44 protein-coding genes and 3 tRNA genes (2 of these 47 cut by a window edge) are annotated in these 57,671 nt (G+C 43.4%); 33 read left to right on the top strand and 14 right to left on the bottom strand.

Going from position 1 to position 57,671, the window contains the following annotated elements; all coding sequences use genetic code 11:
- From JMX82_RS04005 to JMX82_RS04020, 4 genes are all read left to right on the top strand, one after another.
- Positions 1-726, top strand: the 3' portion of a protein-coding gene (locus tag JMX82_RS04005) for a YfgM family protein (RefSeq protein WP_201539568.1). 60 nt of this gene lie to the left of the window's left edge; 726 of the gene's 786 nt are visible here — the last part of the coding sequence; its start codon lies off the left edge, out of view; its stop codon occupies positions 724-726.
- Positions 727-966: 240 nt separating this feature from the next.
- On the top strand, positions 967-2,175 hold the full coding sequence (bamB, locus tag JMX82_RS04010) for an outer membrane protein assembly factor BamB (protein ID WP_201539569.1): 1,209 nt from the start codon (positions 967-969) through the stop codon (positions 2,173-2,175).
- 381 nt (positions 2,176-2,556) lie between these two features.
- Positions 2,557-3,999 (top strand): ribosome biogenesis GTPase Der, encoded by a 1,443-nt coding sequence (der, locus tag JMX82_RS04015; protein ID WP_055124475.1) that lies wholly within the window; start codon positions 2,557-2,559, stop codon positions 3,997-3,999.
- 220 nt (positions 4,000-4,219) lie between these two features.
- On the top strand, positions 4,220-6,157 hold the full coding sequence (locus tag JMX82_RS04020) for a sensor histidine kinase (protein ID WP_201539570.1): 1,938 nt from the start codon (positions 4,220-4,222) through the stop codon (positions 6,155-6,157).
- A 318-nt stretch (positions 6,158-6,475) separates the two neighbouring features.
- Here JMX82_RS04020 and JMX82_RS04025 read toward each other — a convergent pair whose 3' ends face one another.
- Both JMX82_RS04025 and JMX82_RS04030 read right to left on the bottom strand, forming a co-directional pair.
- A complete protein-coding gene (locus JMX82_RS04025) occupies positions 6,476-7,642 on the bottom strand; it encodes a D-alanyl-D-alanine carboxypeptidase family protein (RefSeq protein WP_045444873.1) in 1,167 nt (388 codons plus the stop codon).
- Positions 7,643-8,218: 576 nt separating this feature from the next.
- Entirely contained in the window at positions 8,219-8,656 is a 438-nt protein-coding gene (locus JMX82_RS04030) for an MCR_0457 family protein (RefSeq protein WP_045444876.1), read from the bottom strand.
- A gap of 628 nt (positions 8,657-9,284) precedes the next feature.
- Here JMX82_RS04030 and surE point away from each other — a divergent pair.
- The 4 genes from surE (at position 9,285) to modB (ending at position 13,680) form a co-directional block, all read left to right on the top strand.
- Positions 9,285-10,097 carry a 5'/3'-nucleotidase SurE gene (surE, locus tag JMX82_RS04035; protein ID WP_201539571.1) on the top strand — a complete coding sequence of 271 codons (813 nt, stop codon included), beginning with the start codon at positions 9,285-9,287 and terminating at the stop codon, positions 10,095-10,097.
- Between the two features lie 256 nt (positions 10,098-10,353).
- Positions 10,354-11,148, top strand: a complete 795-nt coding sequence (locus tag JMX82_RS04040) for a M23 family metallopeptidase (protein ID WP_201539572.1) — start codon at positions 10,354-10,356, stop codon at positions 11,146-11,148.
- Between the two features lie 139 nt (positions 11,149-11,287).
- Complete coding sequence (locus tag JMX82_RS04045; protein WP_201539623.1) at positions 11,288-12,592, top strand: lytic murein transglycosylase; 1,305 nt, start codon at positions 11,288-11,290, stop codon at positions 12,590-12,592.
- 386 nt (positions 12,593-12,978) lie between these two features.
- The gene (gene modB / locus JMX82_RS04050; RefSeq protein WP_201539573.1) at positions 12,979-13,680 is read left to right on the top strand and encodes a molybdate ABC transporter permease subunit; all 702 of its coding nucleotides are present in this window, start codon (positions 12,979-12,981) and stop codon (positions 13,678-13,680) included.
- 46 nt (positions 13,681-13,726) lie between these two features.
- Here modB and JMX82_RS04055 read toward each other — a convergent pair whose 3' ends face one another.
- The 4 genes from JMX82_RS04055 to JMX82_RS04070 form a co-directional block, all read right to left on the bottom strand.
- On the bottom strand, positions 13,727-14,731 hold the full coding sequence (locus JMX82_RS04055) for a D-cysteine desulfhydrase family protein (RefSeq protein ID WP_201539574.1): 1,005 nt from the start codon (positions 14,729-14,731) through the stop codon (positions 13,727-13,729).
- A gap of 298 nt (positions 14,732-15,029) precedes the next feature.
- Positions 15,030-15,833, bottom strand: a complete 804-nt coding sequence (locus JMX82_RS04060; RefSeq protein ID WP_227676300.1) for a DUF5020 family protein — start codon at positions 15,831-15,833, stop codon at positions 15,030-15,032.
- A 584-nt stretch (positions 15,834-16,417) separates the two neighbouring features.
- Positions 16,418-16,494 (bottom strand) — tRNA-Asp (locus JMX82_RS04065).
- A 65-nt stretch (positions 16,495-16,559) separates the two neighbouring features.
- Positions 16,560-16,635: transfer RNA gene (locus tag JMX82_RS04070), tRNA-Val, on the bottom strand.
- Between the two features lie 296 nt (positions 16,636-16,931).
- Here JMX82_RS04070 and JMX82_RS04075 point away from each other — a divergent pair.
- The 7 genes from JMX82_RS04075 to JMX82_RS04105 all read left to right on the top strand — a co-directional run bounded on the left by JMX82_RS04075 (position 16,932) and on the right by JMX82_RS04105 (position 27,372).
- On the top strand, positions 16,932-18,569 hold the full coding sequence (locus JMX82_RS04075; protein ID WP_201539575.1) for a cardiolipin synthase: 1,638 nt from the start codon (positions 16,932-16,934) through the stop codon (positions 18,567-18,569).
- A gap of 104 nt (positions 18,570-18,673) precedes the next feature.
- Entirely contained in the window at positions 18,674-20,131 is a 1,458-nt protein-coding gene (locus JMX82_RS04080) for a tetratricopeptide repeat protein (RefSeq protein ID WP_201539576.1), read from the top strand.
- A 177-nt stretch (positions 20,132-20,308) separates the two neighbouring features.
- A complete protein-coding gene (locus JMX82_RS04085) occupies positions 20,309-21,907 on the top strand; it encodes a 3-deoxy-D-manno-octulosonic acid transferase (protein ID WP_201539577.1) in 1,599 nt (532 codons plus the stop codon).
- On the top strand, positions 21,904-22,629 hold the full coding sequence (locus JMX82_RS04090; RefSeq protein ID WP_201539578.1) for a 16S rRNA (uracil(1498)-N(3))-methyltransferase: 726 nt from the start codon (positions 21,904-21,906) through the stop codon (positions 22,627-22,629). Before JMX82_RS04085 ends, JMX82_RS04090 begins: the two co-directional genes overlap by 4 nt.
- 291 nt (positions 22,630-22,920) lie before the next feature.
- On the top strand, positions 22,921-24,045 hold the full coding sequence (locus JMX82_RS04095) for an extracellular solute-binding protein (RefSeq protein WP_201539579.1): 1,125 nt from the start codon (positions 22,921-22,923) through the stop codon (positions 24,043-24,045).
- A gap of 173 nt (positions 24,046-24,218) precedes the next feature.
- Complete coding sequence (locus JMX82_RS04100) at positions 24,219-25,925, top strand: ABC transporter permease (RefSeq protein WP_201539580.1); 1,707 nt, start codon at positions 24,219-24,221, stop codon at positions 25,923-25,925.
- A gap of 106 nt (positions 25,926-26,031) precedes the next feature.
- Positions 26,032-27,372, top strand: coding sequence for an ABC transporter ATP-binding protein (locus tag JMX82_RS04105; protein WP_201539581.1), 1,341 nt, complete (start codon positions 26,032-26,034; stop codon positions 27,370-27,372).
- Between the two features lie 165 nt (positions 27,373-27,537).
- Here JMX82_RS04105 and JMX82_RS04110 read toward each other — a convergent pair whose 3' ends face one another.
- Entirely contained in the window at positions 27,538-28,410 is an 873-nt protein-coding gene (locus JMX82_RS04110; protein WP_201539582.1) for a methyltransferase domain-containing protein, read from the bottom strand.
- A gap of 322 nt (positions 28,411-28,732) precedes the next feature.
- Between JMX82_RS04110 and JMX82_RS04115 the strand changes: the two genes are divergently transcribed.
- From JMX82_RS04115 to JMX82_RS04150, 8 genes are all read left to right on the top strand, one after another.
- Entirely contained in the window at positions 28,733-30,430 is a 1,698-nt protein-coding gene (locus JMX82_RS04115; protein WP_201539583.1) for an alpha/beta hydrolase family protein, read from the top strand.
- A 105-nt stretch (positions 30,431-30,535) separates the two neighbouring features.
- On the top strand, positions 30,536-30,715 hold the full coding sequence (locus JMX82_RS04120; RefSeq protein ID WP_087814632.1) for a hypothetical protein: 180 nt from the start codon (positions 30,536-30,538) through the stop codon (positions 30,713-30,715).
- Positions 30,716-31,020: 305 nt separating this feature from the next.
- Complete coding sequence (gene gyrA / locus JMX82_RS04125) at positions 31,021-33,840, top strand: DNA gyrase subunit A (protein WP_201539584.1); 2,820 nt, start codon at positions 31,021-31,023, stop codon at positions 33,838-33,840.
- A 186-nt stretch (positions 33,841-34,026) separates the two neighbouring features.
- Positions 34,027-35,097, top strand: coding sequence for an EamA family transporter RarD (gene rarD, locus JMX82_RS04130; protein WP_201539585.1), 1,071 nt, complete (start codon positions 34,027-34,029; stop codon positions 35,095-35,097).
- Positions 35,098-35,339: 242 nt separating this feature from the next.
- Positions 35,340-36,410 (top strand): EamA family transporter RarD, encoded by a 1,071-nt coding sequence (gene rarD, locus JMX82_RS04135; RefSeq protein ID WP_055124458.1) that lies wholly within the window; start codon positions 35,340-35,342, stop codon positions 36,408-36,410.
- Between the two features lie 215 nt (positions 36,411-36,625).
- Positions 36,626-37,294, top strand: coding sequence for a glutathione S-transferase (locus JMX82_RS04140; protein WP_201539586.1), 669 nt, complete (start codon positions 36,626-36,628; stop codon positions 37,292-37,294).
- Between the two features lie 93 nt (positions 37,295-37,387).
- The gene (locus tag JMX82_RS04145; RefSeq protein WP_201539587.1) at positions 37,388-37,657 is read left to right on the top strand and encodes a hypothetical protein; all 270 of its coding nucleotides are present in this window, start codon (positions 37,388-37,390) and stop codon (positions 37,655-37,657) included.
- Positions 37,658-37,689: 32 nt separating this feature from the next.
- A complete protein-coding gene (locus tag JMX82_RS04150) occupies positions 37,690-38,817 on the top strand; it encodes a ribonuclease Z (protein ID WP_201539588.1) in 1,128 nt (375 codons plus the stop codon).
- Between the two features lie 39 nt (positions 38,818-38,856).
- On the opposite strand, the gene JMX82_RS04155 is transcribed toward JMX82_RS04150, so the two are convergent.
- Positions 38,857-39,819: an ATP-binding protein gene (locus JMX82_RS04155; protein ID WP_201539589.1), complete on the bottom strand. Its 963-nt coding sequence runs from the start codon at positions 39,817-39,819 to the stop codon at positions 38,857-38,859.
- Between the two features lie 69 nt (positions 39,820-39,888).
- Between JMX82_RS04155 and JMX82_RS04160 the strand changes: the two genes are divergently transcribed.
- Positions 39,889-40,914 carry a protein kinase domain-containing protein gene (locus JMX82_RS04160; protein WP_201539590.1) on the top strand — a complete coding sequence of 342 codons (1,026 nt, stop codon included), beginning with the start codon at positions 39,889-39,891 and terminating at the stop codon, positions 40,912-40,914.
- Positions 40,915-41,000: 86 nt separating this feature from the next.
- Here JMX82_RS04160 and JMX82_RS04165 read toward each other — a convergent pair whose 3' ends face one another.
- The 6 genes from JMX82_RS04165 to JMX82_RS04190 all read right to left on the bottom strand — a co-directional run bounded on the left by JMX82_RS04165 (position 41,001) and on the right by JMX82_RS04190 (position 46,315).
- Positions 41,001-41,426: a hypothetical protein gene (locus JMX82_RS04165; protein ID WP_060490678.1), complete on the bottom strand. Its 426-nt coding sequence runs from the start codon at positions 41,424-41,426 to the stop codon at positions 41,001-41,003.
- On the bottom strand, positions 41,423-41,953 hold the full coding sequence (locus JMX82_RS04170; protein WP_060490679.1) for a hypothetical protein: 531 nt from the start codon (positions 41,951-41,953) through the stop codon (positions 41,423-41,425). Before JMX82_RS04170 ends, JMX82_RS04165 begins: the two co-directional genes overlap by 4 nt.
- Before the next feature lie 11 nt (positions 41,954-41,964).
- Positions 41,965-42,360 (bottom strand): outer membrane protein assembly factor BamE, encoded by a 396-nt coding sequence (locus JMX82_RS04175; protein ID WP_201539591.1) that lies wholly within the window; start codon positions 42,358-42,360, stop codon positions 41,965-41,967.
- A gap of 341 nt (positions 42,361-42,701) precedes the next feature.
- A tRNA-Leu gene (locus JMX82_RS04180) sits at positions 42,702-42,786 on the bottom strand.
- A 215-nt stretch (positions 42,787-43,001) separates the two neighbouring features.
- Complete coding sequence (locus JMX82_RS04185; protein ID WP_201539592.1) at positions 43,002-44,825, bottom strand: sigma 54-interacting transcriptional regulator; 1,824 nt, start codon at positions 44,823-44,825, stop codon at positions 43,002-43,004.
- An 83-nt stretch (positions 44,826-44,908) separates the two neighbouring features.
- Positions 44,909-46,315, bottom strand: a complete 1,407-nt coding sequence (locus JMX82_RS04190) for a two-component system sensor histidine kinase NtrB (RefSeq protein WP_201539593.1) — start codon at positions 46,313-46,315, stop codon at positions 44,909-44,911.
- Positions 46,316-46,450: 135 nt separating this feature from the next.
- Between JMX82_RS04190 and rimO the strand changes: the two genes are divergently transcribed.
- The 9 genes from rimO to lpxD all read left to right on the top strand — a co-directional run.
- Complete coding sequence (gene rimO, locus JMX82_RS04195; RefSeq protein WP_201539594.1) at positions 46,451-48,058, top strand: 30S ribosomal protein S12 methylthiotransferase RimO; 1,608 nt, start codon at positions 46,451-46,453, stop codon at positions 48,056-48,058.
- 228 nt (positions 48,059-48,286) lie between these two features.
- A complete protein-coding gene (gene pyrH / locus JMX82_RS04200) occupies positions 48,287-49,012 on the top strand; it encodes a UMP kinase (RefSeq protein ID WP_045444979.1) in 726 nt (241 codons plus the stop codon).
- A gap of 171 nt (positions 49,013-49,183) precedes the next feature.
- Positions 49,184-49,738, top strand: coding sequence for a ribosome recycling factor (gene frr, locus JMX82_RS04205; protein WP_045444983.1), 555 nt, complete (start codon positions 49,184-49,186; stop codon positions 49,736-49,738).
- A gap of 313 nt (positions 49,739-50,051) precedes the next feature.
- Positions 50,052-50,810, top strand: a complete 759-nt coding sequence (gene uppS / locus JMX82_RS04210; RefSeq protein ID WP_201539595.1) for a polyprenyl diphosphate synthase — start codon at positions 50,052-50,054, stop codon at positions 50,808-50,810.
- Positions 50,811-51,011: 201 nt separating this feature from the next.
- The gene (locus tag JMX82_RS04215; protein WP_193009505.1) at positions 51,012-51,821 is read left to right on the top strand and encodes a phosphatidate cytidylyltransferase; all 810 of its coding nucleotides are present in this window, start codon (positions 51,012-51,014) and stop codon (positions 51,819-51,821) included.
- 153 nt (positions 51,822-51,974) lie between these two features.
- Positions 51,975-53,183 (top strand): 1-deoxy-D-xylulose-5-phosphate reductoisomerase, encoded by a 1,209-nt coding sequence (gene ispC, locus JMX82_RS04220; RefSeq protein WP_201539596.1) that lies wholly within the window; start codon positions 51,975-51,977, stop codon positions 53,181-53,183.
- A gap of 85 nt (positions 53,184-53,268) precedes the next feature.
- Complete coding sequence (gene rseP, locus JMX82_RS04225) at positions 53,269-54,645, top strand: RIP metalloprotease RseP (protein WP_201539597.1); 1,377 nt, start codon at positions 53,269-53,271, stop codon at positions 54,643-54,645.
- A 262-nt stretch (positions 54,646-54,907) separates the two neighbouring features.
- Complete coding sequence (gene bamA / locus JMX82_RS04230; protein WP_193216919.1) at positions 54,908-57,331, top strand: outer membrane protein assembly factor BamA; 2,424 nt, start codon at positions 54,908-54,910, stop codon at positions 57,329-57,331.
- A gap of 146 nt (positions 57,332-57,477) precedes the next feature.
- On the top strand, positions 57,478-57,671 hold the beginning of the coding sequence (gene lpxD, locus JMX82_RS04235; RefSeq protein WP_201539598.1) for a UDP-3-O-(3-hydroxymyristoyl)glucosamine N-acyltransferase. It continues 823 nt past the right edge of the window; only the first 194 of its 1,017 coding nucleotides appear in the window; the start codon lies at positions 57,478-57,480; its stop codon lies off the right edge, out of view.

Below are 57,671 nucleotides of genomic sequence, written 5' to 3' on the forward strand. Positions count from 1 at the left end.
GGCAGCTATATTGTCACTGCGATTTTGTTGGCACTGGCCGCTTATTTTGGTTGGACATATTGGCAGGACAACCATGCGCGCGTAGACACCGTTGCAGCAGATCATTATGCAGACATTCAGCGGTTGAATGAAGAAGTCAGTTTGGCCTCACAAAACCCTGATTTGGAAGCAGAAGCACAGGCAGCACTTGCCCAAAGTCGCACCCAGCTAAACAAAGATATTGATGCGCTAGTCAGCAAGCATGGTGAGTCGGTTTACGCTTGGCAGGCACTGATGATTAAAGCGCGTCAGCAAGTAGATAATAATGAATTTACCGAAGCAAGTGAAACCCTCAAAAAAGCATTGGCCATTGACTTAGGTGATGCAGGTTTACAGGCAATTACTCGTTTGCGCTATGCGACGACATTACTGGCGGCGGGCGATGCGGATGCTGCATTAGCAGAAGCCAACAATGATATGCCAAGCTCATTTGAAGCCAGCCAACAAGAGTTGTTAGGGGATATTTATTTAGCACAAGATAATAAAGACTCAGCGATCAAGTCTTACAATAATGCTTGGGAGTTGTTACGCAACCGTCAAGAGACGCGTGCAGTATTGGCATTAAAGATGGAGAGTCTAGGCATCGTACCTGAGCCTATCGACGAACCAGTCAGTCTGATTCAAGAGTCAAGTAGTGCTGCACAGCCCTTAGTGGAAGAAAATGCTGCTGCCGAGGTTGCGCAATAATTGTACAGTGACAAGCGCTGTTAACCAATAATAGCGTTTGCGTTCTACCTAATGCCTGATAATTGCTAGTCAATAGCGCGTATCTATAACCGTTCTACAAGCTAAGTGGTGCAGTAAAACAGCATCGGATGGACAGCCAGCACTCATTGAATGTGCTTGGTGAGTACTAATCGCCGATCTTACATTTACTGATAACCAATTTACTAATTAATAATAATTTATTTGTAGTGAGAACTCATAATGACTCAATCTATTCACTCTAGCAAGATATCAAAAGCTAAAACCATCAAATCGACGGTGATGCATGTGGCAGTATTGGCAGTGATGAGCACTGCGGTGATTGGGTGTAATCGCGGTATTAAACCCGTCGTCAATGATCCAGTCAAGCTGGTACAGATTGCTGAGCCTATCAGTGTGTTGCAACCGGTTTTTAGCACGGATATTGGCAATAAAAAAGCCAGTAAGAAAGATCCATTAGACTTGCAAGTAGGTTATGTCAATGGACAAATCGTCACTGCATCGCGCGGTGGGGATTTGACCGGTTTTAACAGTGCAGGCGAACGTTTATGGTCGATCAACGTTGGCGATCAAATCACGGGCGGCGTTGCTTTAGATGCTTTAAGCCAAACAGCGATTATTAGCACACGCGGTGGTCAAGTGATGGCATTTGATAGTGTGACTGGTGCAAAACGCTGGCAGAAGCAGCTATCAGGATCAGTATTGACACCCGCTTTAATTACCAATAACCGTGTCATTCTATCAGCGAACGATGGCTTTTTACATGGCTTGTCACTACAGACAGGTCAGTCTGTCTGGCAGTTTGCCACACAAGTGCCAGCCATCAGTGTACGCGGTAGTGCGGCGCCAACGTTATTAGATAGCAAAACGGCATTATTAGCGACTGCTGATGGTCGTTTACATGCGGTGACGACTGATAGTGGTTTACCGCAGTGGTCAAGACGTGTTGGCGTTGGCACTGGTAGTAGTGAAGTTGAGCGCATGAGTGATGTCGATGGTACGCCGATCGTCGATAAAAACCAGCTATTTGCCATCAGTTATAGTGGTCAGTTATTAGGTATTGATTTGGCTTCGCGTCAAGTCATGTTTGTCAACGAGCTTGCCAGCTTAAAGTCACTTGCTGTAAATAACCAGCAAGTGATTGGTACCAGCTTAGAGGGCAAAGTGGTTGCCTATAATCGCAGTAATGGTGAGGTTCTTTGGGAAAGTGAAGAGCTGGCTTATCGTCATTTAACCAATCCTGTAATGATTGGCAATTATATTGCCGTGGGTGATTTTGACGGCATGGTACACTTATTCGATCCAGCTAGCGGTAAAATCGTTAGCCGTGTACAAACTAAGGGTGCTTTGAGTAGCTTGCAAGTACAAGGTAGCCGTTTAATGACACAGAGCACATCAGGACAGGTTGCTATTTGGCAATTAGCCCGCTAAGCTTTTTATCGGTTAATGCTTACTTAGATAGTATGTTTGATATTATCGTTAAGCCAACGGGTTGATTGCAATTTTAGAGAACACAAACGCTGCTTCGTCAGCGTTTAGTGCCTTGTGTAAATTGCTTGTTTAAATACAGGCTTTCGCGTACTCTATGCGACCGATGCGCCGTAGGTGTTATCCATATATATTATTTATTTATCATTTAGTCATCCTATGTACCACTTGCTAATTGTAAAATAGCTGACTATTATTTTTGCTATTGTTTTATCATTCATTTTAATTTGCGGTCAAGAGCAGCTTATTCACGACTACTGTTATATCACTGGTTATAAGAATAACTGTACTGCCCGCCATTGTGCCTTTCACTGAGAGTAACCCATGAGTATCAAGCCTGTGGTCGCCTTAATTGGTCGTCCAAACGTCGGTAAATCCACCTTATTTAATCAGTTCACAAAAAGTCGGCAGGCATTGGTTGCTGATTTGTCAGGACTGACTCGTGACCGTCAGTACGGTGATGCGACCTATGAAGACAAATCTTTTATCGTTGTAGACACTGGTGGTATTGGTGAGGCGGATGACGGTAGCGGCAACATTGATGATTATATGTCTGAGCAATCACATACAGCGATTCATGAAGCAGACATCATCGTATTTGTGGTGGATGCTCGTGCTGGTATGATCGGCGCAGATGCTGAGATTGGTAAGTTTTTACACACCCTTGGCAAACCAGTCTATGTGGTTGCCAATAAAGTCGATGGTGCTCACGACGCTGCACCTGCCGAGTTTTATGCATTAGGATTGGGTGAGCCATATCCGATGGCGGCAAGTCATGGTCGCGGTGTCGGTAATTTGCTTGAAATATTGACGGCTGATATGCCTGAGCAAGAGAATGTCGTAGAGCCAAAAGGTTTGAAGTTAGCGATCATAGGTCGTCCAAACGTTGGTAAATCGACGCTAGTCAATCGTCTATTGGGTGAAGACCGAGTAGTGGTTTTTGATATGCCCGGTACCACGCGTGACAGTATTTATATTCCTTATACACGTGAGGGTAAGGACTACGTCTTAATCGATACTGCTGGTGTGCGCCGCCGCGGTAGAATTGATGAAAAAGTAGAAAAATTCTCGGTCATTAAAACCCTACAAGCAATCGAAGATTCTAATGTAACCGTTATTGTTATTGATGCGCATGAAGGTATCGTTGATCAAGACTTGCATATGATTGGCTATGCGCTTGATGCGGGTCGTGCTTTAGTTGTTGCGATTAATAAGTGGGATGGTCTGACTGCTGATCAGAAAAATTATATCAAGATTGAGATGGATCGCCGCTTTAACTTTATCCCTTATGTAAAAGTGCATCTAATCTCAGCACTACATGGCACTGGTGTGGGTAATCTATACCCGTCTATCTTGCGTGCTTATAAATCTTCGATGTTTGAAGTGTCAACCAATCGTTTGACTCAGATTCTGCAAGATGCGGTGACAGCCAATCCACCACCAACGGTTGCTGGTCGCCGTATTAAACTGCGCTTCGCTCACATCGGTGGTCACAATCCGCCCGTGATTGTCATTCATGGTAACCAAACCAGTGCGCTACCTAAAAGCTATCAGCGTTATCTGGAGAACCAATTCCGTCAAGTATTTAAGCTCGAAGGCACGCCGCTCAACGTTGTCCTTAAACAAAATGACAACCCATATGCCAACAAGAGCGATACACCAACCAAAGCGAAGACGCAACAGTTGCGCCAACGCGAGCGTAATCGGGCACAGAAATTTACTACCAAAGATAAGCAGAAATTCACCAATAAAGATAAAAAGCGTTAATTTAGCAAAATGATGATGGTCTTTATATTGTTGTAGTAAATAAAGACTGTTTTATTCTATTGTTCCTGCTTCTCTGTAATGTGCTATATCATGATGATTATATCGGTCATCATGATATATTAATACGTTGTTAAGTTTTATTAACATGTGATATTTCCCTCACTACTCCTACAAAATACCTGTAATATAATCAAAAGTTTTCTTAACTCAGTTAAGTAATATGAACAACCGTCCCTCTCAAACCATCTCTACGCTTATTTGGCGTTCTGTCGTACAAGCCATTATTTTGGCTGTGTTGGCAGGCTTCTTGATGTCTATCGTTTATGGTTTGTTATACCACTATAAAGAGAAGCGTCAGCATATCCAGCAATTGGCTACCATGTTGACCACCAGCGCATCGACAGCCGATGGTGCTGATATCGTGGCTGAGCAAGTGAGATTCTTGTTAGAAAGTGAACCCAGCATCAGAAGTATTTTATTTTATTCAACACCCAAACCTATTGATGAAGTTAATCAATCCAGAGATGATTGGAAGAATGCCTTATTTGCAGATACTGTCAGCTTCAATTACCCCGTTACCAGTGACGATATCGGTGATGATAGCGCGCTAGATACGTTAAACAGCAGTCAGCAATCGTCCACGACTTTATCAAATGGTGAGCAAGAATCGTCAGCGTCTAGTGAGGCCAATAAAAATAGCGCGTTAGTTGGATATATTAATCTCACTTTAGATGTGAACATCCTGCGTTCACATTGGTTTCGAAGCAATATATTGCTATGGCTTATCACCACGATATTGACGGTACTTTGGGTATTGTACATTCTGCGCAAACTCAAATGGCCAATCAGAGATATTGAAGCTTTGAAAGAAGTCTGTCACATCGTTGTGAAAAACCCAGAGCTTGAGCAGTTACCAGTGATTCCGCAGCTTTTTGAATTTCAGGAACTGGTGCAAATCAAGCAAACTTTGGCTGTATTGTTTGATCGTTTACAGAAAGTCCAACAAAATTATGAGGCGCTTGCTATTTTTGAGCAGCAATTACACAACAAAGACGTATCCCTCGATGTGCAGCTGCATAACTTTCAAAGCATGATCACCCATGAGCTGAAAACTTCGCTAAATGCTATCGTAGGCGGTTTACAGCTGTTAGATTACGATACCCTCAATAGAGAACAAAAAGATGCGGTTGAAATTATCAGTGACGGCAGTGATAAATTGGTGTCGTCGCTTGATCATATTATCCAATTGAATCAAATACAAAAAGGTCAGATGAGTATTAATTGTATTGCGTTCAATCCACTGCAGTTAATCGCCGATCTGTTGGCAGAATATGAGCCTATTGCTCGGCAAAAAAGGCTAGAGTTGATTAGCCGTATTCATCATATAGACTATGGTCTGGAAGGGGATGCGGAAAAAATAAAACAAATATTATCGATATTACTGAGTAATGCGATTAAGTTTACTCCAGCGGGGCAGGTGACTATTACGTCGCAATTAACCCATTTTGATAAAAGCAATCGCTGGCAAATTAGTGTAAAAGATACAGGTATTGGTATCGATAGCACTCATATCGATGATATTTTTAATCCGTTTTTCCAAGTGGATTCATCACAAACTCGTCAATATGAAGGCTCAGGTGTTGGTTTACCAGTCGTCAAGCAAATGGCTCAGCTGATGGGCGCTACCATAGAAGTAGATAGCACGTTAGGGTCAGGCACCCAATTCATGCTGACCATATCGATGACCAATAAACAGCAGTCTCGGCAGCAGCATTTATTGGCTGGATTGACTGTTATTTACTATTATTATCATGAAGTCGGGTTTTTAGCGAAAGAGCTAGAACGTTTAGGCGCGACGGTCATTTATCGTCAGCATGAAGCACTGGTTATAGAGGAGATGAGTATAAGACAGGTGAATATGGTGATGTTTGCGGAAGATATCTTTCCAAGTAAAGCTGAGTCGTTAGCCAAGCGTATTCGTCAATTTGAAAGTGAACATCGGGCTTTATTGGTATATTGGTATCCACCACATCGAGCGAAGCAGTTAGACAGTTTTGAGCATGGTTTGAAAGCAGCTGGTGTCGATTACTGTTATAGCGCCACTTATAAAGATAAAGCATTAAGCGACTTGCTTAAGCGCTGGTTGGTATGGACGTAATAGGACTAAAGGATTTGTCACGCTTACTGTACTAACCTCGTTTAATGTACTCGATTGCCTTTCATTTACTCATTTACTGTAAATAGTTTCGAACATCGTATTTTCGACAAGGGTGCTTGCTTTTAATTTGAAAAATATGATGAACGAGAGCAAACCTGCTAAGTCTAGTAAATCAGTGTTTATCACAGTTTTATGATGACACTATTTAATAGCAATAATAAAATCTGTGCGGTGAATGAAGACATAAAAAAGACGCCCAGTTTTGAGGCGTCTTTTTTGTCAGTAATGTTCTTGAGAAATAGCTTCTACTAATATTCTCTAAAACAGATTTTGTGCCCAACGTACGACACGCTGCCAAGTGCGGCTCATAAAGCCTGATTGCTCGATATCACTGGTCGCTATAATAGGCACTGAAGCCACCGCTTTACCATCAATAACCGCCATCATTTTGCCAATTTCTTGACCTTTTTTGATGGGTGCTTCTAGGCTCTCAGGAATATCTACCACAGTCGTGATTTTGTTTTTTTGCGTTTTGCTGGTTAGAATTTGCAAATTATCCGCAGTGACTAGCTCAACTTCATCAGCTTCACCGAACCAGACCGGAACTTTGCTGACGAATTGTCCAGCAGGTGCTTTGGTGACAGTAGTGAAGTGGCCAAAGCCCCAGTTGAGCAGCTCACGTGATTGATCGGCACGTGCTTGCTGGCTCTCTGTTCCCATAATCACAGAAATCAAGCGCATGCCATCACGATTGCTTGAAGCCGCTAAGCAATAGCCTGCGGCATCAGTGTGGCCAGTTTTTAAACCATCAACGGTTGGATCGGTTGCAAGTAGAGCATTACGGTTACCTTGAGTAATACCGTTATAGGTGAACTCTTTTTCTGCATAAATACCATAATAGTCGCCGCTATTCTTGATAATAGCACGTGACAATTTGGCCAAATCTAATGCTGATGCCTCATGCCCTTCGTCAGGCATACCAGTAGAGTTGACGAAATGGGTATTTTTCATACCAAGTTTTTCTGCTTGCTCATTCATCAATATAGCAAATGAGGCTTCGCTACCAGCGATATGCTCAGCCATGGCTTTTGAGGCATCGTTACCTGATTGAATAATAATACCGCGTAGCATGTCGATAACACTCGCAGATTTATTTACCGGCACATACATGCAAGACTGGCTGCTACTACCACGACACCAAGCATTTGGACTCATTATGACTTGGTCATCTTCTTTGAGGTCGCCTGATGCTAAGCGCTGCTCAATGATGTAACTGGTCATCATTTTTGTCAAAGACGCTGGCGGTAGCGACTCATTGGCGTTCTTTTGTGCCAAAATCTCACCAGTATTATAATCCATCAATACATAGGCGGTATTATCCATCTCAGGCGGCTGGATGGCTGCGTTTGCCATCACTGCACTCATAGAGATACTCACACCGACTACCAGCTGCACCAGCTGATTTTTTACACGCTTTACTGTCATATATCGTTACACCGCATCATGAAACCAAATGTATCTACCGCTTGTACCTTGCACTAAATCTTATGCATCATTTTAAGTAGCCTGTCTTAAACATTCTGTTTAAAAACAATGTATTAATAAGAGTGGTGATGGCTGAGCGACAGACATAAAATTAACGCCTTATCTTAGCAAAATGCCAACCGATGGGGAATCGATAAATGCAAAAAAAGACCCGATTAAAAAGAAAGAGTAGTAAGAAGTAAACGTTTGCTCAGACTAGGACCGCCACAGTGCCTTGAATAGAAATAATTCGACTGTCATAAAAAAGCTTACGGTCATCCTGTTGGTATAAACAGAATTAACGTAAGCTTTTTTGTTACTCATAAGCCTGATGAACAAGCTTATAAGTTTTCGCTAAATAGCCCATAATCAGCGTTCCAAGACGGATAATGCCATGATTTATTGTCATTAATTATAGCTGACTTTATCAATTTAGAATCAATGCTGGGGCATAGCTATTGTAGGGGAGACGATAGGATGTCTGATAAGTAAGCCAATTATAATGTTGTAATTGTTGTGCTTAATTATGATGATCAACTACTGGTATTCAGCATTCGCCAAATCTTCGCATAGAGCTTTGTTGTCTTGTTTAGAGAAGCCCATTGTCCAGCTACGAATGCCTTGTAATATCTGGCGATAATCTTGCTGAGTGGATAGATATTGAATCGCTGCTTTTGGATCTTCTAAAGACGGCATCAACTCGTGAAGCTGCACGTTATAAGATTTATAAAAGCGCTGTTTTTGTTTGCCATTGAGCATCGGTGGACATATCTCTGATAGCACTTGCATGACCGCAATTTCATGCTTAGTAACATTGATGCCAGACATATCTAGAGGTATAGTTGTAGCAGAATTATTCGCCGCAAAGGATGCTTGAGACAGCATGGCAACAGACGTTACCAGTCCTGCAAGACTAATTTTGGACGCCGTCTTTGCTATCACAGAAGCTATAGATAATATCGATTGATTTTTCATGCAGTATTACACTCGCTTATCTTTAATTAATGGTGATATGTTAATGGGTAAAAAAACAAAAGTCACATAAAATATTGATTTATGTGTAGATATCTTGTGAGCCAAAGCTCTTTTTGAGCAACATATCAGCAGCATAGACTCATAAGTTACGACAGCATAAAAATATAAGTTTGTATTGTTGTAAGGTGTTGCCTATTGTAACGTCACGCCAAGTTTTTTGCTGTTGTTCATGCAGATATCATAGAGATAAAAATATAAATTGGATAAATTCTGCGCAAAGACTGGGTTCGTGTCAGCGTATTATTAGGGTATAATCGCCCAAAATTATGGTGGCATCCGCGTTTTGCTGTATCAATTTTTTCATATCCATGCTGTGATATAAACACAGTGTCATTTTACTTTGATAGCGGTATGGCTTTTTTAACTTTGATAGTAAATTCAGCTACCATTTGACGCTCGCTAAATGCTGTTTATAAATACTATTTATGCAGAAAAAGCCAATGTAGGTGTCAGCATCAACAGTATGATCAAACAATCTAACCACCATTTTCGGGTCTGATTATAGCAATTTTATGCGGCTAAAGTTCATAAGTGGACAGGCGGTCATTAATGAGTATATTGAGTGAAAATGAAATTTTTAATTAGTAATGATGATGGGGTTTATGCACCAGGGTTATTGGCATTATATCAAGGCCTGTCTGCTATTGCAGAGGTGGTAGTGGTTGCGCCAAACAGTGAGCAAAGTGGCTGCGCGAGTGCTTTGAGCCTATCGATGCCATTATATACTCATCAATTGGATTCTGGTTTTATAGCGGTAAATGGTTCGCCTGCGGACTGTGTACATTTGGCATTGCATGAGTTGTATCCTGATACGCGTTTTGATTGTGTGATTACTGGTATCAATTCTGGCGCCAATCTTGGTCAAGACGTTTTATTTTCGGGTACCTTTGGTGCTGCATTAACCGCACAGCTCTTTGGAATACCTGCCATTGCGACCTCCCTAGTGGGCGGCGGCGTCAAAGGAGAAAAGCAAGAGCAGACCAGTCATTATCAAATGGCGGCAGCTGAAATTGTTAAATTATTGATAGAAACACCGATATTAGATGCTTGCAAAAATTTGCCCTATCATGTATTAAACGTTAATATTCCTGATGTGGATAGTGCCGATGATATCAAAGGTCGGAAAGTAACGGCGTTAGGGCACCGTCAGATTGCGCGTCCTGTACATCATGTGGTCGATCCACGCGGGCGTGATGCTTATTGGTTGTCGCTACGTAAACGCCCACATGAGTTGCCATTAGAAACTGAAGATTTGCAGTCCTCCACAACAGATATGACGGATGATCAAGCGGTAGCGGCGGGTTATATCAGTTTATCACCAGTGCGCCTGCATCATACGCCAGCAGACACGCTTAAAACGCTGTCGGCGTTAATGCTATAAATTTACGCTGCCAAAATGCGTCAAACAGCTGGTCAATATCCTGATATTATCTGCACTATTTTTCTTATTTGGCTGCCATTTATCTCATTTTTATCACCATTTTCAAAATGAGGACACGCCTTAAAAAATGGTTTACTATCGAGTGATTGATAATGGTATTTGCCAAATACTAAATACTAAACGGTATAAAAGTTAGCAAAATGCTTGTGAGTAACACAAGGAGTTTGTGAGTAACATAAAGAATAGGAAATCTTGTATGAAGAAGCTTATTGCTGGATCGCGCTTTGCAACAGTGGCATTGATAGGTACTTTAACAGCAGCAACGTTAACGATGGTGGGCTGTGCAACCAAGCCTACTTACCAATCAGCCAACCAAGCGGGACCTAAGATTATTACCAATGCACAAGGCGTTCCTAACTACCATCGCGTACAGCGTGGCGATACGGTCAGCCAGATTGCTGAGCGCTATCGTCTCAGTTACCGTCAAATCGGTTCGCTCAATGGTTTGGACAGCAAGTATACGATTTATAGTGGTCAATGGCTTAAGCTGTGGCAAGGTACGCCAGCCGATAACAATCGTTATAACGCCCCTACAACGACACAGCCAACGTACACACCACCTGTAACGAGCGTGCCTAATAGTAGCTCACAAAGCCCTGTATACGAAGTGACGGCTAACGCAACGTCAGGCTATGAATATCCAAGTCGCAATCAAGTGACCCGTAACTTTGATGCGGCAGCGGGTACGATGGGTATGTGGTTTGCTGGTAATATCGGTGATCCAGTACTTGCTAGCCAATCTGGCACGGTACTGTACTCGGGCGATGGTCTGCCAGAGTATGGCAATCTTATTATGATTCGTCATAGTGATAATTACATCACCGCTTATGCGCATAATAGTCAGCTACTGGTCAAAGAAGGCGATGCTGTACAGCGCGGTCAGCGCATTGCAAACATGGGTAACAGTGGCCAAACCAATCAGGTCGGCTTAGAGTTCCAAGTGCGCTTAAATGGCAATCCTATTGATCCACGTGCGGTACTGGGGCGTTAAACGTGATGCCAAGTTGTGACTGATTTGGCAAGTTTAGTGGCTTTATTCAGAGTGCTTGAATTTCAGAGTGTTTGAATAAAGCCACCTTAACTAAATCGGTTTATTTGAGTCGCTTTACTTATTCATACTTGAGAATTTTATAATGTTAAAAAAACAATATCTTGCCCTGTTTCCTGCGCTAGTGATGGTTGGGTGTACCAGCCAACAGGCGATGCAAAAACCTAGCAAGCCTGTACGTCAAGGCAACGTTCAGATTACCCAAACTCAAACCATTCAAGTGAAGCCAGCACCGAAGCCTGTCATCAAGCCGCAGCCAGTGGCAAAGCCAAGCTATAACAGCTTCTCTGATTGGAAGTCGGATTTTTCTATGCGGGCGATTTCATCAGGCCATGATGCAGCGACGGTGCGTCGTCTACTTGATACCGCTTATTTAAACCAGCAAGTCATCTCACTTGACTCAGGACAGCCAGAGTTTTCTAAGATGCCATGGGAATATGTCGATTCTGCCGTATCTGATGGGCGTGTGAGTACTGGTAAGCGTAAGTTTGCCGAGCAACGGGCATTTTTGTCGCAATTAGAATCGCAGTACGGCGTCAATGCAGAAATAATCGCTGCCATTTGGGGCATGGAGTCGTCATACGGCGTGGTGACGGGTAATAGCAGCATACCAAGCTCACTTGCGAGTCTGGCTTATGATGGTCGTCGCCAAGAGTTTGCCGAAACTCAGTTGTTGTCATTAGCGACGCTATTGCAGCGCGGTGATTTGTCTTGGTCGCAGCTGGATGGTTCTTGGGCAGGCGGCATGGGACAGACGCAGTTTATCCCTGATACTTGGCTGAAGCACGGAGTGGATGGCGATGGTAATGGTCACCGTAATCCGTGGGCAACGGGCGATGCACTGGCGTCCACCGCTAACTATTTGAGCAACTCAGGTTGGGTTCGAGGTCTAGCGCCATTTTACGAAGCGACCATTCCTGCTTCATTCGATTACTCCATGGTTGGTAGTAAGCAGCCTGCCGCGAGATGGGCGGCGATGGGTGTTGATACGATAGCTGATGTTTATTTGGATGCCAATACCGAAATGGAGCTGTGGCTACCAGCTGGCAAGGATGGTCCAGTGTTGCTACTCAGCCCAAACTTTGATGTGATCAAGGTTTATAATAACTCATCGAGCTATGCGCTAGGTGTTAGCTTATTGGGTAAAGCGCTTGCTGGGCAAGGCGGATTACAGAAATCATGGCCGCGTTATGAGCGTCCATTATCCACAGCTCAAGTACGAAATTTACAGCAGCGTTTGACCAACTCAGGCTATGACACCAAAGGCGCTGACGGTATCGTGGGTACCAATACTCGGTTGGCGTTCCAGCGCTGGCAAGCAGACAATGGTCAGACTCCAGACGGCTTTATTACTCAGCGTAGTGCGTCATCGTTAGCTTCGTGGTGAAGCAGGTTGATAGAACTTTTTTTGACTCGTATTGATTCTAATATTAGCGTGTTAAAAGAAATTTTTTAACCATCATTTTTGACGGTAATAGTTAATACGATGAGCTTAGTGAATAAAATAAAAAAGCACCTTATTAGGGTGCTTTTTTATTTTACGCTATGATTATTTTTCAACAGACCATAATCTTGTCAGGTTTTAATAAATAATATCGACACAGGAAGACTGATACTATGACTGATAAACGCTACACTGTTTGTTTATCAATGTGCTTTACTTATCAACGCGCTATTTATAAGAGCTGACATTATATTTGTCTGTTCAATCTTTTAATATTAGATACAATAGATCCTTTATCCTCATAACGAATGGCAACGAGCAGTGACATTATGATAGACCAGTCTCTTATGTCCGATATGCTTAGTCCGTTTTGGGTAAGTATTAAGCTTGCTGGTGTCACTACCATTTGTTTATTACTGTTTGCAACGCCTGTGGCTTATTGGCTCGCTAAGCCTAGCCATAGGCAAGTTGTGGCACGTCTTAAAGTCTTGCTTATGGGCATCATTGCCATGCCATTGGTTTTGCCGCCTACCGTCATCGGCTTTTATCTTTTATTACTGTTAAGCCCTAGTGTCGGTATTGGTAAATGGCTTAGCGAACATCATATCAGCCCCTTGATATTTACCTTTGAAGGTCTTGTCATTGGTTCGATTATTTACTCCTTGCCTTTTTATATTCAGCCTGTCTACGCCCAATTTTTACGTATTCCACAAAGCGTGATGGAAGTGGCACATTTATTGGAGCCAAGCCGTTTCAAACGGTTTCTCAGAGTCGCTCTGCCACAAGCGCGTGTCGGTATTGTGCTCGGCAGCTTAATAAGTTTTGCCCATACTATTGGTGAGTTTGGCGTGGTTTTGATGATAGGGGGTAGTATATCCGATGAGACTAAAGTGGTCTCGATTGCGATATATGAGCAAGTAGAGGCGCTAAATTACGAGGCAGCGCACATGATGTCTGGGATTCTCGTCATCATGGGAGTGGTTATGGTGGCGTTGATTGCTAGTGTGAGCCGGCTGAATCAACGCTCATAAGATTGCAGTTAATACCTATAGCTTGAGTTAATGCGTCAAAATTTATTTATCCATTTCTTTTCATCATATCTAAGACACTTGAGTAGGCAAATAAAGCTGGTGCACCGCCCGTATGCCAAAATAAGACACGATCGGTTTTCTTGATTTTGCCAGACCGAATCATATCTATGAGTCCGCCCATCGCACGACCCGTATAGACAGGATCTAAAAGTATGCCTTCTGTTTGAGCTGTCATCTCAATGGCTTCATTTTCTAATGTACCAACCACGCCATAACCTTCGCCCACATAATCAGAGTTGAGTATTAAATCGGTTTCTGAAAACTGATGATCGGCACCAAGAAGGAAGGCCGTGCTATTGGCAAGCGCGACGGTATACTGATCAAAAGGCACTTTGTCTGTTTCGCCTTTATCGATATTGATACCTACGATTTGGGCGGGCGAGTTGAGTATTTTTTTGCCAAGCATCAAACCGGCTTGTGTTGCCCCAGAGCTAGAAGCAAAAACGATATGAGTAAATGATAGGTCCATGCTTTCACGTTGCGATTCTAACTCTTTAAAAGCTTCTACAAACGCTAAAGCACCCAGCTCATTGGAGCCGCCATAGGGTATGACATATGGTTTCTGACCTTGTTTTGTTAATTGCTCAACGATTTTAGGAATATCTTCTCCTTTACGATTGGCGCCTGCCCAATGGATGTGTGATCCAAAAATTTTGTCTAATAAAAGATTGCCACTTGTTTGTTCGGGTTCTTCTCCACCCAATACTAAATGGCATTCAAGTCCCAAGCTTGCCGCCGCGGCAGCAGTTTGGCGACAATGGTTTGATTGTGCGGCACCTGCCGTAATCACGCAATCAGCACCTTGAGCAATGGCGTCACCCATAATAAATTCAAGCTTACGGGTTTTGTTGCCACCCAATGCCAGTCCCGTGTTGTCATCTCGTTTCATAAAAATAGTAGGGCCATCAAGCGCTTTACTCAATCTGCTAAGCGCTATCAATGGAGTGGGGAAGAAGCCCAATGATTGTCTGGGTATGTGGTTACATTCCATATTTTGTCCCTTTTATAATAAAAAAATGCTGAATAAGTTTGAAACATAGCCATTGATAAAGTCAATTAAAGATGATTATTTAGCGGGTATAAATAGCCAATAATTATACGTCGTAACAGCCTTATAAAACGTATGAATGCGTATCCAGCTTGAGAATCAGTGGAATCCTAAGGGTTAATTTATCAAATATAAAACAAATAGTCCTCATGCAAAATTGACAAGTTGCATGAGGACTATTTGTTTTATTGAGAAAGAGTTGAGAGCTGTTTTAGAACTATTCGTCAAACCAATTAGACGGTTAAAAATGAAACTTCACTAGAGCGCTAGGCACATTTTGAGTTGTATCACTGCCATACTTATTTTTCCAGTAACTATATTCCATACCGACCTCTAAGCGATTATCAATGCCTAATAGTGGTTGTAAGTTATACTTTATTTGCGGATTGATATGTAGTTGGTTTTTTAAGTCATCATTGTTAAAAGAGTAGTCTACATAACCATCGACCACAAAATTGTTTTTCTCCCAACCGTAAGTTAAGGTGATTTGCTGGTCATCATCAGTATTATCATTGAAGACATGATATAGGGAAGCGGAGGCGTACTTCATACCTGAAATAGGGACATTCAAATCTGCCCCTAGTCCTATCATATAGTTGTCTTGGCTAAAGCCTTTGCTGTTCGAGCCAAACTCATATTGCCCCGCTAGATTGAGCTGTTTGATAAAGCTATCATCGAAAGTTGTGAGCTTAAGCTTGGGCGCAAACTCACCATAGGTTTCTTTAAATCTATTGTTTTCAATATCATTTGCGCCTTGATGACGATCGACGAAGAAAAATACGCCGCCCCAACTATGGGTAGATGCGTGCTCCAGAGTGATGGTCGTCAATTCTCCGTCTTCTACCAGCTCATAGTCATTACCATACAGTACAGAAAGACTGGTATCGGTGAAAAGCACCTTTGCATGGCTGCTGCTCATCGTACCCAAGGCAACGATCGCGGCTAAAGCCGTGGTTAATGAGCTACTAAAAAACAGTTTTTTCTGAATATTGGTTCTACATAATTGGCTAGCCAGTGGCAGGTTTGCAAATAAGTGATAACGCACAGTAATATTCCTTTATATAGAGTGGGTCATCCTAGCAGGCTGGGTATATGACAAAAGCGCGTTTTAACTTCCTGTCAAAACGGGTCAATGCTGCTAAGGATAAAGCGCGGTCAATTTTTGATAGCAATCTAAAATAATGAAGATAAATGCTATCAATATAAGTATTGTCAAAAGTATAAAAAATGCTCTGTTGGCTATGTTATCCGCAATAATTCTTAACACTTTGAAACAGTTAAACATGTTTTATAATGAGTGACAACCATAAGCTGGCTCAAAATAATGGTCTATCAAGCCTTCTAAGTATTTGATATTACCTAAGTTTATGATTTTGTTAAATTAACTGACTAAATGGTCAGCTTTGTTATTTTTGTAAACAAGGAGATATGTTGAAGTAGTTGGTAGGCTAAACCACTAGTAATAATTATTACGATTCAGAGTAGTGAAAAGAGCTGGTAGGGTGGTTGAGGACAACTGATATGAGAGGGAAGTGAATAGAGGTATGGTAAAATTAATAGACACAAAAAAACCTCAAGTAAACTAATACTTGAGGTTGAAACTTTTGTATTAAAACTAAGTTTTAAATATGGCGCAGCGGACGGGACTCGAACCCGCGACCCCCGGCGTGACAGGCCGGTATTCTAACCAACTGAACTACCGCTGCTTAGGTCGTACTTAGTTTATTTAACCACTTAGCCTACTACTTGAGAGTAACGCTATACTAAATAGTGGTGGGTGATGACGGATTCGAACCGCCGACATTCTGCGTGTAAGGCAGACGCTCTACCAACTGAGCTAATCACCCTTCGAACAATTGCTATACAATTTATTCAACATCAACTGAGCTCTAAGTTTGTCACTAAGCTCTGCTGCTGTGGGTGTGTATTATATAGATTTACACATGGCTGTCAAACAGTTTTTTAACTATTTTGAAAAATAATTGAAAATACTGTCTGAAAGTTATTATTAATAGTAGTCTGAGGCACGTGTTTACTAAGGTTGCTGCCTAAAAACTTATTATGGTTAGTCATTGTTTGATGGTCAAAAACTACTATACTATTGAGGGTGTTTTACGACTCATGCTTTATTTTATGTTGATTGTTGGAGGCGGGCATAGAAAATTCCACTATTGAACAAACTTTTACGACCTGGTCTTGGGGAGACTTCGCAGGCTTGGGTCTGGTATTGCATATTGTTCTCATGATAGTAATGACGCTACGTGTTGTGTCAGTGCAGCGCAATATCGGTGTGTCTATTGCTTGGATTGCTGTGCTCTATACCTTGCCTCTTTTTGGTTTTATCGCTTATATACTATTGGGTGAGCCGATGATAGGGCGGCGCTATCGTCAACGGGTAGACCAAGCAAGCTTATTGATGGATGATATGGCACGGCGTGAGAATTTGGTTTTTGATCAGGGACAAGAGCTGCTGCCAGCCAACTATCGAGGTGTCAGTCAAATAGGCACGCGTTGGACGGGGCTGGGCGTGTTTCCTAATCACAATATGCAGCTATTGACGGATCCTCATACTATTTTTCAGAGATTAATCGAAGATATCAATGCCGCTCAGAGTATTATCCTGATGGAGTTTTATATTGTTTATCCTAAAGGACAAGTACTAGAGGTGATAGAGGCGTTGTCAGCAGCAGCGCAGCGTGGCATTGAGTGTCATATCTTGGCCGATAGCGTGGGCAGCTTTAGTTTTTTTAATAGTAGCGCGCATCGTACTTTAGAAAAAGCAGGTGTTTTTGTCCATCAGTCACTACCAGTGGGTTTATTTAAAACACTATTTAAGCGCTCTGACTTACGTAATCATCGTAAGATTATCGTGATTGATGAGCACATTGGCTATATCGGTAGCTTTAACTTGGTCGATCCAAGATTTTTTAAACAAAATAAAAACGTTGGACAGTGGATCGATGTGGCGATACGCACGACCAGTCAACACTCTATTAGTATTACGACCGCTATGGCGATCGTGGTGGCCACGGATATTGGTGCGGAAAACAACGACAATTTAGACGCGCTCAATCAGCGAGTAAATGGCTATACTCGTAAACTATATGTGATGAACCCAACCATTAATGATTTAAACAGTCGGGTAAAGGTATTGGCTGGTGAGATCGACTATTATAAGCAGCCAAATATTGGCTCGACATCGATTGTGATACCGAAGATGCCGATGGTAGAAGGGGTGCTGGCGCAGCTGATACCCTCCGCACCGCAAGTGACAGCCCATGTGATTTACAATACATTGGTGACCGTTATTCATCGCGCCAATAAACGCATTCGCATTACCACACCGTACTTTGTACCTGACGAGGCGCTCTCGGGAGCATTAACAATCGCTGCTAAACGCGGGGTTGAGGTGACGCTGATTGTCCCTGAAAAGGTGGATTCGTTTCTTGTACAGCATGCGTCACAAGCCTATTATCAAGAGCTGCTCGAGGCAGGCGTGACGATTGCCTTGTTTAAGGGTGGTTTGTTGCATACCAAAACAGTGGTTATCGATGATGATTATTGTTTATTTGGCACTGTAAACATCGATATGCGCAGTTTTTATCTAAATATGGAAGTGAGCTTGGCCATTTATACACCAGAGATGGTCGCTCAAGTGGCTGATTGTCAAGAAGTCTACTTACAAAGTTGCCGTTTTCTGAGTTTAGAGCAGTGGCAACAGCGCCATGGTGCAGAGCGTTTATTTGATAATGTGGTACGCTTATTTAGTCCTTTATTGTAGCATTTTCAATTTTAGGGTAAGGTAAACGACTGATGTCAGTTTAGTGCCATGATGACCTTATTTTTATTACTATTAATTTATCCCGATAAAGGATGCGCTTGTCTATGTATGCATCGTCTGCATCACCTCTAACGCCCTTTGACTATATTGCAGCAGGCTATTGGCAAGACTTTTTAGCGGATCGTCCTATCGCTGGTGGCATTGCTTACGAAAGTGAGCTTCGTGATTGTATATTAGATGAGTCATTGACCAGCTTACAGCGAGTCGATACGCTGCTGTCGCACATACGCCGTGAGATGGTTAAAACTGGTCGATGGCATGAAGAGACATTATTGCTCGATGAACGCTATCGTAACTTTATGGTATTTTTGGCGTTTTATGCAGGGCACGTATTGGCACAGCAATGGCAAAATGCGCCGCATTGGTATGGACAGTTTGAGCTACATAAGCGCTATCCTGAACTGGCACTGACGACCGATGATTTTTATCAACACATGGCGGTTGTCTATTGTCAGTCGGCTGATGCTAATAGCGTTACGTCATTGTTTTTTGCACTAGAGCCGATAGGATTGCGGTTATTTGGTCATATTGATCGGCCGTTTGAGGCGGTACAAGGCGGTCAAGTGGCGAGTGGTCTGTATCAAGCGGTTAGCGCAAGGTTGCCACATGCGCACGACAATCACGTTACTAATTCGATTACACCAGCCATTAATATCAGCACACCAGATACAAGCGCTAGTCTAGAGCGCATTAAAACGGTTGATAGTCAGGAACCGTTAGAAAAAGAAGGGTTGAGTCATACGACACATGATGCGCCAAAATCTCAGAATCTGTCTCAGCAAGAGAGCCAAACTAAGCCTGTGCTGTCTAAATCAGAAACAGTGCTACCTCATACAACCTCAGAAAATACGGTATTAGAGCAGCCACTACCATCGTTAGTGCCTTCTCCTCAAGAATTGCCAACGCCCGCGATTTTTACGCAACTACTCGTAGAGCTGGATAACATAGAGGTCATTCAAACGGCTGGCAATAGCGAATATCAGCAAGCCCATAAAGTGCTGGAGCAGTTAGAACAGCATATTGCCAAGCAAAGTCAGCCACGCGCGCAAATGCGCTTTTCAGAGAGTCATTTGGCGGCAAAACAGCAAGCGTTATTAAAATTACAGGAAGCAGCGCAGGCAGGTAATAGTGCTGCCATGCTACATTTGGCAATGTATGAGTTGCTAGGTGAAGGATTAACGGTTGATAAGGGTGCTGCTACAGCGTCAGGGATTGAATGGGTTAAGCAGGCAGCCAGCAAAAATGACAGTCGTGCGCAGCGCCTACTAAGCAAAATGTATTACCAAGGGGTCGGCGTGGCGCAAGATATAGACACTGGCAAATATTGGCTAGAGCAAGCAGCGGAGAATGGACACGTGGAAGCGGCGAGCGTAGTAGGGCAATGGCAACAGGCGCAAGCGCTGATAACGACGCAAAAACAAGAGCAACATAGCATGAAGCGCTATCAGTTGTTGTTCGCCACTATACTCGTAGTGGCAATATTGATCCTAATTATTGTCTAAAATATTTTATGGCAACACGCTGTAAAGCGTATTGTTAATCGCTAAATTCAGGTAGAATTGGCGCATTTTTTACCGTCACCTTACTATAGTCAATTCACTATAAAAGAGGTGAATGCCGTCACTCTTTTATAGTGAATTGACTATATTATTTAAGCCATTACTAATCTGGGCAACTTTATGCCATCTTCTCCTATATCCTCTGATTGTGCTTTAGAAGCGACTGACCCAGTATCGTTGCCCAGCCGCACTGTTTATACTGCGCCTTTGTATTATCAGTGCGCCATTGGCTTACTTAAGCCGCTATATCGACTGCAAGTTTGGCAACGCTCACACAACCGCGACAACTATCAACAAGAAGTGGCGCAGCGTTTTGGCAAACAATATCCGCCGCGACCAGTGGCTAAAGTGAATAATGCGCAAACCGATAAAGGCGTTATTTGGTGTCATGCGGTGTCATTGGGCGAGACCAATACCGTCGCGCCATTATTAGATACATTATTGGCTGATGGCTATCAAATATGGTTAACCAATACCACGCAGACAGGTTTTGCTCGCGGTGCCAGCCGTTTCGCCGATGATATTGCTCAAGGTCGGATGAGCCATAGCTACGTACCTGTCGACAGCCCAACTGTGATTGAGGCTTTTTTGGCGCATGTAAAGCCCATCGCTGCTCTGTTTGTCGAAACAGAACTATGGGCAAATATCCTAACCAAATTATCCGAACACCATATTCCCAGTATCTTGGTCAATGGTCGGCTGTCAGCGTCTTCTTTTAAAAGTTATCAAAAAATTGCTGCGGTCAGTGCCAGTATGATGAAAAATCTGACTTTGATTATCGCTCAAGACAGCGACTCTGCTAAACGCTTTCGACAATTGGGTGCGAATAGCGCGCAAATTCGTGTAGCAGGTTCACTCAAATGGGTGATTAATACGCCTCAAATTAAAGATAAAGCGGCTGATATAGAAGCTAATATAGAAGCTAATTATACAGAAAATCCTAGCGTACCAAACCAATATTCTGAATCGGTCCAAGAGTCTACATTAGCAAAAGAGATGAATATCGCTGGTCGACCGATTTGGATTGCCGCAAGTACCCATAGTGGCGAAGAAGAGACGGCATTGTCACTGCATCAACAGCTATTGTCTCATCCCGCGCTCGCTGATGCGCTGCTTATCATTGTACCTAGACATCCTGAACGTTTTGATGAAGTAGCAGCGCTCATTCAAGCGTCCGACTTAACAATGGCACGGCGTAGTGCAGAAGATAGCATTCATGTAGACACACAAGTCTATCTGGCTGATAGCATGGGTGAGCTGATGGCGTGGTATAAGTTGGCAGATGTGGCACTGGTCGGCGGCTCATTAGTGGATGTCGGTGGGCACAATCCCGTTGAGCCAGCGAGTGTGGCAACGCCTGTACTCATGGGGCGCTATACGCAGTCTTGCCAAAGCGTGGTGGATAAATTGGCGGAGGTCGGCGCGTTATATCAGCCAAACAATGTTTTCTATCGTCCCGTTACTGTTAGTGCGGCTACTACTAATGATGATACAAATCAACAATCCTCTCGTAAGAAGCCTGCCGCTAAAGAAGATGTAGCGCTCATTTATCAGCAGCTAGTGTCTTGGCTCAGTGATCTTGAGGTAGCGGCACAAGCAGGGCAAGCTGGCGCGCGAATGACGAGACAACAGCAAGCCGTATTGACCCGCCAATTTACCATGATTAAAGAGGTTGTCGAGCAGCATGCTATTCAACAACCAAGCCAAGAGCTGCTATGAATTGTTTATTATTACCCATTGAAAACTTCTCTTCGGATGCGGCATATTTTGCTAAATTATCACAAATAAATCACGTCAATAAAGTGCTAACAGCAAAAGTTGGTGATACGCTGAAAATCGGTCAAATGGGCGGTCATTTGGGCACTGCTGTGATTGAGAGCATCCGCTCTGATGCGATTCAGTTGCGTGATATTCAGCTCACCACTGCGCCGCCACCAAAGCTAGATTTGACCGTTGTATTGGCACTACCGCGTCCTAAAGTGCTACGCCGCTTAATCATGGATATGACCGCGCTTGGGGTGCGCGATATCATCTTAATCAATAGCTATCGCACGCAAAAAAGCTATTGGCAAAGTCCGATGCTTGAGCGCCTTGATGAGTTTGTATTAGAAGGGCTGCAACAAGGGGTTGATACCATAGCGCCTCGTATCACTTTACAAAAACGCTTTAAGCCATTCGTGGAAGATGAGCTGGCAGGTTTGGTAACCAATCGAGCCATCGTGGCGCACCCGTATAGTGAGCTATCCTTTAAACAGTATCTACAACAGCCGCCATCGCTAGGATTGCCAAGTCTGGTTTGTATCGGTAGCGAGGGCGGCTGGATTGATTATGAAATAACACTGCTTGCCACTCAAGGTTGCGCGGCAGTCACTATAGGCTCGCGTATCCTGCGTACAGAAGCCGCCGTCAATGTGATTTTAGGTCAATGGTTGCTGTCGTGAATCAGCAGATCATTGAAAGATAATTAAGACATGCCATCACTTAGGAAATCTATATATTGCTCCATGAAGATCTATAAATTTATCACTTAGAAAGTGACAGTTGAGCCAAATTATCCATGCATTTCTGAGTTAAACAAATGTATTGATAATTAATCTCATTTCTATTAGTATGTTGTTTCAAAGATTATCGCGTGATTGAGCCTTACTGTTAGAGGTCTTTAGCGCCGTCTTATCTTATTGTCATCTTGTCTATTTATCTCACCTTTTCGTAGCATCATTATGGGGAAAACCATGTCATTGAATGCCATTAGCGCTAACCTAACTTCTACTAAGCTTATCTTGCCTGTTGCCGTATTTGGCATGATGTTGGGACTGGCTGGTTGTAGCAATCCATCTACAACAGAAGAGAGCGTGGAGGCGGAGACATCAGCGGCGGCTACTGAGCAACCAGCTGCTAATGATGGTGCTACGAGTGAAGGTGGTCAAACGATTACTATTTATTCTTCGCGAAATGAGCAGCTGATTAAGCCATTGCTAGACCGTTATACTGAACAGACAGGTGTGAAGATTGAGCTGGTCACAGATAGTACAGGTCCGCTCATGGCGCGTTTGCAAGCTGAAGGTCAGAACACGCCAGCTGACATGCTGCTCACGGTTGATGCCGGCAACTTATGGCAAGCGGCTCAGCAAGGCTTATTGCAACCAGTATCCTCTACTGTGTTAGAGGCCAACGTTCCTGCCAAATATCGTGATCCAAAAGGTCAGTGGACAGGGCTATCATTGCGTGCTCGTACGATCTTTTATGACCCAAGTAAAGTCAGTGCCGACCAATTGTCTACTTATGCAGATTTAGCTGATCCGAAGTGGAAAGGCAAGTTATGCCTACGTACCTCTAAAAAGGTCTATAACCAGTCACTTGTGGCCAGTATGATGGAGCATTTGGGCGAAGAGAAAACCGAAGAAATCGTCCGTGGTTGGGTCGCTAACTTAGCGACTGACGTGTTCAGCGATGATACCAGTATGCTAGAAGCCATCGCTGCTGGTCAGTGTGAAGTGGGCATTGCCAACAGTTACTACTACGGTCGTCTGCTCGATGAAAAACCTAACTTCCCTGTGAAAATATTTTGGGCAAACCAAGGCACGACTGGTACACACGTAAATATTTCAGGTGCTGGTGTGGTCGCAGGTTCAGACAATCCAGAGGGTACGCTTAAACTGATAGAGTGGTTGTCTTCTGATGAGGCGCAAGGTCTTTATGCCAGCTCAGACAAAGAATTCCCAGTAAAAGTAGGGGTTGATGAGTCAGAAATGCTCAGATCATGGGGTGAATTCAAAAAAGACGATATCAATGTGCAAAAGTTTGGTGAGCTACAAACCCAAGCCATTCAGTTGATGGACAAAGCAGGCTATAAATAAGGTATTGACAGTCATACCATTCTCAAAAATGACAATGCTTATCAAGCACGAGTATCAATCTTGATAGGCTAAATGATAGTGTTTATGTTCAAAGCAGACAGTGTTTTTAGCCGTATTTTTGAGTTTGGTATAATGTTATAAGGTCTTTATGCGTATGACACGGTAATAATGATATGATCAAAACGCCAGACGCGTCTGTACGTCAAAACGATACAGTCAATGATAGTGCTAATGCCAACAATATGGATAACCATAATATTGATGGCAAGCAGACTGTCAGCCAAGACCACGCCGTCCGTAAACGTATTATCTCAAAATCAGTCTTAGGACTGATTTCGTCGTTTATGCTTTTGCCAATTTTGATTGTGTTGCTATCTTGGACGCAGCCAATTGCTGATATCTGGACGCACATGGCAGATTATGTGCTGCCGCAAGTGCTTAAAAATACCGCGATTTTATTGCTGATGGTAACGGTCGTGTCTGGCACTATTGGCACCGCGCTTGCTTGGGTAACCAGTATGTACCGCTTCCCTGGACAGCGGTTTTTTTCGTGGGCGCTGATGTTACCGCTGGCGATACCCGCTTATGTATTAGCATTTGTCACCATTGGTATTGTTGATTTTAGTGGACCATTACAGACAGGTTTGCGCGACCTAGGCTTTGATGCAGCGATTCCTTCGATCCGTAATGTCTGGGGAGCAGGTTTGGTATTGTCCCTAGCATTTTATCCCTACGTCTATTTGCTGGCGCGTCAAGCATTCTTATCGCAAGGCAGGCGCGCGATTGAAGCGGGACAAATGCTGGGCTTAAGCCGTAGCCGCGTGTTTTTTCGGTTGGCATTACCACAAGCATTGCCATGGATTATTGGCGGACTATTGCTTGCCAGTATGGAAACCTTGGCAGACTTTGGTGCCGTATCAGTCTTTAATGTTGATACCTTTACCACGGCTATTTACAAAGCATGGTTTGGCTTCTTTAGTTTGACCACTGCGGCACAATTGGCGGCTTTGCTCATCGGTGTGATCTTTATTGTGGTATTGTTTGAGCAGTATTGGCAAACCAAGCGCGGCAATAATGTGACTCAAGGCAGCAGTCAGCGTTTTGATGCCAGCACGCCTGCGAAATTGGGCATGACATTGCTGTGTACCTTGGTGTTTGCTGGCGCTTTTTTAATCCCATTTTTGCAGCTCATCTACTGGACGGCATTGAATTTTCGCCAAGATTTTGATGCGCGCTATATTGATTTTGTGACCAATAGCCTCATGATTGCTAGCATGACCACGATTTTTATTGCCTTTTTGGCGATTATCATTGCGTGGATTAAGCGGCAGTATCCTGATAAATTGACCAAGCTCATGACTACTTTGGCAAATTTGGGTTATGTGGTGCCGGGTACAGTATTGGCAGTGGGCATATTTATCCCAATTGCTTGGCTAGACAACCAAATGATTGCCTTTGGGATTACCACGCAGCAAGTACTATCAGGCAGTGTGATTGTGATGCTATTGGCATTATCGACGCGTTTTATGACGGTGAGTTTTCAGCCAGTTGATCGACAGCTACAGCGACTAACGGTCAATCAAGAAGCGGCTGCTAAATTATTGAGTGACAGTCCTTATCAGCGCTGGCGGCAAGTGATGTTGCCTGTCATTAGTCCAGGAATATTGACTGGACTATTGATGGGGTTTGTTGAAGTCATGAAAGAGATGCCGATTACGTTAATGACGCGTCGCCAAGGCTGGGATACACTGGCGGTGCGGGTGTTTGAGATGACCAGCGAAGGCATGTGGGGACGAGCTGCGTTGCCTAGTTTATTGATTGTGCTGGTTGGGCTGTTGCCTGTTTGGATATTATTGCGTCAAAGCGATAAGCAAGGTTAAGGTGTTTTTAGAGTCAATCTGCATTATCCGATAACGCTCCACTTTATGATTGTTTTCACTGTTTTATCTATGGGTTTTATTTATTAATAGCTAACTGGTACCGTCTATGTACACTGATTCAATGAAAGGCTCAGCAGACTCTAAATCAATTAATGCCAAGGCAATAAAGGCCAAGGCAAGGCTGGAGCATATAAAAAAATTACCAGTTGCTCAAGTTAAGACGCCGCCCGCCCAGCCTAGTAAGTCTTTAGAAAAAAGCAGTGCTTTTAGCCAAGATGTTGAGACAAATACGGCTACTAGTCCTTATTTTAGTGTGCAAGATTTAATCGTCGGTTATGACGATACGATTATCGTCAATGGTTTGTCATTGGAATTGAAGCAAGGCGAGATTGGTTGCTTTTTGGGTTATAGCGGCTGCGGCAAGACCACGGCACTAAGAGCGATTGCAGGGTTGGAACAAAGCCGGGATGGTACGGTTCTCTTAAACAATCAATGTCTTACTGATAAAACTGACCGCAACTCATATGCAGTCGCACCCGCCAAACGCGGTATGGGCATGGTGTTTCAGGACTATGCGTTATTTGGGCATTTGAGCGTGGCAAAAAACATCGCTTTTGGTCTGAATAAATGGTCGGCCGCTGACAAAAAAGCCCGTGTCGCTGAGATGCTAGAGCTGGTTGAATTGTCTGAGCATGCTGACAAACGTCCAAATGAGCTGTCAGGTGGCCAACAGCAGCGGGTGGCATTAGCCCGTGCATTAGCGCCTAAGCCAAAACTATTACTACTTGATGAGCCGTTTTCTAATCTAGATGTGGTGCTACGTGAATCATTGGCAATGAATGTTCGTGATATTCTTAAACGCACCAATACCACGGCAATACTGGTCACTCATGATCAAAACGAAGCTTTTGCACTGGCTGATAAAGTGGGAGTGATGCATAAAGGTAAACTGGTACAGTGGGCAACCCCAAGCGAGCTATATCATGAGCCAATCAGTCCTTTTGTCGCTGAGTTTGTCGGCGAAGGTGCGATGATAGATGGCATCATCAAAGAAGGCCATGTTGAGACGGCATTAGGCGATATCTATCGACGTATGGAAGTATGCGATGAGTCAGGGTATCCACAGTATTGCGAGTATGATTATCCTAACGGCACACCGATTAAGGTGCTGGTGCGCCCTGATGATATCATTCATGACGATGAGAGCACACAAACCGCTTTAGTCGTTGGACGCGTATTTCGCGGTGCCAACTATTTATATCGCTTGCAACTTGACGACGGGCAAACGGTACTGTCTTTAGTCGCCAGTCACCATAATCACGAGATTGGATCGCAGATTGGTATTTTACCTATCCTAGAGCATGTCGTGGTATTTGATGAAAAAGACATCAATGCGACGACTTGGTCAGAGTATGATAGGTCAGAGAGAGTTGATGAGACAGAGTAGTCTTCATAGTCGAAGCATGTCGCAGCATTTATAAGTGATTAGGGAATTAACCTCGCGACATGCACACAGTATGCTATTGACGCTTGGCTGCCTTGTATCTACTTTAAACTGCGGCGACTATATTAATTCATGTTTACGTCAAACAACAGGTGCTTGCACTTAAGCTTATCGTGTCGCCAATATGTGCAAATAACGTCCCAACCATTTATACGGCTCTAATTGCGAGTAGCGCAGCTCCATGCGTATCACGGCCTCTGGGTCATTGTGTCCACCACGCTTAAGCGGGGTATAATCATGGAATACGCGCAGACCGCTGGTGCGTATGGTCTGATAATGATGCGCAGTCAACCAAGATTCGACTTCTTCTTTGGCAACAGGATGGTTGGGCGTGAGGCTTTTTTTGTTGTCCGCCTTATATTCTGTATTATCGAGTAAGTTAAAATTCCCCATGATCAGATTGCGATAATCAAAGCTTGCTGGGTTATAAAAGCATAAAGATAGCGCACCATTATCCGCTAATTGCTGATCAAAAAAGTCCATAACGCCAGCGGGCTCTGCCAACCATTCAAGCAGCGCATGACACATGATTAAATCAAACTTTTCACTATTTTCTGTACCCAACTTTTCTGGCAGCTCCTGATAAGGGCAAACGTACCATGTGATATCGAGATTTTCGTCTATCTGCGCGGCACTCGCTTTCGCTTTTTCTAGCATATTAGCTGAGATATCATTGATGACCAATGTATGACCTTGAGCTGCAAGCTCTATTGCAATCTGTGCCAGCCCTGCACCCACATCCAAAATACGTAAAGGTCGCCCAAGGCTTTCACTCATTTGCGCGCTATATTCAAAGATATCACGGCGTAGCACCGCCAATCGAATATCGCCTTTTAAGCCACCGTAGACCTTTTTTTCAAAATGATCCGCAATCGCCTCGAAGCTACGATCGGCACGTATATCGCCTGATGCGTCGATTGGTTGTGTCAGATCAACCGATTGGTTGTCATGTTCTTTGGTACTTTCATTATTGGTTTGCATAAAGCGCTATCTGTATTAGGGTGGTATTTTGGAACATCGTACAACAAAGACAAAATCTAAGCTAGGTTTGACAATAATACTAATTTTACCATAGCGTCAAAGATGCCATTAAATACCTGTTTTCCAGTAGCTTTTCACAATATTTTACGGTATAAGTAGTAAGGTTTAAGAAACAATTATTGAGTAAGTTTTATTGAAAATATTTGATACTTCACTGTATTCGATAAAAACCAATCGATAAAAAGAGTCTGCCATACTGAATTTTTTTATTGTCAAGGACTCTCAGCAAACGTCTGATCTACCACCGCTAAGGACAGCAACCATGATCGTATCTAAATCTACTACCGCTGTAAATAACAAATCATCTAGCAGTACCCATCAATCAGTATCCATTACGACGAGCAAGCCTGTGATGCTGCGCTGCCTATTATCCGTCGCTATTGCCAGTAGCTTGCTACTCGTCGGTTGTGGCGATGACAATGACTTTGATGCTGTCATAGGCTCTGACTCTGCGACGTCAGTTAAATCAATCAGCTCATTTAACACCGCGCAAATAAATACCCAGTTTGGTCTTGATGGTACGGCAACCCCTGATGCCAAATGCGATATCAAAATCGAAAAAGTCAGCTATCCGACAGTAGGAGCCGCGGGTGAGCGTACCAACGCGACAGCAGCTTTGATGCTACCAAGTGGCGACAGTGCTGACTGTCAAGGCGATCGACCTATCTTGCTGTATGCCCATGGTACAACTACGGACAAAGGCTACGATTTTAGTCAAGTCGCTAATCCTCAAAATCCAGCCGCTGGTGAGTCGACATTAATCGCTGCCAACTTTGCCGCTCAAGGCTACATCGTCGTTGCACCAAACTATGCTGGTTACGATGAGTCTGATCTTGATTACCATCCATACCTTGTGGCTGAACAACAAGCCACTGACATGGCTGATGCGTTAGACAGTGCCCGTACCATCATTGCAAGACAACAGCGCGCTAATGATCCTGACTACACCAACCTTGATGACTCTGGTAAGTTATTCATCAGTGGTTACTCACAGGGCGGGCATGTGGCGATGGCAACTGCAAGAATGTTCGAGAAAAATGATGAGCCTGTCACTGCCATTGCACCTTTATCAGGGCCTTATGCACTGGCAGCGTTCGGTGATGCAATATTTTCGGGTAACGTCAATATCGGCGCATCGCGTTTTGCACCGCTACTGGCATCTGGTCTCCAAAATGCGTATGGCAATGTCTATAACAATACTGCTGATATATTCACTGCCAATTATGCAAACACACAATTACCAAGTTTATTGAGCTTTGGTGAGTTGGTCGCTGCTAATAAACTGCCCGATAATGCGCTGTTTGAAAAAGATCCTGAAAACAATCCTACGCTTGATCTTCTACCAGCGCCTACCGTTCCCTTTGCCTCTATTGGCTTCGCGGATGATAACTATCTGATCAAAACAGACTTCCGTACCGCTTATGTCGCAGATGCATTACAGAACCCTGATAGCCTAATCGCGATGACAGGAGCATTACCAGCAGCCAATCCACAAAACAACTTACGAAAAGCCTTAAAAGCCAATGATCTACGTGGGTATGTACCAAAAATGCCAACTCTGTTATGTGGTGGCAATCAAGATCCAACGGTTTTTTATGACCTAAATACCAGTTCAATGGCCGCTATTATTCAAGGGAGTGTCGCACAAAATCCAGCCCTTACCCTTACCGTTAACGTGACAGTATTAGATGTTGATGCGACGACAGCTAATGATCGTCCTAATACTCCTAATGTTCAACTTATTGGACAGGCGTCCATGAACCAATGGAATATTAATTCTGTGGTAACAAGTGTTCAAAGTAACTTTGTTCAAAATCTTCAACGCGTAGTAGCTGCAGGAGCACAGCAAGGCATACCTGCAAGCGTTGCTGTATTGGGCAACTATCACGGCGGTCTGGTCAGTACGGCTTGTACGCAAGCCACACGTGAGTTCTTTAATCAGGAATTTAAACCTGCTTAATAGAGGTCATTTTAACCATAAAAAATAGCCTGACTATCGAAAAAACTGTATCCACTGGATACAGTTTTTTCATGAATATCATTTAATCATCAATAAGAGAAAAATATGAAATCGATAATATTATCACTAATTGCCTGTGTCTTTATCATAGCTCCGATCAGTCAAGCACAGGCTAAGAATACACCTTGTTCGGGCAAAATGGGCGGCGTATCTCACTGCTCAAAAGATGGTAAATTTGTTTGCAAAAATGGCAAAATCAGTCAATCAAAACAAGTATGTCGTTAAAGTTGTTTTTACCCTTGTTATTAGAGTGAAAAAAACCGCTAATCAGCTGTTTTGCTTAATTTTAATAACAGCCAGACGCCCCTAAATCAGCAAATTTGTGCTAAAATAGCTTCTTTAATTGAACATTATTTTTAACAAAAACCGTATCACTATTTTCCTATTGTTTTGCACCTTTGACAGTGCTTTTTTAGGGTCACTATTCTGATAGTAGCTGCGCATTGATGCAGCTATATTTTTGTATAACCCATGAGTATCTTGAACAAACGTGTCAACATTAGAAAAACAATGTGAGTGAAGGAGTGTATATGAGCGAATCGGTCAGTCCTATTGGCATCGTAGAGGAACTAAAGCAATCCTATCTGGATTATGCGATGAGCGTGATTGTCTCGCGTGCGCTGCCTGATGTGCGTGATGGGTTCAAACCTGTACACCGCCGTGTGATGTACGCCATGCACGTGCTATCTAACGACTATAATAAGCCATATAAGAAGTCTGCACGTGTCGTCGGCGATGTCATTGGTAAATATCACCCACATGGCGATAGTGCGGTCTATGATGCTATTGTGCGGATGGCGCAGGATTTTAGTTTGCGTTATCCGATGGTTGACGGTCAAGGTAACTTTGGTTCGATCGATGATGATCCTCCGGCTGCCATGCGTTATACCGAAGTACGTATGACCAAGCTTACGCATCAGATGCTTGCTGATTTAGACAAAGACACAGTTGATTGGGAAGACAACTACGATGGTTCTGAGCGTATGCCTAGCGTCATGCCCGCGCGTGTTCCAAACTTACTAATTAATGGTGCGACTGGTATTGCTGTTGGTATGGCGACTAATATGGCACCGCACAACCTGACAGAAGTGATTAATGCTTGTTTGGCTTATGCCGAAAACCCGCAAGTATCAGCTGAAGAGTTGATGTCACACATCTCAGGTCCTGACTTTCCTACAGGCGGTATCATTTATGGTCGCGCTGGTATTTTAGATGCTTATCGCACGGGTAAAGGTCGTTTGCACATCCGTGGTCGCTATCATATTGAAGCCATGAGTGATACGGGTGTCAACCGCGATCGTGAGCGTATTGTCTTTACCGAAGTACCTTATCAATCTAATAAAGCCAAAATGATTGAGCGTATCGCAGAACTCGTACGTGATAAAAAGATTGAAGGTATTAGCGAGATTCGTGATGAATCTGACAAAGATGGTATGCGTATCGCCATTGATTTGCGTCGTGGTGAGACAGCTGAAGTTATCGTTAATAACTTGTTCTTGCAAACGCCGCTCGAATCAAGCTTTAGTATCAATATGGTGGCGCTTGATAATGGTCAGCCGAAATTACTGACTTTGCGTCAGCTGATTGCCGCCTTTGTACGTCATCGCCAAGAAGTGGTGACACGCCGTACGATTTATGAGTTAAACAAAGCACGCGTACGTGGTCATTTGCTCGAAGGTTTGACTGTTGCGTTAGCCAATATCGACGAGATTATTGCAACAATTAAAGCCTCTGCAAACCGCGGTTTGGCACGTGAAAGCTTATTAAATAATACGTGGGGTTCAGGTAGCGTGGTGGCGATGCTTACCGCTGCTGGTAGTCAATCTGTGCGTCCTGACTATATCGAAGGCGAAGATCCTAAAGCACCATTTGGCTTGATTGAGGGCGAAGAACGTTATCGCTTATCACTTGAGCAGGTCAACGCAATTTTAGATATGCAATTGCATCGTCTAACGGGTCTTGAGCAAGACAAGTTGACCGAAGAATATCAGGATTTGCTACGTGAAATCGCTCATTTAGAGTCTATTCTTGGTGATTTTGATAAGCTAATGACCATTATATCCAATGAGATGATTGAGATTCGTGATAACTTTGGTGATGAGCGCCGTACCGATATTATTGACTCACGTACTGACTTTAACCGTGAAGATTTGATTCCTGAACAGACGGTTGTCATGACGGTCTCGCGTACTGGTTATGCAAAAACTCAGCCGATTGATGATTATGTCGCGCAAAAACGTGGCGGTAAGGGCAAGTCTGCAACGGCAATGAAAGAAGATGATGTGATTGATCATTTGGTGGTGACCTCAACGCACGCTACCGTATTATGCTTCACGGATAGCGGTCGTGTCTTTAGCTTACGTGGTTTTGAAGTGCCGATTGCCAGTCGCGGTGCTCGTGGTCGTCCATTAGTGAATTTAATTGGCTTAAATCCTGATGAAACGGTCACTACGATACTACCGATTCCAAAAATAGTGGAAGAGCTATCGGTAAAAGGTGAAGCGTTAACAGAGGCTCTAATAGATGGGGATGATGATCTATTAGACGACAGCACGCAAGCAGAGCCACCTTTTGTGTTCTTTGCAACTGCCAATGGTACGGTGAAGCGGGTAGAGCTTAAGCAGTTTGCCAATATTCGCTCGAACGGCTTGATTGCGGTTGGACTAGAAGAGGGCGATAAGCTGGTCAGTGCTCGTATCACTAATGGTAGCCAAGAAGTGATGTTGTTTGCATCCAGTGGTAAAGCCATTCGTTTTGATGAAAATGATGCGCGTGTGATGGGTCGTACGGCTAAAGGTGTCCGTGGTATGCGTTTGGCGGCTAATGAGTCGATAAAATCATTGGTTGTGATCGAAGATGATGTACGCGAAATCCTTATTGCTTGTGAAAACGGCTTTGGTAAACGTACCTTTATCGATGAGTTCAATACCCAAAATCGTGGCGGCGGCGGTGTAATTGCCATCAAAACCAGTGAGCGTAATGGTGCGCTAGTAAGAGCCACTAAGGTTGACTCTACAGACGATATTATTTTAATCTCTGACAAAGGTACGTTGGTTCGTACGCCCGTTGAGCATGTTGCTAGCTCTGGTCGTAATACGCAAGGTGTGACGCTGATTCGTCTATCAAAAGACGAGAAGCTGGTCGCTATGGCGCGTGTTGAGCATGAAGAAGGTGACGATGAGCTGGTTGATGCCATGAGAGAAGATGGTACATTTGATGTGGCAGGTCAAGAGCAGATAGATATTGATGCGGAGACTGGCAACACAGCAACGAATGACGTTATGGATATTGCTACTGACAATGAATTAGATGTTGACAGTACAGACGGTGAAAACGCAGGCGACGAATAAATGTCTCAGTAGTTAGCTTTTTGATCTAGTCTTATATGATTGTTCTATAAAAAGCCTCTGACGTTATCGTCGGAGGCTTTTATTTTTTTCTGTACGTCATCTATTGTTAGAGTCTGCTTTTAAGTTTCCGCTGCTCTAATTTTTTATAAATAATGCCCATAAAGTTCTATTTTTAAGGCTGTTGTTATGCTCTCGACCAATCAAACTTTTCAAGGAACCCTTGCTTCGATATCATCGAGTTTTTTATTTTCGATGATGTTTGTGTTTGGGCTATTTATGCTGCCTTTGACAGGTACGCAGGTAGCCTCATGGCGCGTGCTCATGATGCTGCTAAGTTTGCTATTGTTGGTCAGTTTTACCAAGCAATGGCAACATGTTTTTGATTATTTGAAAACCTTAAAAACTCCGAAAGAGTGGCTGATATTTATTTTGCCCACACCGATTTTGGGTGTTCAAATTTGGCTATTTATGTGGGCACCAGTCAATGGCTTTGGTCTGGATGTCACCTTGGGCTATTTTTTATTACCGCTGGTGATGATAGTGCTGGGTCGTTTCTTTTATCACGAGCATATGAGTGCGTTACAGTGGGTGGCCGCGCTATGTGCAGCCTTAGGTATTGGCTATGATATCTTTCAATATGGCTCAGTATCTTGGGTAACGTTGTTTGTGTGCTTGGGCTATCCACCCTATTATCTATTGCGGCGTAAACTGGCTGTGCCGCCTATCACAGGGCTGTTGTCTGACTTGGCTTTGTTAACGCCAGTGGTGCTCATTATGTTGTATTTTAGCGGCGGCTTTAGTACGGCAGCACAGGACATCAAGTTCTGGTATTTATTACCACTGCTAGGAGCCTTTAGTGCGCTGGCGATGTCCTTAACCATGATTGCCAGTAGCAAATTACCTGTGTCATTATTTGGGGCGTTAAGCTATGTCGAGCCTATGCTGCTGTTTGTTTTATCTATCACCGTTCTAAGTCAAAGCCTCGATGAAGGCGGCTCTTTATTCATGTATGGTATGGTAAGTTTGGCGTTACTGGTGATGATTGCTGATAGTATAAAAGGTTATCTTAAGCGCCGCCGTGACAATCATTTGCATGGCTATCGAGAGCCACAAGTGGGTGGGTTTCCGCCGCGTCGTCGTTTCATAGATCAGCGTATTGATGGGGTTTTAACCGCGCATCGTTTTCGCAAGATTCGGCGCTATCAAAAAAAGATGGATAGAATACAGCAAAAAATCGAGCAGTTGAGTGCAAAGTAAGATACTGAATGAATAGGCGCACGCTTTAGTGAAGCAGGTGTATTGCTTATCTATTCTGACTTTGACATAATACTGACCATAAGATAAACACGATATATTCCAAGTATTTATCTCAATCTTATATGATAATGTTGTAGATAACAGAGTTTATAGATCAAAAAGCCTTCGACGTCCGCGTCGGAGGCTTTTGTTTTTTTTCTAAAATTGCCAAGGACGTGCGCTCATTTTTCAAGGTTGTCGTTATGCTCACCACGAATCAAACGTCGCAGGGTACCATCGCTGCAGTGGCAGCAAATTTTTTATATTCATTGCTATTCTTATTTGGTCTATTGATGCAGCCGTTGTCAGGCACGCAAGTCGCTTCTTGGCGCGTATTGATGATGCTATTGAGTCTGGTGCTGCTGATTAGTGTGCTGAAGCAGTGGCAGCATATTTTTGATTATTTAAAAACCCTAAAGACGCCAAAAGAATGGTTTTTATTTATCATACCCACACCAATATTGGGCGCGCAAATCTGGATATTTATGTGGGCACCTGTCAATGATTTAGGGCTTGAGGTGACATTGGGTTACTTTTTATATCCAATGATTATGATTATGGTTGGTCGGTTTTTTTATAACGAAGACATGAGCTTGTTACAATGGATTGCCACCATTTGCGCAGGCGCAGGTATTGCCTATGATGTCTTTCAGTACGGCAGTATTTCTTGGGCGACTTTATTTGTTTGCTTGGGTTATCCGCCTTATTATCTACTGCGTCGTAAATTGGCAGTGCCGCCGATCACAGGGCTTATCTCTGACCTTGTTTTATTGACGCCAGTGGTGTTGATTGCTTTATATCTCAATGGCGGGTTTGCGCTGGCGATATCTACCGATAAGTTTTGGTATCTGTTGCCACTATTAGGCATTATCAGTACGGCTGCGATGTCGTTGACCATGGTTGCCAGTCAAAAGCTGCCCGTCTCATTATTTGGCACCTTATGCTACCTTGAGCCGATATTTTTATTTATATTTTCCATCACGATTTTGCATCAAAGTATCGATGAGGGCGGCTCTTTATTTATGTACGGCATGATTTTTGTCGCGCTGTTGATGATGATTGTGGATAGTGCGCTTGGTTACTTGGCGCGTAAGCGTGATGACCGTTTGCATGGTTATAATGAGCCACAAGTGGGTAGCTTCCCGCCACGTCGCCGTCTGAAAAACCGCCGTATTAAAGGTGTGTTAACCGCGCATCGTTTCCGCAAAATTAGAAAGTATCAGCAAAAAATACATAAGATGACACGCAAAATTGAAGAGCTGCATTCAAAGTAGCGCCTGCCAGCAAGTCGATCTAGACTTGACTTAGCGGGCAGTATTTTTCGTCATTACTCTACACAGTTTCTGTGTTAAAGAGGCATTAATTACGCTATTATCGATAGCATTGCTGCCACGCTTAACAACGTTTATTAATGGAATGCGTGGCACCAACTATACATATTACGACTTATTCATACGATAACTTATTCACATTATAACTAGGATGGTTTATGTTACACCTTCATCATTTAGCAAATTCGCGCTCATTTCGTATTATTTGGCTGTTAGAAGAGCTTGGCGTCGATTATCAATTGACTTGCTATGAGCGCAATAAAGCATACCGTGCGCCTGACAGTTTAAAAAAAATACATCCGCTCGGTCATGCACCCATGTTAGAAGTAAATGACCGTGTGCTCATCGAATCAGGTTTTATTATCGAATACTTGTTGAAGCATTATGATAGAGAGAAACAGTTCAAGCCTGCGGATGATAATGAAGCGGCGTGGGAGGCTTACACGTTTTGGTTACATTTCGCTGAAGCATCAGTGATGCCGCCATTGGTCATGCGTTTGGTATTTAACAAAGTGGTTGGGCAGTCGCCCATGCTGATCAAGCCTGTGAGCAAAAGCATTCGCAATCAAGTCGAAAAAAATATGATAAGCAAAAGTCTAGATGCTATATTGGCGATGATAGAGCAGCATTTGCAAGACAATCATTGGTTTGCTGGGGCTGAATTTAGTGCCGCTGATATCCAAATGCATCTTGCGGTTGTAGGTGCTAATGCTGGTACAGGATTAGATAGCAGTAAATATGCCAATATCTTAATTTGGCTAAAACGCTGTGAAGAGCGTGATGCCTTTAAGCGTGCAGAAGAAAAGGGTGGTCGTTTGCAGTTCTAAAAGCGTCGCATTTAATCGTTAATAAATGACTGATTTAATATTAAAATGAAGGGTTTTGTTTATTCATAAACAAAACCTTTTTTAGGATAAGAAATGACAGACTTAAATAAATTGAATAACAAGCATACTGATGTCGATACTGGCATTGCTGCTAAGCCTGCGCTTGATACGACTGCTGACAATGTGAACCATCAGCAGGTCTCCATTAAAGCATGGTCACAAAAATTGCTCGTGGTTATATTGTGTATTGCCAGCTTTTATGGCGGCTGGAAATCTTATGAGTCAAATATGGTCAGTGAATGTACGGCCAATGGTGGGCAGATGGTTGCAGCGCAAAAAACCATGATGTGCCAATTGTCATAGCAGATAAGTATCATGTGTAAGAGAAGTAATCTATGTTGAAGCTGACTTTTTTGGGTACCTCTGCCGGTGTGCCAACCAAACAGCGCAATGTGACCGCACTGGCGATTGAATGTCTGAATCCTTATTTATCTGGGTTACAGCAAGGCATTCGTCAACAGAATGCCAATCAAAATAAAAAATCGCGTCCATGGCTACTGATAGATTGCGGTGAAGGCACACAGCAGCAGCTATTGCATACCAAGCTCTCTTTGCATCAACTAGCCGCTATCTGTATCACCCATGTGCATGGCGATCATTGCTACGGGTTACCAGGGTTATTGGCGAGTGCCGCCATGTCAGAACGCCGTGATCCGCTGACCCTCATTGCCCCAAAAGCAATCGCGACATTGCTCGAAGCCATTACCTTAACCACGGAATTGTATTTACCCTTTACTCTTAATTTTATAGCGATTGAAGAGGTGCTATCTGAGCAACGTGATACAAGCAAGGTGAATATCCGATTAAGCGACCAGCATCAGCTTGATATTGATATCACGTTGCTAGCACATCGGGTTGCTTCTCATGCATTTGGTATCACGCAGACTATCCATCATCGCACGCTTGATACGGACAAACTGCTGGCGCAAGGTATTCCTGCAAGCGCACTATGGGGTAAATTGCAGCAAGGTCACGATGTCATCACTGAAGAGGGTCAGCAATTATGTGCAGGTGATTATGTCAATGATGAACTATCACGAACGCGAGTAGTGGTGGCTGGTGATAACGATACGCCAGCGTGTCTCACTGCGGCGTTGGTTGATACGGATTTATTGGTGCATGAAGCGACATATACGCATGAGGTATTGACTAAGATTCAAGCCAAAAATCCAGAGTTTGATCCAATGCATAGTAGTGCGCAATTGGTGGCGGATTTTGTAGAAAACAGTGGTGTAAACAATCTAATATTGACCCATTTTAGCGCGCGTTATCAGGGTTTTGAGAATCCTAATAGCAAAACGCCAAATATGGCATACATTCGTCTAGATGCTGAGAGCGTTTACAAAGGTAATCTATGGCTAGCCGCAGATTTTGACCAATACATGGTCGATGGTGCGGTTGATGTGGCAGGTATTAAAGAAAATAACCGCGTACAATATTTGGGTTCTGCACGCGGTCGTTAAGTACTGAGCGTCATCATAAAAATAACTTTTAATGAAGCTTTACGATGGACTGTCTTCAGCTGTTAATCGTGTCTGTCCTATCCAGTGGCGGCTAAACTGATACGCCACTCGTCCTGAACGTCCACCGCGCTCTGATGCCCAACGTAGCGCTGCTGCTCTGATGTTATCAGGTAACGTCTTATTTTTTTCTTCATTATTACTTTCTTTAACGTCATTCGCATTATCTAGATGGCGGTTTGGCGAAAGTGATAAATAATGGCGCACGATGTGTAAATAGGTATTTTGATCCATTGGATGAAAGGACAACCAAAGCCCAAAGCGATCAGACAGCGATACCGTCTCATCAATGGTTTCATAAGGATTGACCTCATCGGTTTGACCATTATAAATATTGACATTGTCTTTCATTAGCTGAGGCAATAGATGACGGCGATTACTGGTCGCATAAACCAACAACTTGTCTTGCTCTGAGTCTAGCGAGCCGTCCAATACGCTTTTTAACGTCCGATAACTCTCGTCTTGACCGTTAAATGCTAAGTCATCACAGTACACCACATAGTGACAACCACACTCGGTCGGCAGTGCATTAATGACGGCGCGTATCTTATCAAGCACTCGCAGGTCATCACGGGCAATTTCAATAATGCGTAATCCTTCACTATGATAGGCTTGTAGCAATGCCCGAATCAGCGATGATTTGCCAGCACCACGTGTCCCTGTCATCAAGACATGATTGGCAGGATAGCCCTTTAGAAATTGTCGTGTGTTTTGTACCAGTTTTGCCTTTTGCGTATCGATACCATGCAAATCATCTAAACTTAAAAATAAGTTCACTGCCAATGGCTCCAAATGTCCATTATGACCACCGACCCAGCGATAGGCGAGCTGTGCAGGATCAATCTCGATAGTGGGCGTGACTTGCTCTTGTAAATACTGTCCAAGTAAATCCAATAAATGGTCGGGTAGGGCGTAATTCTTAACAGGCTTAGTGGATTGGGGCATAATACTCAGTCGCTCATAAAAATTAAAATAACGTGTGGCATACTAGACGTATAAAGGCTTCACTTTACCATGAAACATAATGCCAGTAATTCCTCTAATGCAAAAGCGTGTGCAAAACAAGCATTACAAATGCAAGCACAGCAAATGTTGCCAACATTGACTGCGTTATTCTCAAGCCTGAATTATAACGATATTTCGCATCAACGACTCAGCCAGCAAAGTAACAATAATAACGAGAATGACTACCAAGGCTTGACGCGTGCCCAGCATCTACAGTTTGGTCGAGTGATGATTAAATGGCAGTTAACGGCTGCTAGCAATCAAAATTTGGCGGGCTTAACCCATGAAATCGGTATTCTAAAATCTATCAATAATTTATCAGCCAATCAAAAGAGATTTCAAGACAGTCTTTTTGCTATTGCTCCGCCAATGCTCGCTTATGAAACTTTAAGGGTACAAGTATTAGATCCGTTTTCGCAGCTGACGATACTTACCATGCCATATTATCTCAGTGGTAGCTTAGCAACTCAGCTTAATATTCGAAATCATTCGTTATTAAATTCTCAACGAAAGCATCATTTTATGGTGCAATCTGCGCACCTTATCGCTACTCTACATAGCGCTGGTTGGCTACATAATGATATTAAGCCCAGTAATATTTTGCTAGATGATTTTTTGCCAAATCATGCGGATGATAGCTGTATCAAGGCTGATTTATTGTTAAACGATTTTGCCTTAGCTAAGCCAATTAGTAAATCAATAGAGACTAGTCTTGCTGGTACACCAGCGTATCTTGCCCCTGAACGCTGGCAAAGTAAGAGTCAGAGTGCGACAGTGCAAAGTGATATCTATGCGTTTGGTATTATGATGGTTGAAATACTAACAGGCAAGCGACCGTTTCAGATATGTGCTAACAGTAATGACAAATTAAAAGCATGGGCGATTCAGCATTGCCAACAGCCTATTCCAACCTTACCGTTAGAATATAGTCACTATCAAGGTATCATTAATAAAGCATTGGCAAAGCGGGTGGAGAGAAGGTATCAGAGTATGGAAGAGGTGTTGAAGAGTTTAGAGCAATTACGAATTTACTAAGAGTACAGTTTTATGTGGAAGGAGTTAAATAAAAAACCCACTATTTAGTGAGTTTTTTTTATTTTTAATGGTTAGGATATTATGTTTTACTCTACAGCATTATCTGATAAGAAAAGCGACTTCGATAAAGATGAGAAGAAATCTTGATATATTTTAGGATTCTCAATTGGCTTTAGGTTGTACTGAGCGTTAGCTCTAACGATTACAGACTTGCTAGAAGAAGACGGTCTCGCGGTTACAGTCATTCTAACCTTGTTGCCATTATACAATCTCGTCGCTGAAACAGTACCAAGGTCGGTATCAGCCTTATCAATTACAAAGCTCAAATCCTGTAACGTTGATATGACATTTCTAACAACTACAGTTTTATCACTAGTATCAAAAGATCTAGTTTGCATACTACGTAATTCTACTTGATTGTCAGCGCCTAAAATTCTGGCATCATGAGTTGTAGCGCAACCAGTAATCAAAGTTAGACAAGCTGCGAATAAAGCTATTTTTAATGTATTCATATTTTTTGAGCCTCTAAGAATACTGATTTAGATAGTTTGTTAAAGAATTCAGCATATAGCTCTTCTGTTTTCATTGTTTCGGCTTTGGTTACCTGTCCTTGTGTATTCGTCACAATGCGTTGAAAAGTAGCTCTAGCTAAATAACCATTTTTATTGTTTTTAGACGGTAATGTTACGAAACTAACTTTTATCTGTTGCTGGCTATCAATCGACATGTTTCCGCCACCAAGTACCGCTAGTAATACAGCACCCGCTATCTGCGCATTGTTAGTAGCATCTACAGTTTTAGATGCGGTCACAACACCTGATTTTGTCTCTGTTTCATCTATTGAATATCCCATGTCTTGTAACACAGCTACCCCAGCCGAAAGAAGCTCTACCTCGTTGCTTGTTTCAAAAAATCTCGATTGCATTTGTCGATCTTGTAATGAGGTCTCTGCTACTTGAAATAAGTTTTCTGGTGGAGTGGTTGCACAGCCTGTTATTCCTAAGGCACAAGCAACAAATATATATTTCAGTTTTTTCATTTAGCTGGCCTTTAGAATTTTGAGGAATGGTATGCAAAGTCTCTTACCAAGTTTTGCTCATCAAATTTTATTATGATAGTCAGCGTTCTTTGTGATCTAGACGATGCTCCTGAGCTAGTCTGGCCACCAGCTAAAACAGCAAATACCCAGCCTGTACTTGATGACTGCACGGTATCTGTTGCTACCTTATCGTAAACCCAAACTTCTCTTCTTTTGTCGTCAGTAGAAACCATATTTGGTGAGCCAAGCGCCTGCAACACATCTGCGCCACTCATTCCAACTTTAATCTGTTTTTGAACAACCCCTACAGAGATGTTTCCATTGTTTTGGACTTGGGCAGCATGCTCAGATGCTGAAACACAACCAACCAATGATAGGGCAGCCAACAAGGCAACTATAGTTTTCATTATCTTTCCTTTTGGACTATCAATAAACTTAACTCTTTTATTTAAGTATGATGTTTATAGAATATCTCATACCTAAGCCTGTCAAGGGTAATGTAAACAAAAAGTTAACTAATGTAAACAATTAGTCGTTAGTATTACTAATTAATTATAAATATTGTTTTATTGTAATTATTAGATGGGTGTGGGTTTTTATTCCAAAATACTAATCTGGTATTAAAGAAAAGCGAAGGAGATCTGAATTAGTTTTGAAGTGAGTGTTTGTTTTCCGACAAAATACAGACACAAAAAAACCTGCTAAAAAGCAGGCTTTGATATTTGGTCTAAGATGTACTATCCGAAAATGGTGGGGCTGGAGAGACTCGAACTCTCACACCTTGCGGCGCCAGAACCTAAATCTGGTGCGTCTACCAATTCCGCCACAGCCCCATTTTCCGTTACTCTATCATTATTAGCGTTTAAACTCAAACACAATATAGACAGTTAACTGATTCGGTAGTGCGTCTCAGTGGTTGGCTATTATATAGAGTTTGAAACGTTTGGCAACCCCTATTTGCAATTATTTTTAAATATTTATCATTTATTTTCACTTATTTTTATAAGCTATTGATATGAATGGTATTCATGTTTATGAGTTTGCGCCTTTAATAACGATTATTTTGCCCTTCTGCTGAAGAAATATCTAATTGCTGTAATTTACGTGTCAGGGTATTGCGCCCCCAACCGAGTAAATTAGCAGCAGCGATCTTTTTGCCACCACTATGGTTGAGCGCTGCCGTCAATAAAACGCGTTCAAACTCAGGGGTTGCCGTCTGCAAGATATCGGTTTCTCCTGTTTGTAGAGATTGCTCAGCCCAAGCAGCCAATGCTTGTTGCCAACTTGAACTGTGGGAATGAGGGCGTATTTGCTCATTGTGAGTCATAGCTTGTGTAGGCTGACTTTGCTCTTGATACGCTTCTAAATCAGACGAGATATTTTCAAGCAGCTCTGGTGGCAAATCATCCACCATCACGGTGTCGCCTGTGGCCATCACCGTCAACCAAAGGCAGACATTCTCAAGTTGGCGGACATTGCCACGCCACTCAAAAGCCTGCATGATGTGTAGCGCTGTCGGATGCAGCTGTTTCTCTGCACTGTTCATCTGTTCAGCAGCCCGCTGCATAAAGTAATGGGCTAATGCTGGAATGTCTTCAGGTCGTGTCCGTAATGGCGGCAACGGCAAGCGAATTACATTGAGGCGATAAAACAGATCTTCACGGAATTTGCCTTGTTTGACCAGTTCTTCTAAGTTTTGATGAGTAGCGGCAATGATGCGTACATTCACTTTGACCGGCTGCTGTCCACCGACGCGAAAAAACTCACCATTGGCCAGTACTCGTAGCAGCCGAGTTTGGGTGCTATAAGGCATATCGCCAATTTCATCTAGAAATAATGTCCCACCATCCGCTTGCTCAAAACGCCCTTGTCGCGTCGTCGTTGCACCAGTAAACGCCCCTTTTTCGTGACCGAATAATTCAGATTCAATCAAATCATGTGGAATGGCGGCCATATTGAGGGCAATAAAAGGCTGCTGGTGACGTGGTGAATGCTGGTGCAACGCACTGGCGACCAACTCTTTACCCGTGCCTGATTCACCAGTAATTAGGACGGTAATAGGTGAGTGCGCTAAGCGCCCAATGGCACGAAACACCGTCTGCATCGCTTGAGATTGTCCAATGATGCCACTTGGATTGTCATTAGCGCTGATGGCAGGTTTAACTTTGATTTTAGGGCTGGATGTTTTATTGGTTTGGCTGATCAGAGTAGCCTTGCTAGCAAGCTTGGGCTTGGTATCAGGTTTTACCTGCATATTGGGTAAAGTATCTGATGGATTTTTGGTAATGGTCTTCGGAGTAGGTGTAGCTGTTGAGTTTGCTACCGCCGCTGCCAGCATATTAGGCTGATAATTAATGGCTTTATAAATCGTGACGACTGCATCATCTAAGTCAAAAGGTTTTGGCAGATATTCAAAAGCACCTGTTTGATAGCTATTAATAGCAGAGGTGAGGTCGGAATGCGCCGTCATAATGACAATGGGCAGCTTAGGGAAATGCTCATGTACCCAATCACTAAAAGACAACCCATCCATCATGGGCATACGAATATCGGTCAATATCACATCGGGAAACTGAGCGGCTGATTCCTGCTGTTGCAAAATATCGTTGAGGCGTGTCCATGCCGCTTGCGCTTGGGTAAAGCTGATAACCGTCAAACCTGCGTCTTCAAAAGTATCTGCCAACACCAAACGCAGGGCTGCATCGTCATCGATGAGCCATAACGTTGCAGGGTTAGCATCAGGTGCATTATTGACCGTTACTTTGATAGCTTGATTATCAGGTTCTCGGTTACTAGATTCTTGATTGTCTGATGTTTGGGCAGAGCCTTGATTGTCGCTGTTAGATGTGGCGTGGTCATTATATGCAGTCATTTATCAGGCCTAATAAGCAAGTGATTCAGGGTGATTGTTTCATAAGTTAGGTCATGGTTTCTAAGCCTTGGGTGCTGGCTGTTTTAAGCATGGTGCGCTGGCTGATTGAAAGGCAAGTACAGCGTAAAACTGGTGTGTTGGTGGTTGTAGTCATTTTTGACACTGTCGTTAAGGTTTTTTGATTGTTGGGAGCTCACGTCAATCATACCATGGTGATGACTGATGATATCTTGCACGATAGACAATCCTAGCCCCGTCCCTGCGGCACGGCTGGTCACCATTGGGAAAAATATCTGTCCGATCAATGCCGGATCAATGCCTGAACCGTTATCGGCAATATTGATTTGTAGCACTTGCTTATGCTGTTGCCCAGCAATGGTATGTTGAAAGGCAATTCGGGTTTGAATGTGTAGCGTTGGCTTATAACTGGCGCTGTCGTGATTGCTCATTTGTGAAGTGACAGGTTGTTGCACCTTAGGCTCGGATAACTCTCTTTGCTGCAGCGTTTGCTCAAACTCAGTCATCGATTCACAGGCATTATTAATCAGATTTAAAAACACTTGTATTAGCTGATCTTTATCAGCGCATAACTCAGGCAATGACAAGTCATAATCGCGCTGTAGCGTCACTTGCGGATATTGATTGACGACCAAAGATAAAACATGCTCCAGTGGCTCATGGATATTTAGCGTTTGCCAATTTGGTAATTGATTGGAGCCAAGAAATTTCCCAATAAGATGGGTTAGACGGTCCGTTTCTGAAATGATGATATCAGTATAATTACGCAGTTTTTCAGCCGTTTTTTGCAGATGGCTATTCGGGTTTACCATAGGGTTTGTACCAATAATAGCAGGAGGAGCACTATTAAGAGGAGAGGTGTCACTGAATTTGATGAATTGCCGCTGTAATAATTGCGCCGCCCCGCGAATACCGGCCAGCGGATTTTTGATTTCATGAGCGACCGAGCGCAGCATATGACGGGCAACATTATATTGCTGCTGCTGGCGTTGTTCCTCTGATATGCGACTTTGGCGATCCTTGCCCCACATCTCAATAATAAAATAAGGTTGCTGCTCATAAATGACAGGGGTCACGCTATAATCAACCGAGAATGATAAATTACCATTTAGCGGTGTGCTGATAAGGTGATCATGATCGATAAAGGGTTGTTGATACTGCTTTGCTTGCTGAAATCGTTCTTTTAAAGAGCACGATTGTTCATGGGTATCTTCACCACTACTTTTATCGACAGTTACATGGTTATCACTGTCATGATTGCTATTGGCTGATTTCAATGCTTTGGATGCAAGCAGTGTCAATATAGACTGACCCAGTAAGCGTCCACTACTAATAGCAAGTAGTTGTTCGGCTTGGGCATTTAGCCAAGTGATCGATAAATCATCATTGATCCATAAAATAGCGGTGAACAAATGCTGTGACATGAATGCTAAGTCAGGTGTCAGTTTTACAGTTGTCAAATGGGTTGTCATGGCTATTGCCTAGAATAAAAGAAGACGCGATATAATATTTAACCATAAATCAACACTATAGAACGGCAAAACTGGCGATTTTTGCAAAAAAAACGTACAATGCGCACAGCCAATTTATCTCTAGCAAGGTCAGCCATGCCCAACACTTCTACCGAGTCGGTTAATACGACTGTTACTACCTCACCGTCAACTTCTACGCCAACAGATTCTATGTTAAAAGACACTGTCATCGTTTTTAATCCTGCCAAACCAAATATAGCACAAGACAATCAGGCAGATGTTAGTCAAGCAAACACTAACCAACCCTACCATCATAAAGCCAACCACAATCAAAACCGTAGCATTGAGCAAAGCAGAGATGTGACTTCAGGTGCTTTATCGACTGAAAATGCGCCAGTGAATGCAGCGCCAAAGATTGGGTTTGTGTCACTAGGTTGCCCAAAAGCCTTGGTCGATAGTGAGCGCATTATCACTGAGCTTAGCCGTGATGGTTATCAAGTGGCGAGTGATTACGAAGGTGCAGATTTAGTGGTGGTCAATACCTGCGGCTTTATCGAGTCCGCGGTACAAGAGTCGCTAGATGCCATCGGCGAAGCGATTAGCAAAAACGGTAAAGTAATCGTTACTGGTTGCTTGGGTAAAGAGGCGGACAAAATCCGTGAAATGCACCCAGCCGTGCTAGCTGTAACTGGCGCTCATGCTTATGATGAAGTCATTAGAGCCGTTTCGCTGCATGTGCCCAAGCCTGACCGCAGTCAGGACGCTAGTTATGATCCAAAGATAGATTTGATTAATGAAGCGGGTATCAAATTGACGCCAAGCCATTATGCTTATCTAAAAATATCAGAAGGTTGCAACCATCGTTGTACTTTCTGCATCATTCCAAGCTTACGTGGAGACTTGGTTTCACGTCCGATTGACAGTGTGATGAATGAAGCGTTGGCGCTGAAAAATGCTGGCGTGAAAGAATTGCTGATTATTTCGCAAGATACCTCTGCTTATGGACTGGATTTAAAGTATAAGACCAGTTTTTGGAATGGTATGCCGCTGAAGTCGAAATTTTATGACTTGTGCCAAGCCTTAAATGACTTAGGTATTTGGGTGCGCTTGCATTATGTCTATCCATATCTGCATGTCGATAAAGTGGTTGAACTAATGGGCGAGAAGAAGCTACTGCCTTATCTCGACATTCCGTTTCAACATGCCAGCCATCGCATCCTAAAAGCGATGAAACGCCCAGCGCATAGCGAAAACACCTTGGCGCGTATCCATGCATGGCGTGAGATTTGCCCTGATATCGTCATTCGTTCAACCTTCGTTGTGGGCTTCCCTGGCGAGACAGAAGAAGATTTTCAATGCTTGCTTGATTGGTTAGTAGAAGCTCGCCTTGATCGTGTTGGCGCGTTTACCTATTCAGAAGTCGAAGGCGCAGTGGCTAATGACCTGCCAAATCATGTGCCAGAAGAGATTAAGCAAGAGCGCTATGAGCGTTTGATGACGCTGCAACAAGACATCTCAGCGCAAAAGCTACAAGAGAAAGTCGGCAAAACCTTGATGGTATTGGTCGACGAAATTGATAGTGAAGAGGGCGTTGCTATTTGTCGTAGCTATGCTGACGCACCAGAGATTGACGGTCATGTCTATGTCGATGAGATTACCGCTCAAGTTAAAGTCGGACAATTCCTAACGGTCACGATTGATGACGCTAGCGAATATGATTTGTTTGCCAGTTACAAAGGCTAAGCAGTCACTGTAGCTGATTAGTCACTACAATATACGAGTGAAAATTGCCCAATCGCGGGCAGTTTTTGCTACAATTAGCGCAATTTAGCCTTTTTACACGTTTGTCATCAGTTGCGGTGCTTGCTACATAGTACCTCGGTGATGACACTTCGAGTAAATTCGAAGGCAAACTCTATTTGTGTTTTACCGCTCATTTTAATTATAATTTAATGCTAACAAGGTGACCTCATGTCTGACAAAAACCCGCGTTACTCTCGTATCTTGCTGAAACTCTCTGGTGAAGCCTTAGCTGGTGGCAAAGAGATGGGAATTGATAGCGAAGTGCTCGATAAGATGAGCTTGTCTATCGCCCATTTGCGTGGTCTTGGTGTTCAAGTCGGTATCGTGGTCGGCGGCGGTAACTTATATCGCGGCGCGCAGTTGCAACAAGAAGGCTTAGTCGGTCGTGTGACTGGTGATCAAATGGGTATGTTAGCAACCGTTATGAACGGTCTGGCGATGCGTGATGCGCTTGAGCGCCGCAATATTAAAACTCGCCTGATGTCAGCCTTGCCAATTGGTGAAGTGACCGAAAGCTATAGCAGTCGCAATGCCATTCGCTATCTCAAAAATGGCGAAGTATGTATCTTTGTTGCTGGTACGGGCAACCCTTTCTTTACCACTGATACGGCTGCTTGCTTACGCGGTATCGAGATCGAAGCTGGCTTGATTTTAAAAGCCACCAAAGTTGATGGCGTTTATGACAAAGACCCAAGCTTACATGACGATGCAGTTAAATATGATGGTTTAACTTTTGATGAAGTATTAGAGCAAAAACTTGGCGTGATGGATTTAACTGCCATTGCCTTATGCCGTGAGCACAACGTGCCGCTACAAGTGTTTGATATGACCAAGCCTAATGCATTATTAAACGTCATTATGGGCGAAAATGAAGGCACACGCGTTTATCACTGATTTGCCTGAATACTTTAAACGCTCTGAACGCTCTAAATATTAATACGAGAATACCAGTTATTAAAATTAGACCAGTCGTTAATAACTACAGTCGCTAATAATTAATAGTGAACACCCGTATATTTACTAACAAATGAATGATTTATCGATAGCGATAAATAAGGATATCTAATGATCAAAGAGATTAAGCAAGACGGCGAAGCGCGCATGCAAAAAACACTGGAAGCGCTTGAGAGCACTTTTAGCAAAGTCCGTACAGGGCGCGCACATCCGGGTATGTTGTCAGGCGTGATGGTTAGCTACTACGGGTCGCCTACACCTTTGAATCAAGTGGCGAGTGTCAACGTTGAAGACTCACGTACGCTCATGGTTCAGCCATTCGAGCGTACCATGGTACAAGCAATTGACAAGGCCATTCGCGAAGCAGATTTGGGTCTCAACCCAGTGACCGCCGATGTGATTCGTGTGCCAATGCCTGCATTGACAGAAGAGACACGCCGCGATATGCAAAAGCTTGCGCGTGGAGAAGCAGAAAGTAGCCGTGTTTCTATCCGTAATATTCGCCGTGATATGATGAATGACATCAAAGAATTGGCCAAAGAAAAAGAGATCTCAGAAGACGACGAGCGCCGTGCCAGTGATGACATTCAAAAAATCACTGACAAGTATATCGAAACCATCGATAAACGTTTGAGCAAAAAAGAAACTGACTTGATGGACGTGTAAAGCACTGGTTTTTCGATCGTGTAAGACAAAAATCCGTTATGTCATATCCTTATAATAAGCAGCCAATCTGTCAGTACTATTGGCTGCTTATTATTGTGTAGATGGTACCGATAATAGCGTCAATGTTATATCAATCGGATACGGCAATAGGCTTGCTCAGATTTGTAAACTGTATTTTATAAGCGTTATCTTGCAAACTAAATCACGCCCATAGATGGGTTTATGATAAGTTTGTGAATTATGGTTATGACGCTTTCTAATCGTTATCGCAGCCGTTATTATTATTTTACCTTAACAATAAGCACTTTCGCCTATGTCCACTTCAGCCGTTTTGGCTCCTGATCTTCTTCCACGCCATATCGCTATCATCATGGATGGCAATAATCGTTATGGTAAAGCCAATGATTTGGGCAAAGGCCAAGGGCATGTGGCTGGCAAAGATGCACTCGATCCTATCGTCGAGTATTGCGTTAATACGGGTATCGAAGTATTAACGGTATTTGCATTTTCTAGTGAGAATTGGCAACGCCCGCCCAGTGAGGTGGCACTACTCATGCAACTGTTAGCCTCGACCATTCATGAGCAAATACCACGCATGAATGAGTATCGTATTCGTCTGCGTTTTATTGGTGACCGCAGTCAGCTGAGTGATGATTTGCAAGCGTTAATGGCAGACGCTGAAGCAAAAACAGCAAACTTTAAAGCCATGACTCTAGTCATCGCTATCAGTTATGGTGGGCAATGGGATATTGCCCATGCGGCAAAACAGCTGGCGCAGCAAGTAGAGGCTGGTCAGTTACGTGCTGATGATATTAACAAAGAATTGCTCGGTAACTATGTGCAATTAGCAGATGCACCAGCAGTAGATATGCTGATACGCACAGGCGGTGAATACCGAATTTCTAACTTTTTATTGTGGCAGTCAGCCTATGCTGAGCTATTCTTTACCCAGACATTATGGCCGAATTTTGCAGCTGATGAGTTGGCAGCAATGGTAAAAGAGTTCGCTCAGCGGCAGCGCCGTTTTGGCAAAACCAGTGAGCAGATAGTGATAGAGCAAGCAAGTCGTTAATGGTGTTAAGCATTTGCCTGTTATTTTGTAAAGGAAAAAGCTCTTACAAAGCGGTTATCGTATAAGTAGTTAATATTGCTTGTTTGTGAAATAATAAACCGCGTTAATAAGCGTCAACTGCTATTAGTGGGCTATTGTAGATTAACTGCTATAATGCACGTTTTGACCATGCGTTTTTCATTATTATAAGGCTCAATAAGTATGTGGCAACGAATTAAGACGGCAGTTGTTCTCGTTATTATCGTTGGTATTGCAATGTTTGCGAGCCAAACCCCTGTTTTATTTGCACCGCTATTAGCGATTGGCGTTATTATCGCCGCTCACGAATGGACTAAGCTGATGCCTAAGTGGCGTCATCCTGCGCTGTTTGTGCTATTGGTTTTGGTGTTGACCCTAGTATCACTCATGTTTAAAGTCACATGGCTGTTTTGGTGGGTGGCTTCACTGGCTATATGGCTAATGGCGCTGTCTTGGGTGCGAGTGTTCCCGACTCATACCAATTGGTATGGCAAAAAACTGGCATTGATGGGTGCGGTGATATTGACCGCATCGATTACGGCGATGTTTTATTTGTGGCAACTGTCAGCATGGTGGTTGCTCTATGTGTTCCTTTTGGTCTGGTGCGCAGATAGTGGCGCTTATTTTGTGGGGCGTAAGCTTGGTCGCCGCAAAATGGCGCCAAATGTCTCACCCAATAAAAGCATGGAAGGGCTGGCAGGCGGCCTTGTTACCGGTCTGCTCGTGGTCATTGCTATCAGTGTATTTAAGTTGCAATTGACTGGTGTACCGTTAGTCGCATTTGTAGCATTATCAGCCTTGACTATTTTAGCCTCGGTACTTGGTGATTTATTTGAGTCGATGCTTAAGCGCCGCGCTGATGTCAAAGATTCAGGAACGATTTTACCGGGGCATGGCGGCGTGCTTGACCGTATCGACTCACTGCTCTCTGCCACACCGATATTTGCGCTTGGTTTTTGGGCGATACAGCAGTTAGGTTTGATAGTGGTTTAGGACTGAAAAAATAATTCATAGACGATGATACGCCCTAATTATAGTAGTTAAGATGAGTGACTAGTTAATACACTGGATATTGTCTATCTCTTATTTATCAAACGTTTTATCGATTTCTTATTTAATTTTTTAGAGTATCATTTACAGGCACCGATGGTTATGACGCAACGCATCGCCGTACTAGGCGCGACAGGTTCGATTGGCGATAGCACGTTAGCAATATTAGCGGCGCAACCACAGCTTTACACGGTCTACGCTCTGTCAGGCTATCACCGTTTAGACAAACTGTTTGCACTTTGTCAGCAGTTTTTGCCAAAGCGCGTTAGCGTACCGACCGCCGCAGTCGATGATTTTGCCCAGCGACTCCGTGCGACAGGTCTTGACATCGATGTGGTAGGCGGCGAAGCAGGGCTGGTCGACATTGCCACTGATTCGCAGACGGATACCGTTGTCGCTGCGATCGTAGGCGCAGCTGGTCTGCCTTCTACTTTAGCCGCTGCTCGTGCAGGTAAGCGTATTTTACTGGCGAATAAAGAAGCGCTGGTGATGGCAGGGCAAGTGATGATTACTGCTGTCAAAATGCATAACGCTACTTTGCTGCCGCTTGACTCTGAGCACAATGCTATTTTTCAGTGTTTACCACTGGCTATTCAGCAGGACAATACCCAAATTCATCAGCCAAACCACGGCGTGCGTAAGCTATGGTTAACAGCTTCTGGTGGACCGTTTTTGCAAAAATCGTTTGCACAGATGCAGCAAGCGAGCGTTGCTGAAGCGGTCAAACATCCAAATTGGTCAATGGGTCAAAAGATATCCGTCGATTCAGCTACTATGATGAATAAGGGTTTAGAGTTAATCGAAGCCTGCCATTTGTTTGATTTGTCTGAAGATAAAATAAATGTGGTGATTCATCCACAAAGTATCATTCACTCAATGGTAGAATATAGCGATGGTAGCTTTTTGGCGCAGCTCGGCAGTCCCGATATGAAAACGCCCATTGCCCATGCGCTCAGTTACCCTGATCGTATCGATAGTGGCTCGCAGCCTTTGGATTTATTTGCGCTCAGCGGCTTAGAGTTTATTGAGCCTGACTTGCAAAAATTTGCGTGTTTGCGTTTGGCAAGACAGGCGATGCAAGCGGGCACACAAGCGACGATTGTCTTAAATGCAGCGAATGAAATTGCCGTGGCGGCGTTTTTGGCTGAAAAAATTCGCCTGACTGACATTGCTGATATCAACGAGCATGCTTTGAATGACATACAGCTGCCACCGTTAAACGAAACGGCTGACATAGAAGACATACTCGCAATTGATAAAATAGCACGTCACCTGACGGACAAACTTGTGGCAAAGTTGGTGTAAGTGTATCAACAACTGCGTCGTTAAAAAACGATGTTAATAAAAGATGCTAAGAAAGAATGCTGAGAAACCATACTGAGAAAAGATCATGACGTTTTTATTAACGCTCCTTGCGGCAATATTTGTCTTAGGTCCGCTTATTGCCTTACATGAGTGGGGACACTATATCGTCGCTCGTCTTTGCGGCGTTAAAGTCTTGACCTATTCTATCGGGTTTGGTCCCAAACTCTTTGGCTGGACGAGCAAAAAAAGCGGTATTGATTATCGCATTTCTGCTTTGCCACTTGGTGGTTATGTCAAAATGCTCGATGAGCGCGAAGGTGAGGTAGCAAAAGCTGAGCAACATTTGGCGTTTAATCGTCAGCATCCGCTAAAAAAGATTGCGATTGTTGCCGCTGGTCCTATCATGAACTTTATCATTGCTATTGCGCTGTTTTGGGTGTTGTTTATGACACCATCAGAGCAGCTGGCGACCAAGATTGGGCAGGTATTACCCGAGACGCCTGCTGCTATGGCACAGTTGCCAGTTGGCGACAAAATCGTTGCGATTGATGGGCATGAGGTACAAACGTGGGAAGGCATCAACTATCGGCTTGCTGGACGAATGGGTGAGACGGACAATGTCAGTATTACTCTGCAATCAGAGGCGCAAGCTGATAATGCGATCAAAACTTATCAAGCGCCCGTAACTCAGTTTATGCAAGGCAGCGCGCAAGGTAAAGATGCGTTGACCAGCTTTGGTATGCTGCCATGGCAACCAGATATTGCACCGATAGTAGGTGACTTGACCGCTGATGGTGCCGCCAGTCGCCAAGGACTAGAAGTAGGCGATCGTATTGTTGCTATCAATGATCAACCAATTAAAGATTGGCTCAGTGCTACTCGTATCATCCGCGACAGTCCTGAAACTTTGCTTAACTTCACAGTATTGCGTGATGGTAAATCCGTACAGCTTCAGATTATGCCGCAAGGCAAAAAAGACAATTTGGGTAATGATTATGGGCAAATTGGTGCTATGGTGGCACAGTCCGAAATTATTATTCCTGACGCTTACAAGACCACCGTAGTCTATGGTCCCGGTGAGTCACTGGTGAAATCATTTGAGAAAACTGAACAGCTCGCAGTGATGACTGTCAGCTCAATGGGTAAGATGCTATCAGGCATGATTGGTTTGGACAATTTATCAGGTCCGATTACCATCGCCAAAGTTGCCAAACAGAGTTTTGATATCAGTTGGCAGATGGTATTATCGACGGCGGCTTTGATTAGTTTGAGCCTTGCTGTACTCAATCTTTTGCCCATTCCTGTGTTGGATGGCGGTCATATTGTGTATTATCTTATTGAATTGATTCGCGGTAAGCCACTCTCGGAAGGGGTGCAAATGATTGGACTAAATATCGGTTTACTCTTGCTGGCAGGTTTCATGGTGTTAGCAATTGGTAATGATATTAGTCGGCTGTTTTGACCAGCGAATCGCTAATATAATCGATAAGGCACGAGATACTAATGGTTTTACGCCTATTATGGGATGATTATGACCATGATAGGTAGCATGCTTTGTATCATGGCCTCTGTACTAATCGTAATTTTTAGTTTATTTTGTGATGCATTTTATATAAAGTGTTCTGAGTCTGCTGCGTATGCGCTTAAATTTCATGCGAAATGCGCTAGACAATATGGGCTTTTTAACTTAACTTAAGCAAGTTTTTTATTGACGGATAGTGTTTATGCGTACGCCTTTATTTATGAGCGCGGCAGGGTTGCCGTTAGTTGTAGCGATGATGAGTATGCCAGTACAGGCTGCAGAATTTGTAGTCACTGACATCGGTTTCAATGGTTTGCAACGTTTAACCCCCGATAGCCTCTATCCGGTTCTACCTATTTCGGTAGGGGATACGGTAAATGACAGTAGTTTAGCGGCCAGTATTAAGGCGCTTTATGCGACCGAAAATTTTGCTGATATTCAAAGCCGTATCGAAGGTGGACAGCTAAGGTTTGATGTCGTTGAGCGCCCAACGATTGCTGAAGTCAATTTTGAGGGCAATAAGCTCATTCCAAAAGAAGGGTTAGAGCAAGGACTAGACAATGCTGGTCTGTCTGCCGGCAATGTGCTGAAACAAGCTACGCTACAAGGCGTCGCCAACGAGCTACAGCAGCAATATATCAGCCAAGGCTATTACAACAGCAATATCGAGGTTGATCAAACGTTACTTGATGGCAATCGCGTCAAGCTCGATGTGCGTTTTGTCGAAGGCAAACCTGCCAAAGTGGTCGATATTAATATCATTGGCAATAAACACTTTAGTGATGAAGAAATCAAAGACGTTTTTGCGGTAAAAGAGTCCTCGTGGACACGTCTGTTGTCAAAGTCTGATCGTTATGCCAAAGAAAAGCTGGCTGCCAGTTTAGAGAATCTAAAAGCGCTTTACCAAAACGATGGTTATGTACGTTTTGCAGTAGATAATGCGGTGCTCAACATCAGTGAAGATAAGAGCAGTGTGTTTATCGAAGTGAGTCTAAGCGAAGGCGAACAATATCAGTTTGGCGAAGTGAATTTCTTAGGTAAGCCGACTTTTGAGAACAATGAACTAACAGAGTTGGTGACTTTTGCACCCAATGAAAAGTACTCGCAAGCCAAGCTCGATGAAACCACCGCGGCACTTAAGAGTCGTTACGGTAATGAAGGCTATTATTTGGCGCAGGTGAGACCAGTACCACGTATCAATGACGAGACTAAAGTAGTGGATATCGATTATTTCATCGACCCTGCACGTCCTATTTACGTTCGTCGTATTAATTTTACTGGTAACATCAAAACTCAAGACGAAGTCCTGCGCCGTGAAATGCGTCAATTAGAAGGCGCATTGGCGACTAGTGACAAAATCCAGTTGTCACGGACACGTCTGATGCGTACAGGCTTCTTTAAAGCTGTCAACGTTGATGTAAAACCAGTACCGAACCAACCAGACCAAGTAGATATCAATTATACGGTTGAAGAGCAGCCTTCTGGTAGTTCAACGATTGCCGCGGGTTACTCACAAAGCGGCGGTGTGACTTTCCAGTTAGATCTAACACAAAACAACTTTATGGGTACAGGTAACCGTGTGAAAGCGGCACTATCGCGTTCAGAAACCCGTGATTCTTATAGTTTGGGCTATACCGATCCGTACTTTACCGAAAACGGCGTCTCACAAGGTCTTAGTGCCTATTATCGTGAAACGAAATACGATGATAGAAACGTCAGTAACTATGTCACCGATTCTTATGGTGCGACGCTGAACTACAGTTATCCTGTTGATGAAACCAAACGCGTTAGTGCGGGCTTGAACGTTGATAATACGTCAGTACGTGGTGGTCGCTTCTTGGGTGTATCAAACGTTCAGCAAATTATTGATGATGGCGGTACGTTTGAGAATTTCGTCAATGATGAAAATGAGGCTTCTGGACGCACAGGCTTCAAAAATGACTACAATACTTATAACCTACTGTTTGGCTGGGACTATAGCACCTTAGATCGTCCAGTGTTCCCGACCAAAGGTATGAGCCATACGGTCGATGCCACCATTGGCTTGGGTGATACCAACTATCAAAAACTTGTTTATAGCGGCAACATCTATTATCCCTTCTACAAAGACTGGGTAGCACGCGGTTATACTAAGCTTGGCTATGGTAATGATTTGCCATTTTATGAAAACTTTTATGCTGGTGGCTATGGCTCTGTACGTGGTTATGAGGCCTCAACCCTTGGGCCAAAATCACAAACGTATTATGATGCCATAAATGATGATGTGCGTTACAAAGATGAAGATATCGGTGGTAATGCGCTAGTCAGCTTCGGTAGTGAGCTAATTTTGCCAATGCCGTTTAAGGGCGATTGGGCAGATCAGGTGCGTCCAGTATTGTTTGCTGAAGGTGGTCAAGTATTTGATACGACTGATAAGGAAGATCGCACTTTTATCAATCCTAATGACGGTACTGATACGGGCGTACCACTGTTGACGCAAGACAATAGTATGCGCTTTAGTGCGGGTGCAGGTATAACCTGGTATACGCCAATTGGTCCAATTTCATTAAGTTATGCTGTACCTATTGGTGATAAAGAAGGCGATGAAACTGAAAAAGTTCAGTTCCAGATTGGTAATACGTTCTAACGTAGCATGATTGTTTGCGTTCATGTCGTTAACCATAGCAGTTACTTGAATGAATGCAGCATCTGTTAGATATTAGTAGATCGCCAAGGTGATTGTTCAGCTTGGCGATTGTCTTATTCATAATAATATTTATATTAATAGTCACTATGATAACGATTGAGCAACTTATCACTCGGATTGAGCAGCGTCAGCCCATCACCAATAAGGCTGAAATCAGCGCTGAACAGTTACGTCAAAAATTCAGCAGTATTGGTAGTTTGACCACGGCGGGTCATAATCAGTTAAGCTTTCTGGCCGATCCTCATTATATTTCTAGTCTGGCTATTAGCGAGGCAGGGGC

The organism is Psychrobacter sp. 1044 (assembly GCF_904846525.1).
GTDB lineage: Bacteria > Pseudomonadota > Gammaproteobacteria > Pseudomonadales > Moraxellaceae > Psychrobacter.

Excerpts from the sequence above, each read along its gene's own strand:
- bamB (WP_201539569.1), top strand. The coding sequence starts at position 967 with ATGACTCAATCTATTCACTCTAGCAAGATATCAAAAGCTAAAACCATC.
- der (WP_055124475.1), top strand. The coding sequence starts at position 2,557 with ATGAGTATCAAGCCTGTGGTCGCCTTAATTGGTCGTCCAAACGTCGGT.
- JMX82_RS04020 (WP_201539570.1), top strand. The coding sequence starts at position 4,220 with ATGAACAACCGTCCCTCTCAAACCATCTCTACGCTTATTTGGCGTTCT.
- JMX82_RS04025 (WP_045444873.1), bottom strand. The coding sequence starts at position 7,642 with ATGACAGTAAAGCGTGTAAAAAATCAGCTGGTGCAGCTGGTAGTCGGT.
- JMX82_RS04030 (WP_045444876.1), bottom strand. The coding sequence starts at position 8,656 with ATGAAAAATCAATCGATATTATCTATAGCTTCTGTGATAGCAAAGACG.
- surE (WP_201539571.1), top strand. The coding sequence starts at position 9,285 with ATGAAATTTTTAATTAGTAATGATGATGGGGTTTATGCACCAGGGTTA.
- JMX82_RS04040 (WP_201539572.1), top strand. The coding sequence starts at position 10,354 with ATGAAGAAGCTTATTGCTGGATCGCGCTTTGCAACAGTGGCATTGATA.
- modB (WP_201539573.1), top strand. The coding sequence starts at position 12,979 with ATGATAGACCAGTCTCTTATGTCCGATATGCTTAGTCCGTTTTGGGTA.
- JMX82_RS04055 (WP_201539574.1), bottom strand. The coding sequence starts at position 14,731 with ATGGAATGTAACCACATACCCAGACAATCATTGGGCTTCTTCCCCACT.
- JMX82_RS04080 (WP_201539576.1), top strand. The coding sequence starts at position 18,674 with ATGTATGCATCGTCTGCATCACCTCTAACGCCCTTTGACTATATTGCA.
- JMX82_RS04085 (WP_201539577.1), top strand. The coding sequence starts at position 20,309 with ATGCCATCTTCTCCTATATCCTCTGATTGTGCTTTAGAAGCGACTGAC.
- JMX82_RS04090 (WP_201539578.1), top strand. The coding sequence starts at position 21,904 with ATGAATTGTTTATTATTACCCATTGAAAACTTCTCTTCGGATGCGGCA.
- JMX82_RS04095 (WP_201539579.1), top strand. The coding sequence starts at position 22,921 with ATGTCATTGAATGCCATTAGCGCTAACCTAACTTCTACTAAGCTTATC.
- JMX82_RS04100 (WP_201539580.1), top strand. The coding sequence starts at position 24,219 with ATGATCAAAACGCCAGACGCGTCTGTACGTCAAAACGATACAGTCAAT.
- JMX82_RS04105 (WP_201539581.1), top strand. The coding sequence starts at position 26,032 with ATGTACACTGATTCAATGAAAGGCTCAGCAGACTCTAAATCAATTAAT.
- JMX82_RS04110 (WP_201539582.1), bottom strand. The coding sequence starts at position 28,410 with ATGCAAACCAATAATGAAAGTACCAAAGAACATGACAACCAATCGGTT.
- JMX82_RS04115 (WP_201539583.1), top strand. The coding sequence starts at position 28,733 with ATGATCGTATCTAAATCTACTACCGCTGTAAATAACAAATCATCTAGC.
- JMX82_RS04120 (WP_087814632.1), top strand. The coding sequence starts at position 30,536 with ATGAAATCGATAATATTATCACTAATTGCCTGTGTCTTTATCATAGCT.
- gyrA (WP_201539584.1), top strand. The coding sequence starts at position 31,021 with ATGAGCGAATCGGTCAGTCCTATTGGCATCGTAGAGGAACTAAAGCAA.
- rarD (WP_201539585.1), top strand. The coding sequence starts at position 34,027 with ATGCTCTCGACCAATCAAACTTTTCAAGGAACCCTTGCTTCGATATCA.
- rarD (WP_055124458.1), top strand. The coding sequence starts at position 35,340 with ATGCTCACCACGAATCAAACGTCGCAGGGTACCATCGCTGCAGTGGCA.
- JMX82_RS04140 (WP_201539586.1), top strand. The coding sequence starts at position 36,626 with ATGTTACACCTTCATCATTTAGCAAATTCGCGCTCATTTCGTATTATT.
- JMX82_RS04145 (WP_201539587.1), top strand. The coding sequence starts at position 37,388 with ATGACAGACTTAAATAAATTGAATAACAAGCATACTGATGTCGATACT.
- JMX82_RS04150 (WP_201539588.1), top strand. The coding sequence starts at position 37,690 with ATGTTGAAGCTGACTTTTTTGGGTACCTCTGCCGGTGTGCCAACCAAA.
- JMX82_RS04155 (WP_201539589.1), bottom strand. The coding sequence starts at position 39,819 with ATGCCCCAATCCACTAAGCCTGTTAAGAATTACGCCCTACCCGACCAT.
- JMX82_RS04160 (WP_201539590.1), top strand. The coding sequence starts at position 39,889 with ATGAAACATAATGCCAGTAATTCCTCTAATGCAAAAGCGTGTGCAAAA.
- JMX82_RS04165 (WP_060490678.1), bottom strand. The coding sequence starts at position 41,426 with ATGAATACATTAAAAATAGCTTTATTCGCAGCTTGTCTAACTTTGATT.
- JMX82_RS04170 (WP_060490679.1), bottom strand. The coding sequence starts at position 41,953 with ATGAAAAAACTGAAATATATATTTGTTGCTTGTGCCTTAGGAATAACA.
- JMX82_RS04175 (WP_201539591.1), bottom strand. The coding sequence starts at position 42,360 with ATGAAAACTATAGTTGCCTTGTTGGCTGCCCTATCATTGGTTGGTTGT.
- JMX82_RS04185 (WP_201539592.1), bottom strand. The coding sequence starts at position 44,825 with ATGACTGCATATAATGACCACGCCACATCTAACAGCGACAATCAAGGC.
- JMX82_RS04190 (WP_201539593.1), bottom strand. The coding sequence starts at position 46,315 with ATGACAACCCATTTGACAACTGTAAAACTGACACCTGACTTAGCATTC.
- rimO (WP_201539594.1), top strand. The coding sequence starts at position 46,451 with ATGCCCAACACTTCTACCGAGTCGGTTAATACGACTGTTACTACCTCA.
- pyrH (WP_045444979.1), top strand. The coding sequence starts at position 48,287 with ATGTCTGACAAAAACCCGCGTTACTCTCGTATCTTGCTGAAACTCTCT.
- frr (WP_045444983.1), top strand. The coding sequence starts at position 49,184 with ATGATCAAAGAGATTAAGCAAGACGGCGAAGCGCGCATGCAAAAAACA.
- uppS (WP_201539595.1), top strand. The coding sequence starts at position 50,052 with ATGTCCACTTCAGCCGTTTTGGCTCCTGATCTTCTTCCACGCCATATC.
- JMX82_RS04215 (WP_193009505.1), top strand. The coding sequence starts at position 51,012 with ATGTGGCAACGAATTAAGACGGCAGTTGTTCTCGTTATTATCGTTGGT.
- ispC (WP_201539596.1), top strand. The coding sequence starts at position 51,975 with ATGGTTATGACGCAACGCATCGCCGTACTAGGCGCGACAGGTTCGATT.
- rseP (WP_201539597.1), top strand. The coding sequence starts at position 53,269 with ATGACGTTTTTATTAACGCTCCTTGCGGCAATATTTGTCTTAGGTCCG.
- bamA (WP_193216919.1), top strand. The coding sequence starts at position 54,908 with ATGCGTACGCCTTTATTTATGAGCGCGGCAGGGTTGCCGTTAGTTGTA.